Genomic DNA, 57,671 nt, shown 5'->3' with positions numbered 1-57,671 from the left:
ACAAAAGAATAAAATCGACACTATCTTTATCTATTGAGTTCTCTAAAAATAGATTTTCACAAGCTTTAACAGCCATATCTGAGCAAGTTTCTGAATCAGAGGCTATATGCCTATTGCTTATACCAGTTTTTGAATATATTTTATTTATACTCCAATCAGGATAATCATTAGATAATTGTTCATTACTTAGCGTTCTAGATGGTAAATAGCTAGAAATACAAGAAATATAAGCTTTCATAAAACTCCAATTATTTAGCGGTATATCCGCCATCTACATGTAAAACAGTTCCTGTTATCCAAGTTGATAAACTACTCAAAAGAAAAACAACAGAATGACTAACATCATTCTGATTACCTATTCCTAATGGATGCGAACGTACTATATCTTCATACTGAGCTTCTGATAATTGCTTTTTTAGTCCACCAACCATTTCAGTTTCAATAATACCAGGGGCTATACAATTAACCCTGATTCCTACTTTCGAAAACTCGACAGATAAAGACCTACACATTCCTTCTAATGCCGATTTTGATGAAGAATAAGTAGAAATAGCAGCCTGCCCACAAGAAGCTGCTGCTGAACTTAAAAAGATTAAGCTTGTGCTCTGTGGAACATAATTACCTTTACTTCTTATAGCTTTAGCCAGAAAAAAGGAACTTCTAACATTCGCATTAAATATGTCATCGAAGTCACTTTCGCGCAAACTCTTAATTGGCAATGTTTTATGTAAACCAGCACAATGAACCAGCCCATTTAAAGGTCCACTAGTGTTTATGGCCAATTTAATTAATTCTGTACAACTAATTTCATTCGAAAGGTCTGAAACGAACATATTATGCCCGTGACCACACAAAGATTCAAAGGTCTGAGCTAGTCGATTTGAGTCTCGTCCAGTTATTGTTAAAACTGCGCCCAACCGACTAAGCATTAAAGCTGTAGCTTTACCTATACCAGATGAAGCACCAGTAATTAAAATATGTTTATCAGAGACATCCAGTAAATCATTAGAGTACATAATTACTCACTTTACCAAATCTAAAAGTTCTTGAACTGACTTCACACTAGATACCGTCTCCGGTTCTAAAACAAGGTCAAAGTTGTTATTAATTTCAGATAAAAAAGAAATTACGGCTAATGAATCCCATAATTCTTCATTTAAAACTGTCGCAGTAGAAATGTCTTCAACCTCAATAATATCGGCAATAATATCTAAAACCTTTTGATTATCCATTGTATTATCCTATTAAATTTTAATTAGTACTTCTGAGTACTCGAGCGGGATTCCCCATTACAACTTTATTATCTGAAACACTTTTAGTTACTACAGCTCCTAGACCAACAAGCGCTTCCTTTCCTATTGAGACTTTATGCGTTATGCTTGAGTTAGGTGCGATCCAAGCATTTTCACCAATTATGACTCCTCCACTGATTTCTGAACATGCAATTATAAAAGCACCATTTTTAATAGTGCAATTATGAGCGATATGTACCAGATTATCTATTTTAACGTTATCTTCAATAATTGTATTCCCAAGAGTACCTTTAGCTATACAGGTATTTGCACCGATTTCTACATGGCTGCCGATAACAACGCCTCCCAAATGAACAAATTTGATCGGGGTACCATCACCTAAACGCTCGAACCCAAAACCATCACTACCAATGACAGCTCCAGCCCGTATAAGGCAATTAGAACCAATTCTCGTACCGGCTCTAATTACTACATTATGTTCTATAACAGAATTTTCGCCAATGATAACATCATCTTCAACAACAACGTTATTACCCAAAACTACTGAATCATGAATAACTGGAGGCGTCTTGCTAGCCTTAAAACCTATTTTATCATTTAAAAAATATAAACATCTTATAAAGTCTAACCTTGGATTGCTAGAGATAAGCACGTTACTTGAGTTACTTTTACAACTAGCAATCAAAACACCTTCTGATACCGAATGCTCGTCCGATTTTGTGAAACTAATTACCCCGTTATCAATCTGATCCAGACCAGATACATTGTCTATCACAGCATTCCCGACACCTTTATATTCTAAGCCGAGGAATATAGAAATTTCAGCTAATTTAATAGAATGCTTTAATTCATACATTTCACAATCACCTTATTACGGTTCTTATAACTTCAAACGACTCTGCATATCCATGACCAATCTGCGCGCCTCTAATTTTTGCCAAAGAGATAATATAATCATCTTTACAATACCCTCGACCATATTGTGACTTATACATTTTAATGGCATTAACTTTGGAGGCCACATGCGATTCGTCTAAAACAATAAACCCAGTGTTACTTGTCTGAAGTTGATTCCAGTTTAACTCATATCCCCAAATATTCGTTGACTTAAACGCTCTTATCCCTTCTTCAGAAATGGTTTTATGATCTTGATGAATATCCTGAGTTGATGGTAATAAAACTAGATCAAAATCACATTCCTTTCTGATGCTGATTAGGCTTTCTAGAATTTCCTGTCGCTTTTCAGGAAAATGACGAACTCTAAAATTTAATACCCTTACATTCTCCTTTATTAAACCAAGCTGGGCTGTAGCCTCAAAAACCTCTGTCCTTAACACATCTTTCTGGAATCCTACAGGAACTGATTCTTCGCACGCCGAAAAAGCAACATAATAAACACTGCTCCCCTCAGCAACTAACTTTGAAATTATTCCACCAGCCCCTAGTTCACCGTCATCTGTATGTGGTGCTAGCACTAAAACATTCTTAAATTCAATTTTCATTTAAAATCCCACGATATACTTCAACTAACTTTTTAACTTCCAGATCCCAATTGAATTTATTTTTAATTGCATTTATGCCATTCACGCTATATCTATTCATCCGAACCGGGTCACATAATAATTGCTCTATCCTCTGTGCTATTTCCTTTGGATTAGAAACATCAACACAAATTCCTACTTGATACTGCTCATTAAATTTGGGCCATTCACCAAAATTTGGCATAATAACGGGTATACCTTTAGACATAAACTCAAACAACTTAATAGCATATGATAAATAGTATTGACCTACGTTGTTATATAAAATTAGACCGAGGTTAGACTCACTATAAATCACCTCAACTTCCTCTTTTGTTAAAATCCCTTTATAAGAAACCTTATCCCAACTTTTGTGTACCTCAGATTTTTCTTTAGTTTTAGGATTGTTAATTACGCCAGCCAAAGTTAAGGAGTAGCTAGAGTCCAATTCAGACATAACATTGAGCATATTAAATATACCCCGTTCTTCTGTTAGAGCCCCCAAGTGAACTAATCTTTTCACTGCCAATGGCTTATTATCGTTTATAGTAAAATCTTCATTAATGCGAGATATGTCAACAAAGTTTGCAACGAGTTCAGTATTAGGATTTATTGAGCAATAAGAAGTTTTCATAGATGGTTGAGGAACAACCAAAGAATCAAAATAACGACAAAAAACAAATTCTATCGTTGAGAATATTTTTGAAAAAAAAGTTCTAAAATATTTAGGAATCCAATGTTTATGAAGAATTTGCAAGGGCAGATTTTCATGTATATCATAAACAACCTTTCGCCCAATAACTTTTAAAATTAGACCACTTGGGATTAACTCTGGGTCATGAAAATGGTAAATATCTGCTTTTATCCTAATAGCACAAACAAGTGAGCCAATGGAACCAAAGAATAACCTACCAAAACGTCCAAATCTGCTTTTACCAACATCAATTATATTAACACCATCAACTACTTCATTATTTTTTCCATCTGCAACTATTAAATAGACCGCAAAACCTTCACGAACAAGACTTATGCACTCCTTTTCAAAAACTCTCCCATCATAACGGGGGTGTACTGTTGTGATATGACATATTGACTTTTGCATATATTTAAATTCGTCTCAAAATTTTAGTTGACTTTCTAATCAATAGCACTGTTAGCATTAATAAAATAGGCAAAAACAACCTAAGATTTTCGAACTCTACTTTGGGATACAGTGCGAAAAACTGTAGGGACAAAAGCATATAAATACATAAGAACCAAAAATTATTATACTTCCTAAGTAAATTATTCATGAAAGCACATAAGGCACCAAAATAAGCCATGCCTAAAAATGCACCGTAATAGCCAAAATTAGATAGCATTTCACCAGGTCCAGTTGGTGGCAAATTACCACCTTGAATATGTTGGTACCATGTATCCTTAATTATTACGCTTGGTACAGAATGCTCCGGTCTAATAAACGATGGAAAAACATTAAAAACCCAAGTAACAATAGATTCTCCGTATAAATATCCTACATCATTCTCCCACGAATCTATAATTTTCATCACTACACCTGGATTTGGAATGTTTCCTTTGTCAACAGCATAATAACCGAGCATATCAACTGTAAAGAATTCACTTACGTAAAAAAATACTGAAGCATCTAGCATAGCATTTTCGTTCAAACTACTTATTGCACGTAGTACGTAAAATAACAAACCAAGAAATAAAACAAAAAAACCGAATCCAAAAAACTTTAAATTGCTTACATGATTAAACTTGAGATAGTGCAGACCATACTTTATACCAACGAAACTTAAGCAGTAAGCAAGCGTTAGAAATATTCTACCTTGACTGGACATTATAAATACACTTAACATTACAAAAAAAACAAAGCATATTTTTTCAAAGTAGCTAGTCTTTTTTGAAACTACGCAATAAAACCAAAGATAGCATGCTATATACATTAAGTTATAGAATAAAGCTGTACCACCTGAATCTGCATATTGATAACTTCTGACAGAAATACTTGCCATATAGTTAACTACATTACCGCCTGATAAGGTATATACATTGTATATGAAGTTAATAAGTCCTGAAGAGTAGAATAAAAAAACCACTATATAGATTAAACGATGCGAAACCTCACTCTTATATGGAAATATTATCGGTTGATATTGGCCCCTACGATTTACTATGAGATAGCCTATCACAACAAACAGATAACTCCCCAAATATAACATCAGTGTTTTTTCAAACAATTCTATAATGGGCCGATTAAAACTTGTTTCTTGTACATATATATTAGTAACGAAATCAGTCTTTATCATGTGCAGGCAAGCAATTGCAATGAAATAGTAAAAAAATGAAAACAAAACCATTGGTTCAAATAAAAACAGATTTTTTCTACTGTATAAAAAAATAGAAATAGAAAAAACCAACCAAAAAATCAAAACGTATGAATAAGTGTATTCATTCTCGTTTGCAAATAAAGCTATAGAAGAAATCGTCAAACAAACGCCAAAGAATAGGCTCCAGTAAAGCTTTTGAAGATTGATCGCAATACTTATTTTTGATAGTAATTCCATACTAATTTTTAATAATCGATGTGTATTTTTTGACTAGTTGATTAGAGACCACTTCTTTAGAATAATTTTTTATAGCATACTCTCTTAAAACTTCCTTGTTATACAATTCAAAATTAGTATATATCTCTAAAAGTGCTGACTCAAGCGAATTAGAATTGGTATCACATAGAACCCCAACACTTTTGCTTACAATATCTTCTGGCCCTCCACATCTTGTTGCAACTACTGGTGTTCCAGTGCTTAATGCCTCTATGAGAACAACACCAAATGTTTCATACTCACTTGATAGAACAAATACAGATGAAGAATGCATAAGTGATCTTACTTGATCTCGATTTGCCTCTCCATAAAGAGTTATACGTTCACTAGCTCCAAGATCACTGACTAATTTTTTTAAATTAAAGTATTGCGTTCCATTGCCGGCGATGTTTAAACTAACGGAATCATTATTTTTAAAAGCGTTCCAAAATGCTTTAATCAAAATTTCATGATTTTTTTTAGGTTCTAGAAATGCAACATTCAAAAATGAAAAGCTTTTAGGTTCAATATCTTTCTTTAAGTTAAAGAAGTTTGTATCTACGATATTGGGTAATACGTCGAATTTAAGATTAAATTTTTTTTCCATTAAACACTTAAATGGGGTACTCACCACAAATCTCGAATCAGCGTTCCTATATACCTTATTGGCATATTTAAGCATTTTACTTGAATATGAATCTCTTGCAAATCCAGTACTATGCTCAGTAATAACATATGGGATATTATAATTTTCTTTTATCCATAGAGCTAAACGACCTTTTAAAAATGAATGAAGATGAATGATATCCGGCAAGTCATTTTCTTTTATATGTTGTTTAAACAATTTTTTTCCCAAGCTAAAGGCTACCTCATCATTAAAAGCTTGCATTTTGGGTAACGAAGGGATTTCTATTGTTCTATAAGTTACTGAGTTTTTTTTATATTTTTCCACTCGAAATTTAGGAATACGACAAGATTTAGTTATATTCTTAAATGATATTCTATTCACCGAAATTATTGATACATCTATACCTTTAACTTCAGCTAAAGCCTCTGATTGTTCTTTAAAAAATATTCCTGACAAAGGGGAGAACGAACTAACAAACCAGCTAGGTATTACTAAAACTTTCATCTAACATCCTTTGATTTAAGTTTATTTAAAGCAATAAAGTTAAAGACTAATATCTTGGAGACCTCACAAATAACCAAAAGATTTAACACTAAATAAAAGTCGTCAAAATAAAAGCCGATAAGCAGTGAAATTAAACGATATGATAGCGTTATAATACCAAATCTAATAAGGAGATTGTTCATTCCCAAAACTATATAACACGAACTGGTAGGAGAACTAACAAACATTATAAATAACATTGGGGTCAAAGACGAAGCTATTGCTCCAGCCATCGACCATTGGTCTCCAAATACAATAGAAAATAGTTCTTCGCCAAAAGTGAATAATATAGAAAATGGAACCAATCCAAGCAAAAATAATTTCGACCATACCAATAAAAGTAACTTAGACCTCTCTCGGCTTGAACTCATCACTGAAAACTCTTTAAAAAACACTTGTCCTACAGATGCACCTATAAGAGCCATAGGGGCGCTTAAAGTTCTAGTTGCTAAACTATAATAACCTAGTAATGTCACCCCAAAAAAAGAAGATAACACAATTGGTAAAGCATGATTTGAACCTGTTTCCAATAAAGCAGTAGACATTAAAAATTTAGGATGATCTTTCCTTATTCTTAATTGAGTCAACATTTTTTTATAGCTAATTGAATTCGAGGAATATTTAAATAAGGGCAAAACCTTAGTTAATTGATAACCAACACCAACTAACCTTCCAATAACCTCTCCCCAAATCAGACCGTAAGCCGTAAAATAATTTAAAGATAATTGCCCACTGACAGCTGATGTACTTTGAGCAACCTTAGCTATAGACATGCTTTTATATAGTGACTGTCTATTCAAATAATAGTAGGTCAATTGGTATATAGCTATAAGTAAAGCACCAAAGGGAATTATATAAACAACCACCTCTGACACATTTAACATTTTTGCTATTTCATAATTAAAATATGAAAAAAATGATAGAATAGCGAAAAAGCTTAAAATAGATAAATACATTGCCCCGCAATATATTGACTTTGCATTACTTTCATTTTTACCTAGTAAAATAGCTAACTCATAACGCCCGGTAAAAATAATACTTAGAAGACTAATAACAGCTAAATAAACCGCTAGAACACCAAATTCCGTAGGACTATATAGCCTTGTCAATACTGGAGACAAGGCTATTGGGATCCCCTGTGCTAGCAATGTACCAGAAAAAAGTGTTAATACATTCCGTTTAAATGAACTAATTCTATTTACCCTCAGTCAAATAGCCATGCATTGGTAAGCTCAATACCATTTTCGCTAACCTTTCTGCGACTGGAAAGTCATTTTCAGCATATCCTAGATAGTTAAAAGCTGTCTGTTGATGCATGCATGTCGCATAATAAACCATGGTAGGAACCCCCTGTTTTTTATACGAACTTATTACATCATCACGATTATCAACTTGGATAGTATATTGAGCCCAAGAACTTAAATATCCTTCTGGAATTTTAGGTGTTTTATAACTGTTCTTGAGTTCGCTAGTATATTTCTGAGCTGATAAATTCCTTGCATTTAATTCTGTCGGGAATTGTTTGAGTTTCTCAAGTAAAATTGCAGCTTGAATAGTATCTAAACGAGAGTTCATACCGATTCGTACGTTATCATACTTATCATTGCCCTTACCATGCACTCGATAAGATTTTATTAATTCAGCATATCTATCATTATCAGTAAATATTGCGCCGCCATCACCATAACAGCCTAATGGTTTAGCTGGGAAAAAACTTGTAGTGGCTATATCACCAAAACTTCCAGCCCTTTTACCTCTAATTGAGCCACCAAATCCTTGTGCAGCATCCTCAACTAACTTAAGATTATATTTTTTAGCAATCTTTTCAATTTCGGTGTAATTTGCAGGTAAACCGAATAAATCTACCGCTATAATCGCTTTTGGGGTTAGTTTGCCTTCACTTATCGTTGATTGTATACGCTTTTCAAGATCTATAGGGCAAAGATTAAACGTGTCTCCATCCGAATCAACAAATACAGGTGTTGCACCTTCGTAAGCAATTACTTCCGCTGTGGCAAAAAAAGTAAATGTTGGGCAAAAAACGGCATCTCCCTCTTTTATGCCTAATACCATCATTGCCAAAGTAAGAGCATCTGTGCCATTTGCACAAGTAATAGCGTGCTTTACTCCTACATATTCTGCTAGTTTTAGTTCTAGCTCCTGCACTTCTGGCCCCATAATGTACTGACCATGGTCCAGGACTTTTTGTATACGGCCGTTGATTTTTTCTTTTAAGTGAAAATACTGAGCTTCAAGATCTATAAAATGCATTTTTGTACTCAAATTTGTTGTGATTTTTCGCGACTAAGATAATCATCATTAAGTGTATAAATATCATTTGTATGTGGACATATAGCTTTGGCATTTCCACATAGTGGTAAATCTAGTTTCTCTCCATATGCACTCATCCAGCCAATCTGTTTTGCAGGTACACCCACCATTAATGCATAGGGTTTAACATCCTTATTTACAACTGTTCCCGCTCCAATAAATGCAAACTCACCAATTGTAATGCCGCAAACAACAGTGCAGTTAGCACCTAACGTCGCCCCTTTTTTTACTAATGTATCCCGGTATTCATCTTTTCTTTCGACAAGTGAACGCGGATTATATACATTTGTAAACACCATGCTAGGACCACAAAACACACCATCTTCTAAGTGAACATTGTCATAAACGGATACATTGTTCTGAATTTTACACTTATCTCCAATGGTAACTTTGTTTCCTACAAAAACATTTTGCCCCAACGAAACTTCTTTACCAATTCTCGCACCACCACATACATGTACCCAATGCCATACTCTTGAATCATTACCAATGATGGCGCCTTCATCAATAACCGCTGTTTCGTGTTTCATATAATTCATTTTTGTAGGTCTCAAGATGATTAGACTAACTTAGACATTAATGGGTGATAGTGCTCTGGATTCGCAACCACTTTTTGGTCACGTATTTTTTCTACGGTCTCAATAGCAGTTCGGTTCTCTTCAAGTCCATAACCATTACCAGCTAATACATTCTCATAGCTTTGTGTGTGTAAATCAGTGAAACCACCAGAAAATTCTAGTTCTTCATCACCAATCATAATACTACGATATGTTTTCTTCTCGCCTTGAATAGCGTTTTCAGGTAGGTTATTAGCATCGATTGACAAGAACCACTTAACACGTGCACGTTCATACTCTAAGTACCCCGCAACTGTTTGTTCATCTTTATAATGCACTTCATTAAATTTTATATCTCCAAAAATAAAATGAAGCATATCAAAAAAATGTACACCGACGTTTGTTGCAACCCCGCCAGATTTCTCATCAACACCTTTCCATGATTTTAAATACCACTTCCCCCGAGATGTCATATAAGTAAGTTCAACATCAAATATTTTATCTGAAGGACTATGATTCACCTTTTCACGTAAAGCAATAATCGACGGGTGTAAGCGTAATTGAAGAATACTATTAACCTTAGCGCCATATTTTTCTTCATAAATTTTTAATGTATCAATCTCTTTTGAGCTTAAAACCAAAGGTTTTTCACATATAACATCTATGCCGTTCTTCAATGCAAACTTCATTTGCGGAGCATGCAAGTAATTCGGTGTACAAATGGAAATATAATCGAGCTTATTACCTTTTAATGCTTCATCCTCTACATACGCGGCAAAATCTTCAAATTCAGTAAAAAACTCAGATTCTGGAAAATGCATATCCATAATGCCGACAGAGTCATTAACATCCATTGCAACAACTAAATCATTGCCAGTGTCTTTGATAGCATTCAGATGACGGGGAGCGATATATCCAGCAGTTCCAATTAAAGCAAATTTTTTCATTATCTTGTTCCTTATAAACGGATATCGGCAGCATCGAGAGGAAATACATATTTCACATCGTAAACAACATGATTTTGTTTACCGAGTGCTCTCACTTTCTCGATTCCCATCTCTTTCAACTCACTATGATCTACAGCTAGGATTATTCCATCATAATTGCTTTCTTTTAGTTCGCTTATTAGCTCAATGCCATACTCATGCTTTACTTCCGCTGGGTCAGCCCATGTGTCATAAACATCTACATTGATATTAAAACTTTGAAGCTCTTTAATGATCTCAATAACCTTGGTATTTCGTACGTCAGGACAGTCACCTTTGAACGTAATTCCCATCACAAGCACATTTGCTTCATCAATATGAATTTTCTTGCTCGCAAGCTTCTTCACCATTTGAGTTGCGACATAACTTCCCATACCGTCATTTATGCGACGACCGGCCAAAATCACCTCGGGCATATACCCCACTTCTTTGGCTTTGTGAGTAAGGTAGTAAGGGTCAACACTGATACAATGCCCGCCAACTAAACCTGGTTTGAAATGTAAGAAGTTCCATTTAGTACCAGCAGCCTTTAGTACTTCCTCTGTATCAATATCTAGCCGATTAAAAATTTTGGCAAACTCGTTAATAATGGCAATATTTAAGTCACGCTGCGTATTTTCGATGACTTTAGCAGCTTCGGCCACTTTGATAGATGAAGCTTTATGCGTACCAGCCGTCACAACTGAACAATAAACAGAATCGACAAAGTCAGCAACTTCTGGTGTTGAGCCTGACGTGATTTTGACAATTGTTGTTAAACGATTGACTTTATCACCTGGATTAATACGCTCTGGACTATATCCAGCAAAAAAGTCTTGATTGAACTTCAAGCCTGAGACTCGTTCAATAATCGGTAGACATACTTCTTCAGTTGCCCCCGGATAAACTGTTGACTCAAAAACAACTATATCATTTATAGAAATGACCTTACCTAGAGCTTCAGAAGCCTTTTTCAACGGTGTCAAATCTGGTGCATTACTACTATCTATAGGAGTAGGAACGGTTACAATATAAAAGTTGCAGTCTTTAATGTCTTCTAGATGTGAGGTGTACTTCAACAAATGTGCTTCAGACAGTTCTGCAGAGGTGCATTCTAACGTTGAATCTTTGCCTGAACTTAACTCTCTTACTCTAGGTTCGTTGATGTCAAAACCAATAGTATTATATTGCTTACCAAATTCGACCGCTAAAGGTAAACCAACATACCCTAAACCAATAATACCAATGTTTAAATTTTCAAAACTGCTGTTCATATATCGAGTTCCAACTTGACCAAATACTTAAAATTTATAAAACTAAAATCACATTTTCGTCTCAGCCTTTTAAACCTAACTGAGCCACTGTTCGTCCATTTTGAGACAATCGAATTTTCGTTATCCCTTGTAGAGCCTAGGTTTTACGTTATTTTCAAAAACGGTCCCAATAGGCCCTTAAAATTTCTTTTTTTAACTTTCTTTTTTAACAAAATGCCTGACAAGAACCATCATCACGGCCAACATACCGCCTAGCATAGTTCCTAGTACGCAAATTAATGCACGCTTTGGCTTGGCCTTTTCTTCGGGAACAAAGGCTGGGTCAATTGTTTTAAACACATATTCATCCCGCACTTCGGCGAACATTATGGTTTTAGCTTGTTCTTCTACCAGTTTATATAGAATACTTCGAATGTCGGCGACATTAGTGAGTTCAATCTGTTTATTTAAAAAATCCATGCTTCGGTTAGCCTCTGCAACATCCCGCTCTTTCATGGTTAGGTTGATATCTGAAACTAACCAATCTAACCATTGTTTGGCAACAAAAGGAGATTTATGCTCTATCGTGATTTTAACCATCCCTGTATCTTTATCTTTATTAACAGAAAAAATTTCTAAAAACTCTTTATGAGCCTCCTGTAAGGAAGGTTTTGGCTGAAATGGGGGCTTAACCTCACGCACCCAAGTATTGCTTTGTTGGTTATACATTTCAGGAACAAATGACAAACTGTTGTCGGCCATGTCCCACTTATCGACAGCCATTAGCTCAGGCAATATTTGGTGTTTTTCAATAAAGTCGCCGATAAACTGCCTTGATTTGAGTACTTCAATCGCCAGTTGCGTCTTATCAGTGCCACCTTTGCCACCTAAGTTAATCCCCGCCATACTGGCAAGGCCACCAAACTGGGAGGCAAGTCCCGCAAGCGCTCCTGCGCCCTGCTCTTCCGACGCCGGGGCCAATAATGCTTCCGATTTATAGATATTCGGTAGCATTAGCGCGATAACCACAGAGACGACGGCAAACACCAGGGTGATACCCGCAATAAGCCATTTACCTTGCCAAATTACGCTGAAAAGTTCACGAAGATCGATTTCATCATCTCTTAGCGCATTCGCCGCAAACTGCGCGTCAGGATGATGCTGAGGGGTAATATTTGATGTCATATTTTTTTATCTAGTAATAAATTATTTTGACTTTGCTCCAGAGCGGCTTAACGCCCCCTGGAACAAAGCCATTTATTTGAGATTACAACCCGGAAATGCTTGCTACTGCCACCGCGGTGTTGTAAATGATTTGGGTTACCTGGCTCCAGAGTGTCAGGTTATCCTTATACTCTGTATCCAATGGAACTATGATGGTGTCCCCGGGTTGCAGATTATCTTCACTGCTGAACCACATGGAGCGTTTAGGCATCATTACCGAGCCATCGGCCTTAATTACGTAAGTTCTGTCTTCATCAGCACGCTTACGGGCACCACCGGACATATCAAGATATTGGTCAAGAGTAATACCTTCTTTATACCTATGGGTCGATGCATGTTGTACTTCGCCCATAACTGCTATGGTCTGTTTGGTTGATGGCACATAGAGAATATCTTGATCTTCCATCTGGATATTTGCTTGGGATATCCCCACTGAGATAGCTGGCAAATCCACCACCAAACGGCCGACGGCCTGAATGCTTTCCAAATCTTTCAGCATCAATTGAGCATCGGCATAGTTAACTAAGTTGCCGTCCTTGGAAACCCCTCTGGTGGCGATATCCCGCCGCAGTTGGTCGGCCAGCTTTTTGATTTCCATCTGCTCCTGCTTACGCACCGATTCCCGCACAAATACCGCAGAAGGGAGATAAGCAAACTCGGTAAAGCCACCGGCCCGTTGGATCACATCCTGCAGCGTTTCACCGCGGCGGATATTGTAAATACCCGGGAACTTAACTTCGCCGCGTATTTCTACGGTTTGATGTTCCTGCCAATCAGGGGTGGTCATCACTGTGAGGATATCGCGCCCTTCCAGTGGCAAATCAGCGGTTTTGTTCCCCTGAAGCGCACTGGTTAAGTCCACGGTTTTATGCTCTATGGATGAACCGCCGGCATTGGTAACAGTGCGGGTCAACTCAGCCCTGGCTGTGTAGGCGCCTTCTTTCAAGCCCCCGGCTGCTTCAATCAAAGCGCTGACAGAAGCATTAACCGTCAGCGGGTACATACCTTCGTGACGAACCTGGCCACCAACGGCAACAATTTTTACACTGTCACCGGCGCGTGCCTGGGCGTTGAGTTTACTAATAACCGGGTACAAGAGTTCGCTACGATTCATCATGTAGCTATATTTGATTAAGTCAGTGTCATCAAACAGGTTCAATAACATCTTACTGACTTCTGAGATTACAACGGCCTGTTCATCACTTGTTGCATCGCTGTCATCAACCACTACCCCACCAACAGCATTGCGCTTATGCAAAGTTTTACTTTGCAGCAGGTTGAAACCGGCCTTGAACAGATCATTTCCTATCAGTGAGTTCCCCGAAAGCGAAGTCACCTTGGCCACTCTTTGCTTGACCAGCTTATTCAGCTCATATCGGTTAAGGCTATCGTCACTGAAGTTGAAAACAACCAGCTTATCTCTTGGTTGCAGTACCAGGTTTTCCTTGGCGTCCTGATTAACAATCGCCTTTCCGGGTGCAAATTGGTAAACCTCTATGTTGCCATAGTCATCCACCTCACGAAGCAAAATTGCATAATCCAAATCGGCGGATATTTGTAAATCAGACCAAATGGATTTGAGAATATCATTCACCCTCAAACCTTGATGCCATTGGTACTTTCCAGGCCGAACAACAGCGCCAACCAGAGTCACGGCATTATCATATTGCCCTGAGGTTCCCTTAACCCTAACCACATCGCCCGCCTTGGCCACTGTTTTTTGACCTTTGGCTGAAGTGAGGTCAACTGTGAGCAAAGATTTAAGGCCTTGGTCATTGTAACGTTCGACCACACTGGCCTTTGGATAGGAACCCGGCTTAACACCGGCGGCCATATTCACCACATCCCCAAAGGTTTCACCGCCTTTCAGCTCATAGATAGCGGGGCGACGCACTTCGCCGGCCACACTGACCAGCCCACCCACAGGAGGAATAAACACTACATCTCCGGATTGCAATCTCAGATCGCCGGAGGCATCACCGCGCATCAATAAGTCATAAAGATCCAGAGTACCGACCAATTTGCCGCCACGCTTCAGCTGTACCTTACGCAGCGAACCTATTTCATTAACGCCGCCGGAGACAAACAGCGCCTGAGTCATGGTTGACAGACTGGATACAGTGTAAGAACCCGGTTTGTAGGCATCACCGGCCACAAAGATACGAATAGAGCGCAGTTCACCCATAGTGATATTGGACTCTATGCCTATCATCTGGTGTTTGATGCGTTTTTTAAGGGTATCTTTGGCTTCGGCAAAACTTAAACCGGCAATACTGATAGGGCCGAGTTCAGGGAACTGTACAGTGCCATCGCGATTAACGGTAAGTGAGAACTCTCTATTGGTTTTACCGAAAAGTTGCACCATCAGGGTATCCCCTGGCCCCATCAGATACTCACTGGGGACAGGCACATCGGAAACCGGAGCAAAAGTGCTGGGTTCACCGGCAAACAAGGAGTAACCAAAACGCTTGAGAGCACTCTTGTCTGTTGCTTCAACCGTAAAGTCTAAAGTTGGCTTTTCGCCCCCATTAGCGCTGTTATCCTTTTTTTCTCTTGGATAAACAACTTGCGGATTAACCGGTTTCTGACTGATGTTATTGCCTCCACTCAATATGGAAGGATCTATTCCATACTGCTTGGCTAACCTTTCCTGTTCAGCGCGAGGCAAATTTTTGAATTGTTCGATCATTTGAGGTGATGGCGTAACAGCTTGAGCTTGCGAGCCAAGCAAAGCCAAAGCGCCGATACCCGCTATGATGAGTTTTTTGGTTTTCTGTAACACCAGTTGTCTCCGTAATGGTGAATAGCACTAAAAATCAAATGAACCTTTCAGCAATGCAACAACCGCGTTTAACGCCATAAGCGCTTCAACCCGGATTCCATTTGAGACCAACGCCTCTTACTTGCTGATTTTTTAAATGGCGGAAACTGAACAGTTTCCGGTTTAACTTCTCTGAACCTGATAATAGCGTTTAGCCATAAACATCAAACCCATTGAGTTATACAGGTTTTCGCACCATCACAGGGTTAGCGTTCCGCGTGGCGCCCAGAGAGCTTCGGCGTCCACTAAGAATATGAAACTATTCATATTCTTGTCCTTCAGACACGCTACCGTTCCGCGTGGCGCTCAGAGAGCTTCGGCGTCCACTAAGAATATGAAACTATTCATATTCTTGTCCTTCAGACACGCTACCGCCCATGGATTGCGGCCTCCAGCTTGCCCTTTGCGATGCAAAAACTATATTTTTTAAAGCGTTAAAAAAATGCTACCCAAAGTCTTTAAGGTAACATTCATTTCCTGTACCAGGTCTTACTTTGCCGGGGGATTATATCCCAACCCCCCAAGTGATACAGTTCAAAAAACACCCAGCCCTTGTTAAGCTGAGCAATAATTCAACCACCAAGTTACAGTCAGACTATTTTTGCAAAAATGAAAAATATAAGATATTGATTTTTTTGGCAAAAAATGCAAATTTATTCATAGTTCGCAAATGTTGAGCTTTGTAACAATGGGAAATGTCCTACACGGGCAGCAGGCAATTACGCACACGCTGCTTTAATTGCCTTTTGGTCCACTATTATGCTCTTGTGCTGACCAAGGAAAGTAAACAATACTTTACAGCGAGTATCGCCGCATTTTTCAGCAAATATGCCATCAAAATCAGTAAATGGCCCTTCGGTAAACTGTATTTTATCACCGGATTGCAGGGGCTTTTCTGTGATCAAGGGCGTAGCTAATTCACGTTGTTTGAGCTGATTGATCAGTTGCTCATCAATTGGCAGCAGTTTCTCACGGCAGTTAACCAAATTGGCAACACCGCGAGTAGAGCGGATCTGACGCACACTGGTCAGTTCAGGATCAAACTTGATGAATAGGTAGTTGGGAAACAGAGGTTGCTTTTGAACGACAGTTTTGTTTTTCTCTTTCTTTTCAAGCCGCACCATCGGCAAATAGGTCTCAAGCTCTTGGAGCATCAGATTCTGTTGAGCCCTCACTTCACTGCGAGGTTTACAGTACAAAAGGTACCAGGCCTTCATGGTGTTCTCACTACTTGGTTTCTGTCGGGTGACGTCCTATCACAGCGGGCAATCATATCAGACATAAGTTTACAATTGAAAGTGAATTTCAGGTTTCCCTCTCCCCCCACTTTGGTCTAATTGAAATTACGGTTACAAACCGAACAGGTCTGACCACATAAAGGCATGTATTGCTCATAAAGCCGCCGCTTCCCGGCCCTGAAATTGACTTTGTAACTGGATCCAGAGTATATAAGGTGAGCTTTGTTGCTTTTGATGAACAAATTACAATACAGAAAACCAAAGCCTCAATCACAGCGCATTAAAAGACATGCCCATAACACTTTACAAAACAGTGTGATGTTAACGGCAAAACAGCTGGGATAAATACAATCGCTTTATGTGTCGACTTTTGTCACACGGCCAATTAACAATTTTAAGGTGGAAGACTTCATGAGCTTAGCAAAACCTCAGGGGACTGTGCTCGGACATCCCAAGGGATTGTTCCTGCTGTTCACAACAGAGCTTTGGGAACGATTCAGTTACTATGCGATGCGTGCCATTCTGGTACTTTATCTTGTTGACCAAGTAAGAACCCAAGGCGCGGGGGGGTTAGGCTGGACTCAAGCAGACGCTTTGAAACTCTACGCTTGGTTTACCGGCTTGGTCTATCTGACACCACTTTTAGGTGGATGGTTGGCCGACAATGTTCTTGGCCAGCGGAAAGCGATTTATATCGGTGGTGCCTTGATGGCGATAGGCCAATTCACTTTGGCAGCCCCCCATAGTTGGGTGCCCGGGATGGAGACCATAGTCTTTTATGCCGGTCTTGGTACCCTGATTGTAGGTAACGGCCTATTTAAGCCTAACATTTCGACCATGGTAGGTGACCTATATGAAGAAGGCGATCACCGCCGCGACGGCGCCTTTACCATCTTCTACATGGGTATTAACTTGGGTGCCGCCCTGTCCGGCTTTGTTGTCGCCTGGGCCTATACTAACTTTGGCCATAAAGAAATTATCGATGGCGTTGAAGTGACAGTTAACAACTGGCAAGCCGGTTTCTTCTGTGCCGGTGTCGGTATGCTGATCTCTCTGCTTATTCAGTTCCTTTTTGCCCAAAAACTCTTGGGTGATATAGGTACAGTTCCAGCAGCAAAAATTGAAAAACAACGTGCTGCCGAGCGCGGTGAAGTAAGAAAAGAACCCCTGACTAAAGTTGAACGTGATCGCATTAAAGTGATCATGGTGATGGGTCTGTTTACCATCATCTTCTGGGCGGGTTTTGAGCAGGCCGGTGGCTTGATGAATCTGTTCACCAATGAGTTCACCGACCGCTTTATTGGTAATTGGGAAGTGCCGACAACTTACTTCCAGTCACTGAACGCCATTTTTATCGTGGTTTTTGCCCCCGTGATCGCTTCTATCTGGATCCGTCTTGGAAATAAAGAACCCAACTCACCGGTTAAATTTGCTCTCGGCCTGATACTTTTGGCTATTGGCTTCCTGTTTATGATAGGTGCAGTACTGGAGATGGGTGGCGACGCCTCTGCCAAGTCCAGTATGTGGTGGTTGGTTGGTGCCTACTTCTTCCATACCATGGGTGAGCTTTGCCTTTCCCCTATCGGTTTGTCTATGGTCACTAAGTTGGCCCCTCTGCGTATCATGTCACTGCTGATGGGCTTTTGGTTCTGCTTTATTTTTATTGCTAACTTAACCGCAGGCTATGTAGGTTCCTTTATCGGTCACGGCGGCGAGAAAGAAGAACAGCTGGCCAATGCCATGTCTATCTTCTCCGGCATTGCCATCACGGCAGCCATTTCAGGCGTGCTCCTCTACTTTATGGCCGATAAACTGGTCGATTGGATGCACGGCGCAGAAAGCAAAATTCACGATCACTCCGAAGAAGAAGCTTTGGAGCAAGAAATTGCCGTAACAGGTGAGCATGAAGCGATAAAACGCTAATAATCATTCGGTTACCGAATAAAAAAGGCTGCAGTATGCAGCCTTTTTTATCTTTTGCAATTTAATGACTTGCCACCTTGGCTTGGTCATTATGAAGCGTTACAACGACAGTTGCACAAAGCCCCCCTGGGGGATCTTGGGGTTAAAATTCAGCCCCAGGAATCTGTTTTGTTGCAGCAGCTGTCTATGTTCTGCCTCACTGGAAACAACACAAAGCTGCTCTGCGGGCATTAAGCTTCGAAATTGAGTTGTTGGCTTACCCCACTCAAGTAGTCCCAACTGCAGCGAATCCGCCAGCGCCAGTGGCGTAATGCCATCTTGGTTACGTATGTAACACCTCAGTCCCCTGCCCGCCTGAGCAATGGCTGCCCGGTAACTATCAAGTTCTATTGCCACGTAAATCATATCGCAATAAAGGTCCAAGCCTGATTTGACCAAACGATCATTCAGATAACTCAACATATTGAAGGGTTCTATCACCACAGAACTGACACCGGTGCGATTAAGTTTAAGCTTCTGGTTAACAAAACTCCGCATCAACACACTGGCAAAAGCAGCGCGATTATCCTCCGGATGAAAGTGCGCCATATACATAATTAAATGATGGTTACCAACCATGGCAGAATCGATAAAGTAAGGACTTACCTGTTCGTGCTTGAACAGACTGTAATCCAATCTGGCCTTGGGATATTCAATATGACTCGCGGGGAATAGCTGTTGCTGCACGCATCTGGCTGCTTCTGCATTTTGCTCAAGCAAAGCCAAGTTTTCATTCAGCTCCATAAAAGAGAGTTCTTCCACGTCCCGATTAACAGCAGCGTGCTCCTGATCCACAGATGTCAGGCATTGATTAATAGCGTGCTCGATACTGTAAAGATCGGATACTGGCTTAACCAAGTAATCGCAGGCACCTATCCGCAGAGCCTCGACTACATCGGCCATAACCTGATTTCCGGAGATCACAATGGAAGGAATAGCGGGGTTAATGCGCGACATCGCCTTGAGCATTTCCAAGCCCCCCATTCGAGGCATGGAAAGATCGGCTACCACCACATCATATTTCTGGCTTTTGAAACTCTGCAGCCCTTGCTCACCGTCCTCGGCTTCAACAACATTGGCGCCCCGTCCACTCAAAAAGGCGGCAACAATATTGCGAAAAACAGGGTCATCCTCAACCAGCAGTACATTGAGACTGTTCAGCGCCATGGTTAAATCCCCGCAGGTATCAATCGCCGGTAACGAGTAACCTTTAACCTCCTGCGGGTAGAGAAGCAGAGGGTGGGTTACTCCAGTTCCTGCATATATTCATCTAGCAACTCGTCTTCGTCCTCATTCGAAGGCACATTGCCGTCGTACACCTTATAGTCCATGTGCTGTATGTAAGCGTCTTTAACGAAAGTGTATGGATCGAGCGCGTTGTCTACTAATCTTTCTTGATCTATGGCAACTGAGCGTGCGTGGAGATTCTTCAGCCCCCACTTGATCACTGACTGCCACATAGTTAATTCTGACAAAGGAAAGTATAGACCATCCACCCAATCTGAAGCGAGTTCACGGGTGATATAAGGACCGAAGAATGGTGCCATAAAGTAAGGCCCGTTAGGTACACCGTAGTAACCCAGCACTTCGTTGAAGTCGTCCTGTTTACGGGGCATTCCCATCATATCGGCGACGTCAATCAGGCCGAGCAACCCCACGGTTGAGTTAACGGTAAAACGGCCTCCGGCATTCAAGGCCCAGCCCCACTTGCCTTGCAGCGTGTTGTTTACCAGACTGTGGGGCTCTTCCAGGTTAAGAACAAAGTTATTAATGCCTGATTTAACCGGAATGGGCAGATAATCGTTATAACCATGAGCAACTGGACGATAGAGATACCTATCCAGATAAAGGTAGTTGAAGTCCCACATGGCTCGGTTGAACCCTTCGATAGGATCCCGCGGGTCACTGTAGCTGATGCGTACGTCCTGTGTATTCTTTCCTTCACCGCTTTCTGCAGCCACTGCCGAATGAACCCCCAGGGCAGCCGCAAGCATCAGAATCCATTTAAACTTCATATCACTCTCTTTGTATAAGTACCACTGTAGTCAAACCGAAAAACTGTTAAAGCTTTGATTACTATGCGCCGATAACAAGATTATCCAGTGCGACAATCAACCTTCTACCAATGCCGATTCGGACGGATAAGGATACTTCGCTGAGGAAATAGATCAAATTTAAATTTACGATTGCCCATCAAGAAATCAACTAGAGGAGTGGGGTTTGCAACAATGGATCCAATCAAAGGTACAATCCCGCCTTCAGGGCCAGGGCCTTCCTCTCAAACAAACGTGTCTATTCCGCTGTTACCGGTAACTGTAGTGGATTTAGGTAGCGAGCTCAGATTAGAGTTGCAAAATATTCAGTACCAATTGCAGTTCGTCGAACCTCAGGCCAACACACAAGCTAAAGCACTTATATATCAGTCCAATACTGCCCTGCTGGAGCTGACCCGTCCCTTAGGGGAGATTATTCAAGGCAGGCCGGTGCAATTGCTGTGGCTGGCGAATGAAGTACAGATAAAGCTGCCGGATGCACTGATGCAGCTGGCAGCCAAAAATGGCATCAGCCAAACCGTACTGCAACAGTTGGCAGCCAGACCACAAGGCTACCCGCTACCCATGTTAACTGTTTCTCAGGCTGATATGCGCTTTGCCAACGGTACCAGCATAGCCTTTCCGGCGCAGTTACAACTACCGGCAGGAGAATATGTCGCCAAGGTCATCAGCAACAATCAAGGGCTGCAGCTGGAATTAAGCCCTATTAACGCAAGACTGGATGTGAAGCTATCGCCGGCCCCTGCTTTGTCAACAACAACGACCGATGTGGCAAATGAGCGTCTGATAACCAAGCCGGAACTCGCCCAAACCTATGCCAGGTTAATCAAACTTCTGGAGCAACAACCCAAAGCTCAAGCGCCGCAAATAAACTCAGAGACCCGAGCGAGTATTGACTCCAAAACCAATTCAATAACGGCGCCTGGCAGTAAGGTATCGACAGCTGCATTACCTTTGACACAGCAAACACTTGATAAAATAAGCTTGGTTGAGTCAAGAGCGGCTGTTTTACCAAGGACAGACAAAGCTTCACTTCAGGCTTTACAACAGTTGGCAAGGACGACTACAGCAGAAAAACCAACCGCCCCAACGGAAAAACCAACGACTAGGACAAGATCCGATAAAGTAACATCAGAGGCGCCGAAAACGCCCGAACTCAACTTTCTTCAGCGCGCCTTTAACAAAGCCGGAGCCATGCCGAGGGCCGAGGCGATGGCTCTTGAAGTCAAATACAACCAGGCGACAGAGCTACTCAAGCAGCTACCGGCGTTATCGCCTGTCCCCCTGAGTGAACTGACCGAGCCCTCTTTGCTGAGAGCTGAACTACTGGGCCTCACTGGATTACAACTAACCCACCAACAAGCACCGTCGCAAACGCTGACACAAGCCGGTGCCATTACCACCTTGTTTCAGCTGTTGCTTGGCATCAGGGCCGGCAATCAAAACCTCAGTGTACCTCAGCGTTTGAGGCAATATTTAGAAGGGTTGCAAAGTCAATCCGGTCTGCAAAATTACCAACTGGCCTCGCTGGAAAAGCAAGGTACACTGGACGCCCTACAACAAATGTCTCAAGCGGTAGCACTCTATCAACAGGCCAATACAGATAACGGCGGTCAATGCTGGTATTTTATGCTGCCCTACTATCTCAACCAAAGAAATGAGCAACTGGAAGGCAAGTTCGAGCATCAAGAGTCGGATCAGGACACGGACAAAGACAAAGCCTGGCAGTTGCAGCTCAAGTTTAACCTGGGAATGGGCTCCTTGCTCATTAAAGCGCAAGTGAAGGATACCAAGGTCGACCTGCAGTTTATCGGCAGCACCCAAACCCTGATCAATAGAGTCAGTAATTTCCTGCAACCACTGTCGCAAAAGTTGCTTCAGTTAGGACTCACTCCCAATGAATTGAACGCCCACGTTGCCCCTGTACCCGCGTCCCTGTTGCCCGGCGATCATTACCTGGTACAACTGAAGGCCTGAGGAAAGACCATGTCCGAAGATTCAAACGACAAGCCAAACAAACCTCGTCAGGCGGTGGCCCTGAGTTATGATGGCAAAACTGCGCCCAAAATCACCGCCAAAGGGCAAGATCTGCTGGCTGAAGAGATTATCGCTTTGGCAAAAGAGGCGGGTATTCATATCCATCAAGATCCTTACTTAAGTGATTTTCTGCAAATGCTGGAGTTAGGACAAGAGATCCCCAAGGAACTCTATCAACTGATCGCTGAGCTGATCGCTTTTGTCTATATGCTGGATGGCAAGTTTCCCGAGCAGTGGAATAACCTGCATCAAAGAATTGTCGACAAGGCCTAAAGAAAGAGAGCTAACACAGGCAAAGGGTTACCTTGAAAGCTGCAACACCTTGAAGGGGATTCATTCGTTTTCATTACGATAGAAATAAAAAGAGCGCATCCAAGATGCGCTCTTTTTATTTGGTTGATTATCAGGCCCGGGCTGTCTTGCCATGCAAGCGAATTAAGAGTTCAGCTTCCGCTTTGGGTAGCTCACACTCACGGATCAGCTCATCGACACCGGCTCCCAGTTGCACCATTTTCATTGCCCGGCTGTATAGCTTGGCCTGAGGGTCCTGCTGCATTGACTCATCCAGACGAGCATTTTGCTGCGCGAGACGTTTTTCAAGCTCCAACACCCGACGGCCAACGCCTATGGTACCGCTACGCAGCTCCTGCAGCTCCCGCTTGAAGGACTCTCTTTGTCGGTCGCTTTCCTTGACCAGGACAGTTAACGCCTCAACCTTGTTCCTGAGCTTGTTGCTTTGTTTTTGCAGGTACAGCACCAGTCCGAGACAGGCAATGACATATACCAGCGCAGCGATCAAGAAACCATCGCCCATCATGGGTTAAAACTCCTTTTCCACCAAGGCCTATCAGATCTGTGCCAACTCGGCCCATTCATCATCTGAAAGCAGCTTGTCCAAGTCGACCAAGATCAATAGCTCATCACCACGGTTGCTGACGCCCTGAATAAACTTGGCACTCTCTTCGGTACCCACATTCGGCGCGTTATCGATTTCAGAACGGCGCAGATAAACCACTTCAGCCACACTGTCGACCAAAATACCTATCACCTGCTTTTCCGCTTCGATAATTACGATTCGGGTAGAGTCGTCCACTTCTGAGGAAGGTAAGCCAAAACGCGAGCGGGTATCAATAACAGTCACCACATTACCGCGCAGATTGATGATCCCCAATACATAGTGAGGAGCCCCCGGAACCGGGGCAATTTCGGTATAACGCAATACTTCCTGAACCTGCATCACGTTGATGCCATAGGTTTCGTTATCCAGCCTGAAGGTTACCCACTGGAGAACGGCATCGTCCTTGCTTGCAGATACCGCTGCTACATTTCTTGAATCAGTCATATTTACCTCAGTCTATCGGATCCTGACAACCTAACCCGGCATTGAGCATTTCAATCAATGCCTGCACATGTAAAATGCCACACATTTGTTCTTTCACTACTCCGGCCAACCAGGGGCGTTTACCTTGACTGCCTCGCCAGTTGACCTGCGACTTGTCAATTTTGACCGCATTGACCAAAGACTCACAAGCCAAACCCCAATTACTGTTTTCCAATACTACAAGATATTGATAATTTACGGATTGCGCCAGTTTATCGTCGTATTTTTCCGGCATAACCCAGGCACAGGTATCAACGATATTCAGTTGTGAATCCCGGTAGCCCTGAACCCCCATAAACCAGCTTGGGCGTCCAAAAATATGATTAATACGCTCTATTCTGACGATACCGCCCAGACTTATCAGCGGCACCGCCAATGTCAGTCCCGCCACTTTAAAGAACAATACTTGAAACTCGTCTTCCAGTTGATCCTTAAGCGGTTCTAGAGGCACTGCCGGTGCGCCGACTTGCGTCTCCAATTGCACCACTTCCTGTCGCTCAGGCTCTGTTAGCTCTTGGAGCTGAGCCTGTTCGCTCACGGCGGCATCAGTTTGAACATTCAACTGTCCGGCAATAGCTTCCACCTGCGGTTCAAGCTTATTAACCGTTTTCAACGGCGTTTCTGTAGCCACTTCAGCCGCTTTCGTCTCAGCAACCGCCTCTTTAAACACTGGCGCCAACAACTGCTCCAGCGCATTGCGGTTAAGTGTCGGCGTCTTCTGCGCTGCCGGATATTGCTCGGCACTTGTATCAGGCCGGGAAATGACCGTCATCTTGGGCTCAGCCTCTATTGGCGCAGCAGTATTATCCCTTAACCCAGTGGGTGTCGTTTGGGCTGCCGGGTCAGACTCAGTCAGCAACAGGTTGAAATAATCAAAAACAGTCTCATCAACCGATTTTGACATGATTAAACTCCCCCGCCAGCAGATAATCGAGCAAACGCTCGTAGGCCTTCACCCCCCGCGTGTTGGGGGCATAGTGGGACGCCGGCAGGTGGGCCAAACTGGCGTCGCGAAACTTGGTATCCACAGGGATCACATCCGGCCATAAGGTATCGCCGTATACCTCGCCGAGATGCTGCAAAGCTGCGGGCGAAGCCTTGGTGCGTCTGTCATACATGGTTGGCACTATGGAGTAACTGTAGCGGATCTTCTTCGAGCGCCCCATCAGCTCCATAGTTTTGATCATTCTATCCAGGCCTTTAATCGCCAAAAACTCGGTCTGAACCGGGATCACTATATGTTGGCTGGCTGCCAGAGCATTGACCATCAATACCCCCAGCACAGGAGGACAGTCGACCAAGGCGACATCATAGTCATCCTCAACCGACTTGAGAATATTACGCAGCACCAGCCCCATGCCTTCCTGGTGACCAAGGGCGCGATCCAAAGTGGCCAACGCCATAGTTGCCGCCAAAAGATCGACTCCCTCAACCGAGGTGGGAACCGCATGCTGCTTTACCAAAGAGGTGTCAAGCTGCTTATGAGCCAGAAACAGGTCATATAATGAGCCGGGCACCTCTTCCGAATCTATGCCCAAATAGTAACCCAGCGAAGCATGGGGATCTGTGTCTATCATCAGAACCCGCTGACCACGCTTGGCCAGCGTGCCCGCCAAACTGGCTACTGTTGTGGTTTTGCCCACTCCGCCTTTTTGGTTTGCAATGGTCCAGACCTTCACTTTCTGCCCCTTATTCTCGCCTTGTCGGCCAACTCGTGAAACGAGCCACTATTATTGTCGTTCTTGTCTTGTACGGCTACTCATTACCCTCTTCACGGGTAGTGACCCGGATCCCACCGTGAGGTAAACGTATTACTTTTACGCCATTTTCCAACTCCGTCACCCTGGCATCTTCAGTCTCAGCTTGGGGCGCTGGCGTTACAGCAGTGCCTTGAACCGTTATTTTTTCAGGGTTCTCTGCGGTCGCTGCAGCCCGGGGAGCTTGCACTTGAGGCGATACATCCGCTGCCGTCTCTGCCCCCGATGCCACCTTAGGTCTAATCACATCCAATAAGGATGCAGTCTGCTGCGGATGACGGCTCATCCAATCGGCAATAATCGCCGCCTGTTCATCCGGCACCATCAAGAGCACTTGGGACGACTCAAGCTGGGTGACTTCCTCACTCAGTTGCTGGTTCTTTTGTCGCAAATCCCAGTAAAGTGCAGCCACAACCAACAGGGCAACCAAACATAAAAACAGCGCCAACCGGTATCCCAGTATGCGCGTTTCGTTATCAGCCACGAGCCGACTCTCGCAATATCGCTTCAGCCATATTATCCAGCGAAATGGACTGGCTGGAGATACCGGCGGTTGTCACTGCCTGCGGCATACCATAAACAACACAGGAAGCTTCATCCTGGGCCCAGATGGTAGCGCCAACACCTTTGAGCATGCGCGCCCCTTCACGGCCATCGGCGCCCATTCCCGTCAGGATAACCGCCAAAACATCACCACCAAACGCCTTGGAAGCCGAAGCAAAAGTGATATCGACACAGGGCTTGTAATTCATGTCTTCATTGCCGGCGAGAATTTTAATCCGGCCTGAGGCCCCTGAACGCTCCAGCATCATTTGCATGCCGCCGGGCGCAAGATAAGCGCAACCGGGCCTGAGCATGTCACCGTTGACAGCTTCTTTGACTTCTATCTTGCACAAACCATTAAGCCTGCTGGCAAAGGCCGGTGTAAAAGCTGCCGGCATATGCTGCACCAATAAAATGGGATGTGGATAGTCCGCCGGGAACTGGGTCAATATTCGCTGTAATGCCACAGGCCCACCGGTGGAAGTGCCTATCACCAGCAATTTATATTGCTTGCCGCTGGCTCTTGCAGGCGCCGCCCCCGTATTGCGTCTCTGCAATTGGCGATTGGCAGCGATACTTGCTGCTGTAGAGCTCTGGCGCTGCAAACTGCTTGACGCTGCTGGTCGGTTTGACGAACCAGCAGGCGTAGATGTTACGTTCGGCCGAACTATGGGGCGAAATATCCGCCTGCGTCCCAACGCCTTGACCCTTTGCTGCAGCAAACGAATCGCTTCATCCTTGTTGGTGGCAATATCTTCAAAACGCTTGGGTAGAAAATCCAAAGCCCCGGCGTCCAGCGCATCCAGGGTCGCCTTGGCGCCATCATGGGTTAAAGAGGAGAACATCAGGATAGGTGTCGGATGAGTGGCCATTATCTGCCGCACGGCGGTTATTCCGTCCATTATCGGCATTTCAATATCCATGGTGATTACCTGAGGCTTGAGCTCAGCGGCCAGCTTAACGGCTTCGGCACCGTTATTGGCCATTCCTATCACTTCAAGCTCAGGATCCTGATTGACTATTTCGCTGACTCGTCGTCGAAAGAAGCTCGAATCATCGACAACCAAAACTTTAATGGTCATTTAAATCCTTATACAGCACTTCAACGCTTGGACTTGGCGTAGTGCTTCAATAATCCTGGTACATCGAGGATCAGCGCAATACCGCCGTCCGATGTTATAGTGGCCCCCGCCATCCCCGGCGTACCGTGCAACATGGAGCCCAGCGGTTTAATCACCACCTCTTCCTGACCTATCAGGGCATCCACCACAAAGCCTATCTGCATAGTGCCAAGCTGCACTATAACCACATGGCCATGCTTCTTGTCACCATGTTGGAAGCTCATGGGTTTACGGCTAAGCCAACGTTCGAGATAGAACAGCGGCACCGCTTTTTCCCTGACAATTACCGTCAGTTGTCCATCCACTATATTGGTCTTGGTCAGATCCAGATGGAAAATTTCATTCACACTGGAGAGCGGCAAGGCAAACACTTGCTTGGCAACTTCCACCATCAGAGTGGGCATAATCGCCAAGGTCAAGGGTACCTTAATCTCCAGACGGGTGCCTTTACCTTTGGCTGAATCGATATGTACAGAGCCGTTAAGTTGGGTGATACGGGTCTTAACCACATCCATCCCCACCCCACGGCCGGAAATATCAGAAATCTCTACCTTGGTCGAGAAGCCGGGGGCGAAAATCAGGTTATAGGCTTCCTGATCGGACATACGGGCAGCGCTGTCTTCATCCAGCACGCCACGACTAATAGCAATCTCTTTGAGTTTTCCAGCATCCATACCGGCGCCGTCATCCTCAATTTTAAGCAGAATATGATCACCTTCCTGGCTGGCTGCCAGGGTAATCACCCCGGTTCTGGGTTTACCATTGGCCTCACGTACATCAGGCATTTCAATACCATGATCCACTGAATTACGCACCAGGTGCACCAGAGGGTCAGCAAGGGCTTCGACCAGGTTCTTATCCAGATCCGTGTCTTCACCTATCATCCGCAGATCTATCTCTTTATTGAGGCTGCGGGCCAAATCGCGAACCACCCGAGGGAAACGACCGAATACTTTCTTAATCGGCTGCATCCGGGTCTTCATCACAGCACCCTGCAGATCGGAAGTCACTAGGTCCAGATTGGCCAGCGCCTTGGACATCTCCTCGTCTTCACGGGATATCCCAAGACTGACCAGGCGATTACGCACCAATACCAGCTCACCGACCATATTCATGATCTCATCCAGACGAGCCGTATCAACCCGAACTGTGGTTTCCCCCTGCGGCACGCTGGCTGCAGCCTTGGCAGGTGTAGCCTCTTTAGCAACAGCTGGAGACTTGGCCTGAGGTTTGGCGGCGGCTTTAGGAGCCTCGACTTTGGCAGTTGCAGCTGTGACCTTTTGTGTAGCCGCTGCAGGCGCTTTGGACTGGGCTACTTGAGATGTAGAAGCTTGAGATGCCGAGGGTTGGGATACAGCAGGCTCTGAACCACTGGCTTTAGCCCCTGGACCGGCGCCTTTGCCATGTAACTCATCGAGGAGCTTTTCAAACTCATCATCGGAGATTTCATCGGCATCGACACTGGCAGATGCGGCTTCCTCAACGACTGCGCTGTTAGCTGCAGGCGCCGCGGCAAACTGCCCCTTACCATGCAACTCATCGAGCAGTCGTTCAAATTCATCGTCAGTGATGTCATCCGAAGAAGAACTTACAGAGGCGCTGTCGCTGGAGTTGGTAGCATCACTACTCGGGGCCGGAGTACTACCGGCAGAAGGTCCCTTGCCTGAACCATGCAAGGCATCCAGCAAGGCTTCAAACTCGGCTTCATCGATTTCATCTATACTGGCTGCACCGCTTTGGTTCGATGTCTCGGGGGATTGTGAAGTTGGCTCCTCAAACAGCTCCACCGCGGCGCTATCAAGCATGCCATCAAATAACTCATCAACACTCTCATCGCCGGTTTCAACTGCGGCAGGCGTTTCCGCCTGAGCCTGTTCTGAAGGCAAAGGCGCACCTGAGCTAAGCAGCTTAAGTTTCGCCAATAACACTTCATCTGCAGCTTCCTGCTCCTGACCGGACTGGGTTTGGTTGAACATGGTGTTAATCGTGTCCAACGCTTGCAGTATGATATCCATCAACTCGGAGTTGACACTGCGCTTACCGGTACGCAATAAATCGAAGGTGTTTTCTGCCTCGTGGCAGACATCCACCATGGGCCCTAACCCGAGGAATCCTGCACCGCCTTTGACCGTGTGAAATCCCCTGAAGATGGCGTTGAGCAAATCTGTATCTTCCGGATTATTTTCCAGAGATACCAGCTGTTCCTGCAACAGCTCAAGGATCTCGCCAGCTTCAATCAAAAAATCCTGGAGTATCTCTTCATCAACATCAAAGGCCATTAAATTGACTCCTAATTAGAAACCCAGACTTGATAGCAGATCATCGACTTCATCCTGACCATTCACCACGTCTTCGCGTTGCTCTGCGTTCAGTATGGGACCTTCTGCCTCTATGCTCTTATCCTCAGCGCCACAGAGATCATCCAGCGGCTGCTCACCGAACACGGTCAGCAAAGAAACCAAGCTGTTTTCCACTTCCCGCACCAGTTCTATGACCCGACGGATCATCTGTCCGGTCAAATCCTGAAAATCCTGAGCCATCAGTATCTGATTCAGTAATTCCCGCAGCCGACAAGCATCGGCTTCACTCTGTTGCATAAAGTGTTGTACGTCATGACACAGGCCCTTGAACTCATGCAAGGCCAAATCACGGCGCATCAGCTTATCCCAGGCGGGTTTGACATTTTGCAGATTGGTACTCAGAGCATCCGACAAAGGCAAGCATTCTTCGACTGCGTCCATAGTTTTGTTGGCTGCTTGCTCTGTCATATCAATGACATAGGTAAGGCGTTCTTTGGCGTCTGGGATATCAGTGTTGGCAAGCTCAATAAGGCGGCTATCTACCTGAAAATCCACTAAGGCGTTGTGCAACTGGCGGGTCAACTTACCGACTTCTTCGAACAGATCCCTTTGCAGGGGAGCCGCCAGTTCCCGCAGCAATTCGTCGGCCTTGTCCTGCTCTCCCTGACTGAGCAGGGCAACCAATTCCTGTGCCTGCTCCAAAGTCACCAGCCCGGATGTCTCTGCTTTCATTGCATCACCCCACTCAACCGAGCCGTTCGAAAATCTTATCCAATTTCTCTTTCAACGTAGCCGCGGTAAAAGGCTTAACAACATAACCATTCACGCCGGCCTGAGCCGCCGCAATAATCTGTTCACGTTTGGCTTCGGCAGTTACCATTAACACAGGGATATGTTTGAGATGCTCGTCGGCGCGAATCGCCTTGAGCAGATCGATTCCCTGCATCCCAGGCATATTCCAGTCGGTCACGACGAAGTCAAAGTCGCCCTTTTGCAGCATAGGCAGAGCTGTTGAACCATCGTCTGCTTCCTGGGTGTTATTGAACCCCAGGTCTCGCAACAAGTTCTTAATGATCCGTCTCATCGTTGAAAAGTCGTCAACGATAAGAATCTTCATATTCTTGTCCAAGGTTTCCTCCGGTGAGCTGACATACTTATAAGTTGCTCAATCATTAATTACGCTTGTGTCCAATGCTTGAGTTTGGCTTTCAGCCTCAGCATGGCCTGACTATGGATCTGGCTCACCCGGGACTCACTTACCTCAAGAATGACACCAATCTCTTTTAAATTCAGTGCTTCGTCATAATACAGCGACAAAACCAAGGCATCGCGCTCTGGCAAGCGCTTAATGGCATCGGTTAAGGCTGATTGGAATTGGCTTTGAGCCAGGCCCTCAAAAGTGTCATCTGCCGGCATATCTTCCGACATCAACACATCGGGCGCTACCCCCAAATCTTCTATTCCTATGATTTTACCGGTAGAAACATCATTGAGAATATGATGATATTCATCCAACGACATCTCCAATCGCTCGGCAATTTCACTATCACGGGCATCCCGCCCCAACTCCTGTTCAAGCTCATCCATCACCTGAGCGACTCGCCGGTTATTGCGATGAACCGAGCGCGGAACCCAGTCGCCACGGCGTATCTCATCTATCATGGCGCCACGGATGCGGATCCCGGCAAAGGTCTCAAATTTGGCGCCTTTGCTGCCATCAAACTTGGATGAAGCTTCCAGCAATCCCATCATGCCGGCCTGCAGCAGGTCATCGAGTTGAACCGATGCAGGCAGACGGGCAAGCAGATGATGGGCTATTCGTTTTACCAGCGGTGCATAATGCTCAACGATCTGTGTCTTATCGTTTAAACCTGCGTATGCAGCCGCTTTATTCACTCGTACCATCCTCTCGGTAATCTGTCCTTTGAACCAAGCGCTCAACAAAAAACTCGAGATGCCCCCCAGGTTGCTGAGGTATAGGCCAGCTCATAATCTTGTTTGCCAGTCCATGATAAGCAATACTGGCCGGAGACTTGGGATAAGCTTCCACTATCAGTTTCTGTTTCCGCACCGACTTACGCAGATTCTCGTCGAACGGGATAGTTGCCACAAGTTCAAGTGCCACATCCAAAAATCTGTCTGTTACTTTACTGAGCTTAGCAAATAACTCCATCCCTTCCCGCAAACTCCGTACCATATTTGCGACAATTTTGAAGCGGAACACACCATGCTCACGACTGAGTATCTTAATCAGCGCATAAGCATCGGTAATAGAGGTGGGTTCATCACAGACAACCACGAGTACATCCTGTGATGCACGAGAGAAGCTGAGTACCATATCCGAGATCCCGGCGGCCGTATCGACTACCAAGATATCAAACTGGGTTTTCATTTCGCTGAAGGCGCGGATAAGCCCGGCGTGCTGTGCCGCAGTCAGTTCGACCATGGCCTGGGTGCCCGAGGTGGCAGGAATAATGCCTATTCCTTTTGGGCCACGAACGATAATATCATCAAGTTCAGACTCTCCCGATAGCACATGGGACAAATTGCGTTCGGCGCGTAGGCCGAGCATCACATCCACATTAGCCAACCCTAAGTCAGCATCCAAAACCAGGACACGTTTGCCTTTTTCTGCCAGAGCAACCGCAGTATTGATGGAGACACTGGTTTTACCCACGCCCCCCTTGCCTCCGGTCACGGCAATTACTTTTACTTTTTCGTTATTTGGTTGATTCATCATTCGTAAACCGCTCGCTTGGTCCCGGGTCATAGCTTTACTCAAATGCATAGGTCATCTCTTCTGACCTGGCTTTATTATTAAAATGACTTGCTTCAGTCTTGTTCAGTATGGCCAATGCCTGCTTGGCCAAGGTCAGGGTATCGGCGACCTGCATATCCTCAGGAACCCTTTGACCATCAGTAATATAACTTAATGATAATCCACTTTGGATCAACACGCTCAACGCGGCCCCCAAAGAGACGGACTCATCAAGTTTAGTTAAAACCGCCCCCGCGAGATCAATTCGCTGGAAATGACTTACCGCCTCTTCAAGCACCCGACGTTGGCCGGTCGCCGAGAGCACCAGATAGCTACGAATAGGCAAACGGGTATTGGCGGCAAGATTATCCAGTTGTTGGTACAGGCGCATATCCCTTTGACCCATACCAGCGGTATCTATCAAAACCAGCTTCCGGCTGCGGAACTGATACAGTATCTGCTCCAACTCATTGAGGTCATGAGCTTGCTTCACCGGGCATCCCATTATTTTGCCATAAGTTGCCAATTGCTCAAAGGCTCCGATGCGATAATGGTCCATGGTAACCAACAATACGGAATCCGGGCCATGGTGGGCAATAAAACGGGCCGCCAGTTTAGCCAATGTCGTGGTTTTACCGACTCCTGTAGGGCCGACCAGGGCGACAATTCCACCCTGACGCATTAAATCATCCCCCTGATTATCAAGCAGGTTTGCCAGACTTTGCGGCAAGGCATGTCCAAGCTCAGCGCTTTGATAGTGCTGACTCAGCGATGCCAGACGCTCGGCAACTTCAGGGGAGAATTCAGCTTCCAATAATTTACGTTCCAGCATAGCGCCGACGGGATCGGTGCGGCTGCGCTGATCCGCCATTAGACTGGACAGCTGGTGCGTCAACAAGCCGCGCAGCGAAGCCAGCTCTTCACGCATGGCCTCCATCTCTTGCTGTTGCTTGGCGCTGTTGCCCTTGCTTACCCGCTCCGGTGTCTTTTCCCGCAACTGTGGTGCAGGTTTGTGCTCTTCAGTAAGCCCTTGGGCCCAAGCCGGCATCTCGAGTTCCTTGACGTTACTTTGCTGCCCAAGCTGTTCATTCAAACGGCTCTGTTGCCGCTCAAGTAAAGCTTGCAAAGAGTCGGCCACAGGCTCTGGTTTGGCTTTTCTGCTAGTGTGTACATGCCCAGCGCCGAGGGAGACTTTATCCTCTCCCAATTCCATAAAAGGCGATGCGGTTGGTGCCGCTGCTGGCTTGGGGTCGTCATAATCAACCGCTGCCACTATTTCGATGCCGCCGGTAACCTTTTTATTGGACATGATCACGGCATCTGCGCCCAGAGTCTCTTTCACCTGAGCCAGGGCTGCGCGCATATCTTTGGCAAAAAAACGTTTAATCTTCACTCTCGGTTACCCCTGTTGGCCAACGGCTGACACTATACGTATCTGTTTCTCGTCTGGGATCTCCTGATAAGAGATCACCCGCAGATTGGGAATAGTGTGCTTAACAAAACGAGACAGGGTAGAACGCAGCATGCCGGATGTCAGCAATATGGCGGGCTGACCAACCATTTCCTGCTTCTGGGCTGCGCCTGCCAGTGACTGTTGCATACGCTCTGCCAGTCCCGGCTCGATATTCGGACCTTCGCCCCCTGTCGCCTGCATTGACTGATGCAACATCTGTTCCAATTCTGGCGCCAAAGTTATGACGGGGATTTCCGGCTCAGGACCGGCTATCTCCTGCACTATCATACGTTTGAGGGCAATACGCACGGCGGCGGTCAACACCTCGGTATCATTACTTTTGGGCCCATACTCAAGCAAAGTTTGCACTATGGTACGCAGATCCCGAATCGACACCCCTTCATTAAGCAAGTTTTGCATCACTTTAACCACATTCCCCAAGGTCATCACATCGGGAATAAAACCATCGACCAATTTGGGCGAATGCTTGGCCAGCATATCCAGCAACTGTTGCACTTCTTCATAACCCAGCAGTTTGGAGGCGTTGTTGGTCAAAAGTTGGCTCAGATGAGTGGCCACCACAGTGGCGGCATCCACAACCGTGTAACCCAGGGTTTGGGCGTGTTCTCTGAGCTCGGGTGCAATCCATACCGCATCCAGACCAAAGGCGGGATCTTTGGTTTCTATGCCATCCAGCTTACCAAATACCTGGCCCGGGTTGATTGCCAATTCGCAATCGTGACGCACTTCGGCTTCACCACTGGCCACCCCCATCAAGGAGATACGATAGGCATTCGGGGAAAGGTCCAGGTTGTCGCGGATATGCACCGCCGGCACCAGGAATCCCAGCTCCTGAGACAACTTCTTGCGAACCCCTTTGATACGGCCAAGAAGCTCGCCGCCCTGACCTTTATCCACCAAAGGAATAAGGCGATAACCTACCTCCAAACCTATGGTGTCAACATGACGCACATCATCCCAGCTAAGTTCTTTGGGTTCGCTAAGGCTTTTCTCGGTCGGCCCTTTCTTGGCCAGCTCCAGCGCCTGTTGTTTGTTCTTTTCATTGCGCTTATAGATAAAGAAAGCGCCCACAGAGGTCAGTACTGCAAAGGTTAAAAATGCCAGATGTGGCATGCCGGGTACTATTCCCATCACAAAGAGCACTGCCGAAGCGATCATCAAAGATTTGGGATTGTCGAACATCTGCTGTACGACCTGCTGCCCCATATCGCCGGACTCATTCTGGCGGGTCACCATCAGCGCCGCAGCTATCGACAACAGCAGCCCGGGGATCTGCGCTACCAAGCCGTCACCTATGGTCAGCAGGGTGTAAATCTCTACCGCTTGGGAAAAACTCAACCCGTGCTGGACTATACCTATGATGAAACCACCGAGAATATTGATCACCAAGATCAAAATACCGGCAATCGCGTCCCCTTTAACAAACTTGGAGGCACCATCCATAGAGCCGTAGAAGTCAGCCTCGCGGGTCACCTCTTCGCGGCGCACCCTGGCCTGCTCCTGGTTAAGGATCCCAGCATTGAGGTCAGCATCAATCGCCATCTGTTTACCCGGCATAGCATCCAAGGTAAAGCGAGCACTTACCTCAGAGATACGCCCTGCACCTTTGGTCACCACGGCAAAGTTGATGATAATCAGAATGAGGAACACCACTAGACCCACGGCATAGTTACCGCCGATCACCACCGAGCCGAAGGCTTCAATCACTTTACCGGCGGCATCACCACCATTGTGACCTTCAAGCAACACCACCCGGGTAGAGGCGACGTTAAGCGCCAGTCTGAGCAAAGTGGCAACCAGCAAAACGGTCGGGAAAGCGGCAAAATCCAGCGGCCTTTGGGTATAAACAGCCACCAAGAGCACCACCAGCGCCAAAGCGATATTGAAGGAAAACAGGATATCCAGCAGAAAGGCCGGCATAGGCAAAACTATCATGGCCAATGTCGCCAGCACCAGAAGCGGCGTGCCTACGCCCTTGAAGTTTGCCGGTTTTACTTGCCTCAGTTGCCCGAGCGTCGCTTTAACATCCATTCACTATTAGCCTGAAGTTTGACACTTGGGCTGAGTTCAGCAAGTTTCACGCCAAGTTCACCTCAATACTGCTTGTATTCATCCGGAATGGGTTGATTGAGAGGAATGGGTTTGGGCCGTGTGCCCTTGCCTTTTTGGTATTGCCTGAGCTGGAACACATAGGCGAGCACTTGGGCCACAGCGGTGAAAAGACCTTCGGGGATCTGTTGATTAAGCTTGGTGGTATGGTAAATCGCCCGCGCCAATGGCGGCGCCGACACTATGGCGACTTGGTGCTCCCTGGCAATTTCACGGATTTTAAAGGCCACATCGTCGACACCTTTGGCAAGCACAAAGGGCGCCGGTGACTTGTCGACATCATATTTTATCGCCACCGCAAAGTGCTCAGGGTTAACCACTATCACATCGGCATTGGGCACTTCGGTCATCATCCGCCGCTGGGCCATCTCCCTTTGCAACTGGCGAATACGGCCTTTGACTTCAGGCTTGCCTTCAGTGTCTTTGTACTCGTCCTTGACTTCCTGTTTGGTCATCCGCAACTGTTTGGCGTGATTCCAAATTTGAAACGGCACATCGATCACCACTATCACCAAGGTCGAAGCGCAGAGCAAAATAAAGATCCATACCAAGAGCTCCAGTGCATGGCGTATATTGCCCGGCAAGTGATCCTGCGACAACCTCAGGATATCGTCGAAATAAAAACTCAGCAGCAGATAAGCCGATAGTGCCACCACAGAAAACTTGGCAATCCCCTTGGCCAACTCCACCAGCGCCTGTACCCCAAACATACGTTTAAAGCCGTTCAAGGGGTTCATCTTGCTGCCCTTGGGCATAAATGCCTGAGCCGAGAAACTAATACCACCGAGGACAATATTACCGACAAAGGCCACGAAACCGAGAAACAGAATAAAACCGGCCATAGGCCAACCCAGCTCGGCGGCAACTATACCCCAGACATTGAACAGACTATTGGTATCGAATATCTGATCCCGCTCCATGGAGAAGATACGGCTCATGACCGAGGCCAGACTGGCAGCCAGACTTGGCCCCAACATGGCAAAACCCATAGCTGCGGCCAATAATACCGCCGAGGTACCTAACTCTTTTGACCTTGCAACCTGCCCTTTCTCTCTGGCCTGTTGCAAGCGCCTGGAGGTTGCCTCCTCGGTTTTTTCCTGCCCATCTTCGTTTTCTGCCATCAGGGCACTCCATCCAGATTACAGGTCAGCTCCAGCATGTCACACAGCAACAGCTGCGCCGCATGCCAAACCTCATCGAAGTGAGCCATTACAGGCCCCAGCGTCAGCCACAGAATAATCAGCCCGCCTATCATGGTGACGGGAAAACCTATGGCAAAGATGTTCAGCTGTGGCGCCGCCCGGGTCATTACCCCGAAAGAAAGGTTAACGGTAAGCAAAGCCACAATGGCCGAGATAGACATGGTCAAAGCGGCACCAAACATATAACTGCCCCACTCGGCCAGAGTTCGATAATTGGCGATTTTTATCCCTTCATTGGATACCGGCAAGGTTTCAAAGCTTGCCACCAACATACGTATCATCACCAGGTGACCATCGACCGCCAGGAAGATCATGGTGGTGAGCAGCAAAAAGAAGTTACCTATCACAGGTGTCTGCTGCCCTGAGCTGGGATCCACCATAGAGGCAAAACCCAAACTGGTCTGCATACCGATTATCTGCCCGGTCAGCACAAAGGTTTGCATGATAAGTAAGGTGACAAAACCCATGGCAGTGCCGATAAGAATTTGCTGAGCAGTAATAAATACCGCCGCCAGAGAGAAAAGGTCCACCCCGGGCATGGGCGGCAGGACAGGTGCTATCGCCACAGTCAGGGCCAGCGAAAGCAATAAACGGACTCTGGCGGGCGTGGTATTGGCACCAAAAACCGCCATCACCATCAACATGCTGGCCACCCGAAACAGGGGCCAAAGATAGGCGGCCAGGGTTTGTTGAATGCTGTCGAACAGTATCTCCATGGTTCAGCCCACCACTTGTGGGATCCTGTGAACCATCTCGATAAAGAACTCCATCATGGTGCGTACCAGCCAATGGCCAAGAAACATGAGTGCGAACAGAGTCATCAAGAGCCTGGGCAGAAAACTCAATGTCTGTTCGTTAATGGAGGTTGCCGCCTGAAACACGGCCACAATCAAACCTATAACTAACCCGGGCACCACTATGGCCGAAACCATCAACACAATCACCGCCAGGGCTTCGCGAAAAATGTCGATCAGTGCTTCGGGAGTCATTTATGCCTCCTATAAACCGAAGCTGCCGGCAAGTGTACCCATCACCAGGGTCCAACCATCGACCAGTACAAACAGCATGATCTTAAACGGCAAGGAAACAATCATGGGGGACAACATCATCATACCCATGGCCATCAGGATACTGGCCACCACCAAATCCAGTACCAGAAATGGCACGAATAGCATAAAGCCTATTTGGAATGCGGTCTTGAGCTCACTGGTGATAAAGGCCGGGATCACCACAGTCATGGGAGCATCTTCAGGATTGTTGATATTCTGATAACCTGAGATCTCAATAAAGGAGTTGAGATCTGTGGTGCGGGTCTGCGACAACATAAACTTTTTAAGCGGCGATTGTCCGGCATCGAATGCCTGCTGCAAGGTCATGCTGTCATTCATGTAAGGCTGCACTGCGTCATCATAGATACGGTCAAACACTGGCGCCATGATAAAGAAGGTCATAAACAGGCTCATACCAATAAGAACCTGGTTGGAGGGAGTCTGTTGCAACCCTATCGCCTGTCGCAAGATAGATAAGACGACTATGATACGGGTGAAAGAAGTCAGCATAATCACCATGGCCGGCAGGAAGCTCATGGCGGTCATCAGCAGCAAGATCTGCATGGTCACCGAATACTGGGTCGAACCATCCGGCCCGGTAGTCACGGTTACCGCAGGAAACAGCGCATCCTGAGCTTGAGCAAAGCCTGGCAACAATATCAGGGGAAGTAGCAGGAGTGGCCAATATTTCATCATGGTTTCACCCTGGCTTGTCTGAGCTTGGCGGCGAAGCTCTCGTTGTCTATGGTCACCGGCCGCTCCAGCTTATCCACCAGGGAAACTTGCGCCGCGGTAACTCCCAGCAGGTACTGCTGACCGTCCAGCTCCACCAACACCAACCTTTCTTTTTGCCCGAGCGGGGTAACCGCCAGCGTCTTGATAGCCGATTGGCTGCCCGGCACCAGATTAAGGCGTTTAACCAGATAAGCCAGCACAAAAATCAGCGCCAGTACCAGGATAAGCCCACCCATCATGCTGGCCATGGTCGCCAGGCTGTTGCCGCCGTCGTGAGTCAAGGCGGTTGCCGCCTGGGTCGTTGTTTGAGTCATGGCCACCGGCTTATTTAAGTTTCTTGATGCGTTCTGTCTGGCTTATCACATCCGTCAAACGGATACCGAACTTGTCGTTGACCACAACCACTTCACCATGAGCAATCAAGGTGCCGTTGACCATCACATCCAAAGGTTCACCGGCGACTCTATCCAGTTCCACTACCGAGCCTTGGTTAAGCTGCAACAGGTTGCGAATGCTGATAAAACTGCGTCCCACCTCCATGGAGATAGTCACGGGAATATCCAAAATGGTATCCAGTTTGGCGGCTTCCGCTTCCGACAAGGGCTTGGCATCATTCTTCAGCTCATCCAAATCAACCGCTTTGGCCTCTTCTTCAGCCTGCTCAGCCATGGCGGCAGCCCAATCGTCCATCTCTTCAGTACTCATTCTCTCTCACCTTATATTTCCGAGATATCCTTGGATTTCCCTTTGCGGGTTACCAGCTGCAGTTCGGTCTTGACCGTTTCCGGACGCGGGATCTTATCGCAGATCTTCAGCGCCAGGTTTTCCTTGACTCTCCCCAACTTACATCTGTAAGTAGGCAAGTCTTCAATCTTCATCACTATATGCTCAGGCAGATCAACCGGGATCACATCACCGGCCTTGAACTCCATCACGTCTCTTAAGGTCATCTCTTTTTCAAGCAAGCGCGCATCCAGCCCCACCTCGACATCCATGATCTCGTCTTTCAGCGCTTGAGACCAGCGCATATCAGTATCTTGCTTGTCACTTTGAACCCCGGCATCCAAGAGTTCACGGATTGGCTCGATCATAGAATAAGGCATGGTGATGTGGAAATCGCCACCACCACCGTCTACCTCAATATGAAAGGAGTTAACCACAACCACTTCGGTCGGGCTGACGATATTGGCCATCGCCGGGTTAACCTCTGAGTCCAGATAGTCGAATTCGACATCCATCACAGGCGCCCAGGCATCTTTGTAATCTTCAAAGATGATCTTCAATAGCAGTTGCACTATGCGCCGCTCTGTCGGGGTGAACTCCCGCCCTTCAATCTTGGCGTGGAAGCGACCATCACCACCGAAGAAATTGTCCACCAGAATGAACACCAATCTGGCTTCCATGGTGATCAGCGCCGTGCCCTTGAGCGGACTAAAGCGCACCATATTCAAGCTGGTTGGCACAAACAAAGTATGTACATATTCACCAAACTTGAGCATTTGTACGCCGTTAATGGAGACTTCGGCGGCCCGGCGCATCATGTTGAACATGCTGATCCGCAGATGACGGGCAAAGCGCTCATTGACAATTTCCAGGGTCGGCATCCGGCCACGGACAATACGATCCTGGGAAGAAAAGTCATAGGACTGAGCTTCAAGAGTCGACTCCTGCGAATCATCTTCTTCGACGTCGTCCACGCCATGCAGCAGCGCATCAATTTCGTCTTGGCTTAATAAATCACTCACGATATTGCCTTCGCCTCTTGTCCCTGTTACTGCATCACAAAGCCGGTAAACAGCACTTTTTCAACCACTTTTCGGCCTGTCACCGGTTGCAGCGTGTTTTGCACATTGAGCAGCGCCAACTGCCTGAGCTCATCCTTACCCGCCTGGCTGCTGAGCTTTTCGACATCGGCACCACTGAAGGTAGTCAGCAGTGCATCTTCAATCAATGGAACATGCTTCCTGATAGTGACATCGTCATCACTGCCCCGCACCATAAGCTGCACCTTGATCTCCACCAGCCTGGAGCGATTGGCTCCCGGCAAATTAAACAGAAACGGCCTGGGCATAGCGACATAGAAGGCTTCCCTGCTGTCGTTGACCTGAGTGACTTCGGTTTCCTGCTCACCCTTGGCCGCATCGTTCACAGAATCATCTGAGCCTCCCAGGAAAAACCACAAGCCAGCGCCAATCAGCAGCAACACCACCAGACCTATGCCACCGAAGATAAAGAGTTTCTTTTTACTTTTAGGCGCCTGCGCCTCTTGCAGCTCAAGCTCTTCTTGCTCTGCCATCCTCTTTCCTATCCCTTAATCAACCGCACTGCCCGCGGAAAAATGCCATCCCTATAGGTTACCTGCTCAGGCGTAATAATCTATACCCGAGCCATAACTTGTTGTGTGATTTGTGCTTTGTACCGTTTCTTCGGCGGAAATTTCACCGTTGGCAGTCTCCTGGGCAAAAGCACCGCCATTGCCACCTTGCTGCTCACCTTGCTCACGCCCCCCTTGGGAAATATGACTATCGGCCAGGTTCATTCCCTGCTCCTGCAGCATTTCTCTCAACCTGGGCATGGCCTGCTCCAGCATGTCCCGGGTTTGAGTTTGAGTGACATGGAACTGCACCTGAGTCTGATCACCATGCACCTGAACCCTGACCATCATGGCACCAAGCTCAGGTGGGTCGAGACGAATTTCAGCCTGTTGCACACCATTACTGACCATGGCAATCAACTGTTGCCGCATCACGGGGGCAAAACGCTGCACCATATCGGCGGTTTGCAGTGATTGCTCCATCCCCTGCCTCAATGACAGTTGATATTGGGCCATCTCTCCCCTTTGGAGAGGCTGTAATCCTTGTTGATGCAGCTGTTGCTGAAATGGACTGATATCTGTCTGGGTTGATGCCGCATCGCCCTTGAGCGCCTGATGTATGGCGTCACTCACAGGGCTTCGTACCTCGGCAGCGCTCTGCACACTTTTCGCCTCCGCCTTCAGCACGCCTGCCAGAACATCCTTGGCCGTAGCTTTGTCACTCTTGCCGTCAGCGCCAACAGACGTTGCCGCCGCGGCCACCGCAGCGTCCAACTTGCCGGCAGTATCTGTCTTGGCCTTATCGGCAATTGCGCTTTGCGCCAAGATCTTGTCACTCTTTTCCTCAGCGGCATTAAGCACTGCTTCACGAGCCACAGCAGCCATACCATCCTGAGTCGCCGCCTTACGCACTGACTTATCAGCATCCGCCCAACCCATTTGTCGCTCGCCTTGCTGAGACCTGGCCTTGTCCGCCGTTGCAGCCGTCTTGTCAAGAGCCAGTAAAGGAGCATCTATGGTTTCATCCTCGGCTTTGCTATCGCCTTTATTTGCCGCTTTCTCATCAGCAGCGGCCAATTGGGCGCTGTCTTGTTCACTCTCGTCGCTTTCGTCAGCGGTAATCAATTCTACGCCTTCCAGGCTATCTGTCGCTAACATGCCAAGCTCGACACCACTCTGTTTAAGGTTTTCCAGGAGCTGTATCTGTTCTTCGGGAGACATGGCCTTGATCTCATCTTCCTTGAGCCCGGTAAGTGCGGCAATCTGTGTTAGCAGACTTTGCTCATCGACTTCGGTGGCCATATTGGTGGCCATAGTGTTGACCATAGTGCCGTCTTCAGACGGCAAGTTCTTGCCCATGGCTATCTGCCCCAAAATGAGCGAGACATCGACAGCCTGCTTTGCATGGAAGTTTTCACTGTCAAGACTGCCGCCGGGAAATGTCGGCTTAACGCCTTGCGAGTCGAATGAGAATTTAGTCTGCGCCTCTTGATAAGCAGCAGAAAAAGCTTCGTTATCAGTTGATTGCAGCGCATCTGTAGCGGCCACTCCCTTGCTGCCTGCATTGCCGAACAGGATATTGGATAACTGCTGCATGCCTTCCTCCAGCACCTAGGCCCTCAATGATAAAGATAGGCCGAGTCAGAATTAATGTCTCTGTCTCAAACAAAGCAAAATTCACGCCAACAAAAAATATAGAATGAATTCTCAAGGAATTGTCCGGGAATGGATGTCGGAATGGGCTCAATGCTTGAGCTTACGACGGAAAAAATGCTGGGAAGCAAACTCATCGATCAGTTTCTGCTCCTGTTTGGCAGCTTTGGCTTCGGCCTGCAGAGCTTTTTTCTCCAGCAACATCTCCACCGCCTTGCGCTTTTGCTGCTTCTCCAGCCAATGTTGCTGCCGATAGCCCCGCTGCTTATCGGCCTCGGCGACCACAGCAAGTTGTTGCCCTATGGCATCATCTACCTGACGCACAAATCGATGAAACTGCTGGTAATAGGAGGCGCCAATGCTCTGCCCCTGCTGAGCATCGAGTTGCTTCATATAGTCGAGACGGTATTCCTGCAGCGCCTGCAACTGAGACTTACGCCTCTGGCATTCCATTTGCGCAGCTTTAAGCTGCAGTGCCGCCTGCTCTTCGGCTTCGACCGCCAATTTCAACACAGTGTGCAAAGGATCGGGTTTCGCCATCTGTAATACTATTCCTTAAAATTGCCTGCCTTGCGGGCCTTAACCCGGCGCTCTATTGAGATCAGGCTCCCCTATTGTCACTGCATTTTTGTCGAGCACGCAAACTCCCGCACTCAATAGCATTACACCTTACATTGGGCGGCAAGCTGCCCCAACATCTGCTGGCAATCGCTGAAACTGATGGCATCGCGCATCCCCTGCCGCAAAAAGGCGTTCATGGCGGGTTGCAGGCGTATGGCGTTATCGATACGCGGATCCGAGCCTTGGGAATAGGCACCGATGGAGATCAGATCCCGGTTTTGCTGGTAGAGCGAATAAACCTGCTTGACGCGTCGCATCGCTTCCAGGTGCCCCTCGCTTATCACCATAGGTGCCACCCGACTGATGGAAGCTTCAATATCTATCGCCGGATAATGCCCAGAGTCGGCCAAGGCCCGTGACAACACTATGTGACCATCCAAAATAGCCCGCGAGGCATCGGCAATGGGATCTTGCTGATCGTCCCCTTCGGTAAGCACAGTATAGAAGGCAGTGATCGAGCCCTGCCCTTCACCGCCATTACCGGCGCGCTCCACCAAACGGGGCAACTTGGCAAATACCGAAGGCGGATACCCCTTGGTTGCCGGCGGCTCACCGACCGCCAGGGCGATTTCCCGCTGCGCCTGGGCGTAACGGGTCAGGCTATCCATCAACAGCAGAACATCATAGCCGAGATCGCGAAAATACTCGGCTATCCGAGTCGAGGTTTCGCAGGCGCGAAGGCGCATCAAGGGGGAGGTATCGGCCGGGGCGGCTATGACCACAGAGCGGGCCCGCCCCTCGGCGCCCAGGATCTCTTCGATAAACTCTTTCACCTCCCGGCCACGCTCCCCCACCAGGCCAACCACAATAATATCGGCCGTGGTGCCGCGGGTCATCATGCCAAGGAGCACACTCTTACCCACGCCGGAGCCGGCAAAGAGCCCCATACGTTGGCCCTTGCCCACGGTAAGCATGGCGTTGATGGCTCTGACGCCTACATCGAGCGGTTCGGTAATCGCCCGTCTGGCCAAGGGGTTGATTGCCGGGCTGTGGCGCGAGGCTTGTTCGTCTGTGTGCAGGGCGCCCATACCATCAAGCGGCTGGCCGTTGCCGTCCAGCACCCGACCAAGAAGACTCAAACCAACACTGAGCCCGGTTTGCTCACCGAGCGGCATCACTTTGGCGCCGGGCAGCACGCCCCTGAGTTCTTCCACCGGCATCAAATACAGCAGCTCATCGTCAAAACCTATCACCTCGGCAATAAGCTTACCCGCCATAGTATCTATGGCGCAGAGACTACCAACCGGCGCCCGGCAACCACTGGCTTCCAGCGTCAGGCCAACCACCCGCACCAACTGGCCGCTGGCAACCGCTTGAAACGGCGCCTGCTTTTCAGCCAAGTGTTTGAGTTCACTCAGCAGTTGGCTTCGGCGCTGCTGCATCATGAGTGTCTCCTTCGCTGGGCTGTTCGCCCTCTTGGCTTGCAGTCTCTGTCTTATCGTTTATCGCGGCAGTTTGTTCATCGGCAAGCGTTTGCTCCTGCTCGCTGTCCGGTATAGGCAGGCTTGGCCTATCGTCTATTGCGGCCTGCTGCTGGGCTGCCTTTTTCGCCAACATGGATTGTTCGGCTTCAAGATTGGCAAACACCCCTTCCAAACGGGTTTCCAGACGCATATCCACTTGCGAGCGTTGGCTGTCCACCACACAATCGCCCCGGTTGAGGCCGGGATCGGCTTCCAGTGTCCAGCGGTTACGTGTCAGTTGCTCTTCACCATAGAGCTCACTGACCAAAGCCATATCTTCGGGATGCAGGCGCAGATTCACTTTCTGCTCTTTGAGAGGCAGGGCATCTATCCCTTGCCTGAGCGCCGCCAGTATATGTTCCGGGTGGGTCTTCAGCTCATGGGCAATAAGATTGCGCGCCAAAGTGCCGACCAAGGTCAGCAAAGATTCTTCTATCTGGGTATCCAGCAGCGCCAGCGGCGCCTCGAACTGAGCGAGCAAGGCGTCGAAACGCTCTATCATGGCGGCGGCCTGTTGCAAGCCTTCTTCCCGGCCTTGCTCAAGCCCCTGGGCAAAACCTTCACTGTGGCCCTGTTCCAAGCCCTGAAGACGGCCTTCCTCCAGGCCTTTGGCCAGCCCTTGCTCCTTACCTTCGGCAAAACCTTCCTGCTCGGCTTGCTCGCGGATAGATTCGATTTCAGCCAAAGTCGGTGGTGATACAGCCTCTTCGGCGGCCTTGGGCTCTATGCGTCCAGGCTTATAGCCAAACAGATTACTCGGCTTAAGCGGCATGGCGTCACCCACATCGGGCAACTGCCAATGAACAAACTCGTCCGCTTCATCCGGCGGCAAAATGTTGTGGGACACCTTTTTGTCAGTCATTCAAACTCGCCTGTCAGAGGAATTCTTCACTGCCGCCGCCACCGAGCATAATCTCTCCGGCATCGGACAAGCGACGGGCGATGGACAATATCTCTTTCTGGGCCACTTCCACTTCGCTGATACGAATTGGCCCCATGGCCTCGAGATCGTCACGCAGCAATTCGGCGGCACGTTTGGACATATTGCCGAGGATCTTTTCCTTCAATGGCTCGTCGGCGCCCTTGAGCGCCTTCATCAGTACATCCTGCTGCACTTCCCGCAGCAGCGTCTGAATACCACGGTCGTCGACATCGATGAGGTTTTCGAACACGAACATCAAGTCCTGGATCTGCTGCGCCATCTCTTCGTCGGACTCGCGCAGAGTTTCCATCAGTTGGCTCTCCACCCCGGTATCCAGGTAGTTCATAATGTTGGCAGCAGCCTTCAAACCACCCATCTTGGCCGCCTGGGCGCCACCCTGACCGGCAAACTGTTTCTCCATGATGTCGTTCAGCTCCTGCAGTGCTGCAGGTTGTACCTCTTCGAGGTTGGCGATACGCATCATCAAATCGAGACGGGTGTTTTCCGGGAACTGGGCAAAGATTTCCGCCGCCTGATCCGGTTCAAGATAGGACAAAACAATGGTTTGGATCTGCGGATGTTCGTTCTGGATGATAGTCGCCACCTGTCTGGCGTCCATCCACTTGAGCGAGTCGAGGCCTTTGGCGCCACTGCCCATGACAATCTGCTCGATAAGATTACCGGCCTTGTCTTCACCCAACGCGGTAGTCAGTGCCTTGCGCACAAACTCTTCGCTGTTAAAGCCGATGGAGGAGTATTTCTGGATATCATCCAGAAACAGCTTGTGAACCGCCACCACCTTCTCCTGGCCGAACTCCTGCATGGCCGCCATGGCCATACCCACCTTTTGAACCTGTTTGGGTTCCAAGTGTTTGAGAATAGAGGCCGCATCGGCTTCACTGAGACTCAGCAACAAAATGGCGGTCTTCTCAATCCCGTTGAGATTCTTGACGTCGAAGCCGCTCTCGGCTGGTTTATCCGCTTTTTTTTCAGGCATCTTCTTGCAACCAGTTCTTCACCACTTGGGTGGACAGTTCAGGTTCATTGGCCACCAGAGCACGTATGGCCTTAATCATATCATCATCTTTGTGCAGATCCGGTATCAGAATCGAACCGTCATCGGCATAGCTGTATTCACTTTCAGGGCGGTTGAGCATGCCCAGGGTGTCGGCAGCGTACTGATCTTCAATGTCTGCCAGCTCGTGCCCCAGCGCAGGTTCATCCGGCATATTCTGGCCATCGGGGTAGATGAGGCGCTTGAGCATGGGACGCACCACGAACAGGATAAGTACCAAAATCACCAGGGCACCTATGCCGAGTTTCATCGCCCGCCAGAACCAGGGCTGCTCCCACAGAGGTGGCTCAGGCAGGTCTTCAACCAGTTGATCCATAAAGGGCACAGTCACCACTTCTATCATGTCGCCCCTTTGGCTGTTGAAGCCAACGGCGCCTTCCAGCAAGCGGCGGATATTGGCCATCTCTTCACCTGTGCGAGGCACTCTGGCGACCTGCCCATTTTCACCGGCAGCCCCAGCCTTGTAGTCGACCGCCACTGAGACACTGACCCGGCGTACCACACCTATCTGCTGCCGGGTATGGCTGATGGTGGTATCCAGCTCAAAATTACGGGTCGCTTCCCTATGGCTGTTGCCTGAAGTAGCACTGCTGCTTTCTGCGGCATCGGCAGCGTTTTCAGGAATATTGGACTCCATCGGCGGCTGATTGGAAAGGGCTCCGGGGATACCGCCACTGCTGCCACCGACACTGTTGTTTTCAACTGTCATTTCACTGCGAAGTGATGGCAGATCCGGGTTGAAACGCTTGGCAGTTTGCTCGACGGCGGTGAAGTCCATGCTGACATCCACCTGAGAGGTGAAGTTTTCCGGGCCGAGAATGGGCATCAGAATCGAGTCAATTTTGTTGCGGTATTCGTTTTCTTTTTGCTGCACCAGCTCAAGCTCGCGTCTGGCGCGGGCAGATACCCCATCCTGACTGCCTGAGTTCAGCAAGCGGCCGTTGGAGTCTGTCACTGTCACCCGACTAGGATCCATGTCATGAACTGCAGAGGCAACAATATCTACTATTGCATCAACCTCTTCCTGGCCCAAACCGCCCCTGCGGGTACTGACCACCACTGTGGCACTGGGTTTGGCGCGATTGCGGGCGAATACATTTTCCTTTGGCAGCGCCAGGATCACCTTGGCACGGCTGACACTATTGAGCTCTTCAATCGCCCGCGCCAGATTCATCTCCTGACTCTGCTTCAGCCGGGCTTGTTCCATCCGCTGACTGACACCAAAGCCGGAATCCTGGCTCAGATAATCCTTGGCATCGGCGCTGGAATCTATACCGGCGCGGCTCAGCATCATCTTCACGTCCTGGTACTTGTCTTCAGGCACAGTAATCACATCGACTTCAATCTTGTACGGCACCCGGTTCTTATCCAGTACATCGAGAACCTGTACCATCTCCTGGGTATCCATCTTGCCCAGTGGCCGATATTCAGGCTCCTGAGCCCAAATCATCACAAATACCGCCAGTGCCAGACAGATAGCCAATGCCAGGATCATGGTGATCTGCCGCAGCATATCCACTCCCCCGAGGGAGCCCAATACACCCGACTTGTTTTCCTGTTGGGCCCCATCCAGCGTAGTTCCAGCGGCGGAAACATTGGATCCTGCTACTAATTCTGTGCTCACTGTGCGTTCCTGTTATCCGGGATCTGTGATGCAAGCAGGCCTTAAACAGGCATGCTCATAATCTCTTTGTAGGCTTCAACCAGCTTGTTGCGCACCTGCACTGTGGCCTCGAAGGCAACGCTGGCTTTCTCGCGGGCAATAACAGTGTCAGACAGAGACACAGTGGTGTCGCCCATCTCCAGCCGGGTAGCCAGATTGGATGATGTGCTTTGCAACTCACTGACATTGCCGACCGCCTGGGCCAGCAATTGGCTAAAGTCGGCCCCTGAGGTATTGCCCACCTGACGTACAGGCGAAGACTGAAATCCCGTTGGGGCAATTTCACCTTTAAGTGATTGCATTTCCTGCAATAAAGAATTGGCACCTATTTGCATCTTCTCACTCCTGTCGTCAGCGAATTGACGAAAAATCTGGGTTACCGGACTCTATGCAATTAGTTTGCCAAAAGTGGAATAATCAAGATTGAGAGAGCTAAAGGCCCTGTATTCAAGCAGAGCCAGAGGAAAAACATAAAGATTGGAAAGCGGCCTGACGGCCGCTTTGGGGGATATTCAGGCGGGCACCTCTATGCCCATCTCGCGCATGCGCGCCATCTTGTATCTGAGAGTGCGGGCACTGATCCCCAATTTCTCGGCTACCAGCTTGCGACTGCCCTGACACTGGGCCAGAGTCTCGAGAATAATCACATGCTCCTGAGCCTTGAGCTCATCACCGAGCGCCTCAGGCGTTTCCTGGGCTGTGGTATCTCCCAGCGCAACATCCTGCAAATCGATAATGATATCGCCGGCTTCTATCTGCCCTTGATTCAAGATCAGTGCACGCTGGATCACGTTATCCAGCTCACGGACATTCCCCGGCCAGCGGTGGGCCAACAAACGCCGCACGGCAGCATCGCTAAGAGCTGGAACCGGGTTAATTGCCGCATTTTCGGCATGGCGTGCCAACAGATGCTTGGCCAGCGGAATGATATCCGCCGGTCTTTGATTCAATGCCGGCCAGGCAAGCGGGAACACATTGATCCTGTAATAAAGATCTTCGCGAAACTCGCCCTTGGCCACCATCTCTTTCAGATCCCGGTTGGAAGTTGCCAGTACCCGGACATCGAGCTTAATGGTCTTGCGGCCCCCCAGGCGTTCAACCTCACGCTCCTGCAGCACCCGCAGCAGCTTGGCCTGCAAAGACAGCTCCATCTCGGAAATCTCATCGAGCAGCAGTGTGCCACCATGAGCTTGTTCAAACTTGCCGGGGCAAGCCTGATAAGCCCCGGTAAAGGCGCCTTTCTCGTAGCCAAACAAGGTGGCTTCCAGCATATTTTCCGGGATGGCAGCGCAGTTAATCGCCACAAAAGGCCCGTCAGGTCTTTGGCTGTGCTGATGAATGTAGCGAGCCAACACCTCTTTGCCCGAGCCGCTGGGGCCACTTATCATCACAGAGGCGTCAGAAGCGGCTACCCGCTGCGCCAATGCCAGCAAGGCCAAGCTCTTTTCATCAGCCACTACGGGGCTGCCACTAACCACCTTGGGGCGTAAATAACGACTCACCTGATTAAGCAGCACCTGAGGAGCAAACGGCTTGGCGAGATAATCTACCGCTCCCAACTTGATAGCACTGACGGCATTATCAATAGTGGCATAGGCCGTCATCAACAGGACCGGCAACTGCGGATGTTGCTGACGCAGATAATCCAGCAGCCCCATACCGCCGATACCCTCCATCTGTACATCGCTTATCACCATGTCAAAACGATTACCTTTCAAAGCCGTTATCGCTTCTTCGGCGCTGGCGACGTCAACACACTCGTAACAGGCCAGCAGCAAGGTATCGAGCAGCGCTTCCCGGAGCGCGGCGTCATCTTCCACCAAAAGAATTTTTGCTTCGCTCATACCGCCCCCCCTTGAGAAGCTGTCATCAGCGGGAATGTCAGCGTAACGGTACAACCGGCGCCCAACTCACAGCTGAGATCCAATTTGCCGCCGTGGCTGCGCACGACTGACTGCACCACCGCCAGCCCAAGCCCTGTGCCCTGACGCTTGGTGGTGAAGAAAGGCTCCAACACCTGTTTTTGCATCTTGCTATCAAGCCCCTTGCCGTTATCTATCACATCAAGGCGCAGTGCCTGGTCACAGCTCAGGCGCAGAATGACGTTTGTGGCACCGGCTTCCAGGCTATTGATCACCAGATTATTGATGGCAGAGCTCAATCCATGAAGATTGACCTGCATCTCGCGGTCACCTTCAAGTTGCAGACTCAATTCGGCGTTTCGCTTGGCGGCAATTGGCTCGCAGTTGGCCATCACTTTTTCCAGCACTGTCGAGAAAGGCACTCTGTCGCAGGCTTCCTCTTGCTTACCTTTGGCAATCAACAACATATCATTGACCTGCTGTTCCAACTCGGAAAGTCTGTCGAGCAGTTTGCCCTGAAAACGCTCTCTGGAGCCGGTATCCAGCCTTGGGCTGCCCAAATTAGCGGCATAAAGTAAAGCGGCAGAAAGCGGAGTGCGTATTTGGTGCGCCAAAGTGGCAACCATTTTTCCCAGAGCAGACAGGCGTTCAAGGTGGGAAAGGTTTTGCTGCAATAGCCGGGTTTCGGTGAGATCGGTCAGCATAATCAGCTGCCCCTGCTCAGGTGTCAGCGGCGTAATAGCCAGCTTCACCCGGCGGCCATTTCGCAGGGAAACTTCATGACCATCGTCTTTTTGCGGCGCGAAGGCGCGATTGATAATAGTGAGCCAGCGCTGACCCACCAAAGGAACACCCAACAAAGATTCGGCAACCGGGTTGGCTTCGCTGACCAAGCCGTCACCATTGAGGATAACGACGCCCGAAGGCATGGCCTGCAGAATATGCTCCATACGATTGGACATATTGGCGGCTTCCCTTACCGGGATCCATTCGCGGCCATGATGAGAGATGGTTTCGAGCTGTGCCAGCGGGCTTGCGGACATATAAACCCCGTCAAAAATACGATGCTGACAGGGTTAATGCAGACTTTATGCCAACTTAAAAGTCAAAATTATCAGGATATTAATCTTTACTCATGCCATATTTACGCATTTTCTCCACCAGAGTGGTGCGGCGAATACCCAGCATTTCAGCCGCGCGGGCAACGACATTATCCCGCTGATCCAGTGCTTGGCGTATCATATCGATTTCCAACTCAGCCAAGAGATCCTTAAGATTGACTCCTTCAGGCGGCAGCTCACTGGGGAAACGGGTATCAGGCAGATCAACCGGTTCTTCGTCATTGAAGATAGATGCCAAAGCATCACGCTCAAGTTGTTCTTCGCTAACCTCAACCGAGTACTCGGGCACATCAATATGACGGTATTTAACCGGTAAGTCATTAACGTCAACCAGGCCACCCGGGTAGAGAATAGTTAACCTCTCAACCAGATTGGACAGTTCACGGACATTACCTGACCAGCCATGTTCCTTAAGCGAATCGATGGCACGCTGGGTAAAACGCACCCGGCCCTTGCCTTCATTGAACACCCGGCTGACCAACTCCTGCAATAACAGCGGGATATCATCCCGGCGCTCACTAAGGGGCGGCATTTCGATGGGAAATACATTGAGACGATAGAAGAGGTCTTCGCGGAACTCTCCTTCTTCAATCATGGTTTCCAGATTTCTGTGAGTCGCGGCAACTACCCGTACATCAGCGTTAATCGCCTTGTTGCCGCCCACACGTTCAAACACTCTCTCCTGCAACACCCGCAGCAACTTGACTTGCATCTGCAGCGGCATATCGCCGATTTCATCGAGGAACAAAGTGCCGCCTTCGGCCAGTTCAAAACGCCCCTTACGGGAGCTGATGGCGCCGGTAAAAGAACCTTTCTCATGACCAAACAGCTCACTTTCCAACAGTTCCGGTGGAATGGCGCCGCAATTGACCGGAATAAAAGGGCCATCACGACGCTCTGAAAGATAATGGATATTACGGGCAACCACTTCTTTGCCTGTACCAGAGGGACCCAGCACCAACACAGTAGCATCAGAGCCGGCCACCTGGTTGATCAGATGGCGCACATTGGCGATACCTTCGCTACGGCCAACAAGACTGCGGAACAGTTTTGTCTGATTGGCACTGGTAGGTACCTGAGGCCGCTTGACCTGGCCAAAAACCTGACAGAAGTGCAACAACTCGGTTAACTGGGAATAGCTCAGGGGTTCATCAATCCGGCCGAGCAGATTCGAGGAGCTAATGCTACTCTGCCCAAGCAGCAACATAGGCTGCCATGGCAGTTTGAACATCAGAGATTGTAATGCATCACCCTCTACGCTATCTGCAACCAAAATCATGGCCCGACATCGAGTTTCCGGCGATTGTGCATCAATGGTATCGGGAGCCACGACTTCCACTTGCTCACCAATAAACTCTAAAACACAAGACAAGCGATTGGTACGCTCAGAGGGGGGTCCGACAAGTAAAATTCGTTGATCTGTATGCATCATTCAGTGGGCCGCTAAGCTTTGGCAATTATGGATTCGCATTAATTATTAGTGTTAGTTGCTCTGGAAAGTCTGGCAATGCTTTCTTCACATACTCAGCTAAATTTGTAGCAATGCTGAATATTGTATTATCGGCACGATATAAGCAAGCCTAGGATGGCTTTTCTGCCTACCCCTTCCAGATTTTAGTCTAAATTCAGGGTACAAACACCGATATCGTCAATTAAATGACGGGTGTCAAAAAGGCGCTTTAAGCGCCTTTGTTCAGAGTGAGCAATAACTCAGCGATTTTCTTCATGAGCCGTAAGGTGATGTTTATCGGCGGGGATAGCATCCCAGGCTTCTTTGATATCCCGCAGCACAGCCGCAACATCATCCAGAGCCTGCACATCATTGTTGAGATTCGCCTCTGTAATACGTCGCAGCATAAAGTCGTACAAATTGCTGAGGTTGGTAGCGATTTCACCACCGGCTTCCATTACCAAGCTTCCTCTTAACCCCTGGATAATACCAATAGCTTTACCCAAGAGGACGCCTTTTTGGGCAACATTATTTTGCTCCATCGCAGCTTTGGCCTGCGCGATTCTTTCCAACGCCCCACTGAACATCATTTGGGTAATTTTATGGGGACTGGCGTCAGCAAGCTGACTCTCCAGAGACACTTTTCTGTACGACTGCAGTGAACCTCTCATAGCTCGTTCCTACCTTTCAAAATCTAGGGTTCGATAAACATTCAGTTTGCGATCATTCCCCCGGAGCGTAATCAAAGTATCGGCATAGGCTTTCCTAACAACAGAAATCCGACGTTCTATGTCCAAAGTCAGTTGGTGTTGTTGTTCCAATACATCTTGACTACTTTCCAGTGGTAATGTTACCAACTGTTCGATTAATTTTTGGCGCTCGAATACCAAACCCTGCAAGACTCTAGCCAACTCTTCATGTTCTTCCAGCTGCTCCATCAAGCATTGCTCAAGTTGGTCTACTACCCCCACAAGCTTCTTGGACAAATTTGCCAACTCGTCCAACAGTATCTGCTGCTCCAAATTCAATTAACCTCCATAATAGAGTTACTTATCATTGGATACCAATCCAGGGAGAGAATTCAAACGCTGGCTCAGCAAGGCTCCTTGAGAGTTGAGTTGACCAACCAATAAATCCATCGCATTGTATTGTTTAGTGAGCCTATCCTCATAAGCCTTCATTTTTAATTCCAGAGACTCGCGTTCATCTCCAATCCTGGCCAGACGATTATCCAGTGATTCATCACGACTATCGAGCAATCCGCCAGTTTGGACATAGGTATCACCAACGCTTTTCATTTTAGCCGCGAACCCATTCTCTTCATTGGTAAAAAAGTCTGTGACATTGGCTAAATCATTTTCCAGAACTTCTTTTAGACGATCTTCATCAAGTTCCAAGGAACCATCGCGGGTAGTCTTGATCCCCAGATTGGCCAATGCCATACCTTCACCGTAAGACGATGAGATGGCCCCCCTAAATTGCCCTTGTAAACTCCGGATAAGAGAGTCACCTTGAAATACACCTGACTGCTTGGTCTTAGGATCATAACTCGACATCCCACGGGCCGTTTCCATCATGCTATTATAGGCATCAACAAACTCTTTAATCGCCTTGGTTGCCCCTGCCCTGTCCGGCTCTATGGTCAGAGTTGTGCTTTTATCTGCATCCGCATCTTTGAGGTTTAATGTCACCCCCTGAATGGCATTCTCAACCTCATTGGAATTTGATGTCACCTTCAAACCATCAACATACAATATGGCATCTTTAGCGGCTTGAACTTCCGTCATTGCGAAAGTATCTGCCAACGCAGTGCCAGTATCATCTGTAGCCGATAATTGAATCTGATTTTCTGTTCCGGTCTTATTGGAAGTCAGCACCATCTGGGGGCCGGCATCACTGTTGATAATAGTCGCCGTGACCCCTACATTATCCTCTGCGCTATTGATTTTTTTCACTATATCCTGCAGCGAATCATCACTATTGACCTCAATTGCAAAGCTTTCACCTGCAACATCAATGTCCAGCGAACCACTGCCAATAGGGGAGGTCACATCGGTTACATTGGCCGAACCCAGCTTTTGGCTCTGCGCCAACTGTTCAACCACCAGGTTGTAACTGCCGGCAACGGCATCCGGCGTCGCCTTGGCCGATAAATAATCGCTCTTGGATAAGTTGGAAGTAAAGCCGGTAAAGGTTTTGCTTTCAGACAAGGGTTTCAACTTATCCATAAACTCGGAAATACTGCTTTTCAACGCACCTATCGCCGAGATTTGAGTGTTAATCAACCCTTCTGTCTGATTGAGCCTAGCTTCCTTGGGGGCCTTCTCGGCATTAACCAAAGCAGAAACAATACCACTAATATCCAGCCCAGAACCTATGCCGGTCGCAGTTAAACCCGCCATGCTAACCTCCTAAATATTGTGACGTACCAGTTACGCCTCAGTCTTCATCAATACACCGGCAATTTCAGACATTTTCTCCGCCAGGGCCAGCGCCTCTTCGGTTGGAATTTGCCGGATAAGCTCGCCCGAGTCCATGTCCATCACGCTGACAACCGGTGCGCCCTGGGTTTCATCGACCCGGAACTCCAGGCCTTTACGCATCAGAGTCATCATGTCGGTGAGTGACTCGGTCAACTCAATCAAGGCTTGGGTATCCGCTTCGTTGCCTTGGGTGCCGGACATTTTCTCTGACGCTGCCACCTGTTCAGCACCATTGACGCCTTCGGCGCCTTTGACATCTTTAACATCGTAAGCATTTTTTACGCCAACTTGATTAGCGTTTTTGGCCACGTCAGCCGGCAAGGCTCTGTCGTATGTTGCCGATGTTCCGGCAAATGCGACGGTGGAAGCTATTTGCATTTCACCACTCATGGGCTTTCTCCTTCACACTCTTAGCTGTTTGCACCGTATGCTGCCACACATTCCCTATGTGTTAGCCAGTGCCACAAATACGGGCCAGCTTAACCAAGCTTAAACCGTATCACCAAGCGGCGACCCAAGCTGTAACACAAAGTTTCTCCCGCCTGGCCCCAGCATAGCAAGTAGATACTGCCTCAAACAAAAGGGAGGGCTCTGCGCCCTCCCCCTCCTGATATACCTCTGCGGTTCAAACCGCTGTGGCGTTTATGTCAAACTGCTGTTTTCAAGCATCATCGCTTAGAGCAGAGACAGGGCCACCTGAGGCAACTGGTTCGCCTGGGCCAGCATCGCAGAGGAAGTCTGGGACAAAATCTGCTGCTTGGTCAGCGTGGCTGTTTCCTTGGCAAAGTCCACATCCTGAATCCGGCTACGGGCGTCAGACACGTTAGTGCTAATGCTGTTCAGGTTGTTGATGGTAAAGCCCAAACGGTTTTGCACCGCACCCAGGTCGGCACGCTGACTATCAATCTGTGCAATAGCGGCATCTATGGTCGCAATAGCACTTTGTGCGCCAGGTGCATCTGAAATATCAATGCTGGACACAGATGCAAAACTTGCATTGGCTGCGTTGAATTCCGTTCCCCCACCGTTGGCAAAACTAAAATTGCCTGTGCTGGTAACTTCCACAGTGCCTGTTTTAACAGCGGCAACAGCTCCACCCTCTGTCAGGGTAAAACCACCAAAATCCATTGAATCGTTACCTGCGGTTGCGTTGGCAAAGGCGGCTATGCTGATATCTTCACCATCGGCAGCACTCAATTTCAGTGTGGTACGGTCGCTGGGGTCCGTGAATTCTGCCTTCACCCCGGAAGCACCGCTGACACCGTTAATGGCTTCTGCCAGTGCTGTCAAATCCGAGGGCGAAGCTACACTGGCTGCCACTGCTTGACCATTCAACGTGAAGGAAATTGCACCACCCGCAGTCAGACCACCTATGGTCATCTCGTTGCTGGCTTCTGCTTTGGCATCAATTCCAGCGCCCGAAGCAGCTGTGTTAATTGCGGCAGCAATGTCTTTTGCAGAATCACCCGCATTCCAAGCTATTGCTCCAGTAGTTTTACCACCACCAGTCAGAGTCAAATTATCCTCTAATTGAATGCCATTGGTTGCCGCAGCTATATTCATTGCGCTACCACCTAATGACATTGAATAACTACCGAGCGAATTTGCAGCCACATTACCCAGGGTCACAGATATAGTCTC

Annotated in this window: 57 protein-coding genes (1 of these 57 running past the window's edge); 3 read left to right on the top strand and 54 right to left on the bottom strand. The window is 47.6% G+C overall.

The window, feature by feature from the left end; genetic code table 11:
• From ACMHXE_RS14385 to rfaH, 16 genes are all read right to left on the bottom strand, one after another.
• Nucleotides 1–238 carry the beginning of a 3-oxoacyl-ACP synthase III family protein gene (locus ACMHXE_RS14385; protein ID WP_413732625.1) on the bottom strand. 788 nt of this gene lie to the left of the window's left edge, so 238 of the gene's 1,026 nt are visible here — the first part of the coding sequence; the start codon lies at nucleotides 236–238; its stop codon lies beyond the left edge, outside the window.
• Between the two features lie 10 nt (nucleotides 239–248).
• Complete coding sequence (locus ACMHXE_RS14380; protein ID WP_413732624.1) at nucleotides 249–1,016, bottom strand: SDR family NAD(P)-dependent oxidoreductase; 768 nt, start codon at nucleotides 1,014–1,016, stop codon at nucleotides 249–251.
• Nucleotides 1,017–1,022: 6 nt separating this feature from the next.
• A complete protein-coding gene (locus ACMHXE_RS14375) occupies nucleotides 1,023–1,232 on the bottom strand; it encodes an acyl carrier protein (protein WP_413732622.1) in 210 nt (69 codons plus the stop codon).
• 19 nt (nucleotides 1,233–1,251) lie between these two features.
• A complete protein-coding gene (locus ACMHXE_RS14370) occupies nucleotides 1,252–2,109 on the bottom strand; it encodes a DapH/DapD/GlmU-related protein (RefSeq protein WP_413732620.1) in 858 nt (285 codons plus the stop codon).
• 7 nt (nucleotides 2,110–2,116) lie between these two features.
• A complete protein-coding gene (locus tag ACMHXE_RS14365; RefSeq protein ID WP_413732618.1) occupies nucleotides 2,117–2,755 on the bottom strand; it encodes a PIG-L deacetylase family protein in 639 nt (212 codons plus the stop codon).
• Nucleotides 2,745–3,875 carry a glycosyltransferase gene (locus tag ACMHXE_RS14360; RefSeq protein WP_413732616.1) on the bottom strand — a complete coding sequence of 377 codons (1,131 nt, stop codon included), beginning with the start codon at nucleotides 3,873–3,875 and terminating at the stop codon, nucleotides 2,745–2,747. The genes ACMHXE_RS14365 and ACMHXE_RS14360 overlap by 11 nt, the downstream gene beginning before the upstream one ends.
• Before the next feature lie 4 nt (nucleotides 3,876–3,879).
• Nucleotides 3,880–5,343: an O-antigen polymerase gene (locus ACMHXE_RS14355; protein WP_413732614.1), complete on the bottom strand. Its 1,464-nt coding sequence runs from the start codon at nucleotides 5,341–5,343 to the stop codon at nucleotides 3,880–3,882.
• Between the two features lies 1 nt (nucleotide 5,344).
• The gene (locus ACMHXE_RS14350) at nucleotides 5,345–6,493 is read right to left on the bottom strand and encodes a glycosyltransferase (protein ID WP_413732612.1); all 1,149 of its coding nucleotides are present in this window, start codon (nucleotides 6,491–6,493) and stop codon (nucleotides 5,345–5,347) included.
• A complete protein-coding gene (locus ACMHXE_RS14345) occupies nucleotides 6,490–7,725 on the bottom strand; it encodes an oligosaccharide flippase family protein (RefSeq protein WP_413732638.1) in 1,236 nt (411 codons plus the stop codon). The genes ACMHXE_RS14350 and ACMHXE_RS14345 overlap by 4 nt, the downstream gene beginning before the upstream one ends.
• A gap of 1 nt (nucleotide 7,726) precedes the next feature.
• Nucleotides 7,727–8,803 carry a DegT/DnrJ/EryC1/StrS family aminotransferase gene (locus ACMHXE_RS14340; protein ID WP_413732610.1) on the bottom strand — a complete coding sequence of 359 codons (1,077 nt, stop codon included), beginning with the start codon at nucleotides 8,801–8,803 and terminating at the stop codon, nucleotides 7,727–7,729.
• 8 nt (nucleotides 8,804–8,811) lie between these two features.
• Nucleotides 8,812–9,402, bottom strand: a complete 591-nt coding sequence (locus ACMHXE_RS14335) for an acyltransferase (RefSeq protein ID WP_413732608.1) — start codon at nucleotides 9,400–9,402, stop codon at nucleotides 8,812–8,814.
• Nucleotides 9,403–9,422: 20 nt separating this feature from the next.
• On the bottom strand, nucleotides 9,423–10,367 hold the full coding sequence (locus tag ACMHXE_RS14330; protein WP_413732606.1) for a Gfo/Idh/MocA family protein: 945 nt from the start codon (nucleotides 10,365–10,367) through the stop codon (nucleotides 9,423–9,425).
• An 11-nt stretch (nucleotides 10,368–10,378) separates the two neighbouring features.
• Complete coding sequence (gene tviB, locus ACMHXE_RS14325) at nucleotides 10,379–11,659, bottom strand: Vi polysaccharide biosynthesis UDP-N-acetylglucosamine C-6 dehydrogenase TviB (RefSeq protein WP_413732604.1); 1,281 nt, start codon at nucleotides 11,657–11,659, stop codon at nucleotides 10,379–10,381.
• Nucleotides 11,660–11,851: 192 nt separating this feature from the next.
• A complete protein-coding gene (locus ACMHXE_RS14320; RefSeq protein WP_413732602.1) occupies nucleotides 11,852–12,823 on the bottom strand; it encodes a Wzz/FepE/Etk N-terminal domain-containing protein in 972 nt (323 codons plus the stop codon).
• Nucleotides 12,824–12,905: 82 nt separating this feature from the next.
• Nucleotides 12,906–15,644: an SLBB domain-containing protein gene (locus tag ACMHXE_RS14315; protein WP_413732601.1), complete on the bottom strand. Its 2,739-nt coding sequence runs from the start codon at nucleotides 15,642–15,644 to the stop codon at nucleotides 12,906–12,908.
• 758 nt (nucleotides 15,645–16,402) lie between these two features.
• Nucleotides 16,403–16,900 carry a transcription/translation regulatory transformer protein RfaH gene (rfaH, locus tag ACMHXE_RS14310; protein ID WP_101056089.1) on the bottom strand — a complete coding sequence of 166 codons (498 nt, stop codon included), beginning with the start codon at nucleotides 16,898–16,900 and terminating at the stop codon, nucleotides 16,403–16,405.
• A 432-nt stretch (nucleotides 16,901–17,332) separates the two neighbouring features.
• Between rfaH and ACMHXE_RS14305 the strand changes: the two genes are divergently transcribed.
• Nucleotides 17,333–18,844: a peptide MFS transporter gene (locus ACMHXE_RS14305; protein ID WP_101056088.1), complete on the top strand. Its 1,512-nt coding sequence runs from the start codon at nucleotides 17,333–17,335 to the stop codon at nucleotides 18,842–18,844.
• Nucleotides 18,845–18,943: 99 nt separating this feature from the next.
• Here the strand turns inward: ACMHXE_RS14305 and ACMHXE_RS14300 are convergent, their stop codons facing one another.
• Complete coding sequence (locus ACMHXE_RS14300) at nucleotides 18,944–20,050, bottom strand: response regulator (protein ID WP_101056087.1); 1,107 nt, start codon at nucleotides 20,048–20,050, stop codon at nucleotides 18,944–18,946.
• A 77-nt stretch (nucleotides 20,051–20,127) separates the two neighbouring features.
• A complete protein-coding gene (locus ACMHXE_RS14295) occupies nucleotides 20,128–20,898 on the bottom strand; it encodes a VacJ family lipoprotein (protein WP_101056086.1) in 771 nt (256 codons plus the stop codon).
• A 303-nt stretch (nucleotides 20,899–21,201) separates the two neighbouring features.
• Here ACMHXE_RS14295 and ACMHXE_RS14290 point away from each other — a divergent pair, with 303 nt between their 5' ends.
• Together ACMHXE_RS14290 and ACMHXE_RS14285 are read left to right on the top strand one after the other, a co-directional pair.
• Nucleotides 21,202–22,914, top strand: a complete 1,713-nt coding sequence (locus ACMHXE_RS14290) for a hypothetical protein (RefSeq protein WP_413732599.1) — start codon at nucleotides 21,202–21,204, stop codon at nucleotides 22,912–22,914.
• A gap of 9 nt (nucleotides 22,915–22,923) precedes the next feature.
• On the top strand, nucleotides 22,924–23,247 hold the full coding sequence (locus ACMHXE_RS14285; protein ID WP_144361902.1) for an EscU/YscU/HrcU family type III secretion system export apparatus switch protein: 324 nt from the start codon (nucleotides 22,924–22,926) through the stop codon (nucleotides 23,245–23,247).
• Between the two features lie 130 nt (nucleotides 23,248–23,377).
• Here ACMHXE_RS14285 and ACMHXE_RS14280 read toward each other — a convergent pair whose 3' ends face one another.
• The 36 genes from ACMHXE_RS14280 to ACMHXE_RS14105 form a co-directional block, all read right to left on the bottom strand.
• Entirely contained in the window at nucleotides 23,378–23,788 is a 411-nt protein-coding gene (locus ACMHXE_RS14280; RefSeq protein ID WP_101096111.1) for a DUF2802 domain-containing protein, read from the bottom strand.
• Nucleotides 23,789–23,821: 33 nt separating this feature from the next.
• Nucleotides 23,822–24,316 (bottom strand): chemotaxis protein CheW, encoded by a 495-nt coding sequence (locus ACMHXE_RS14275; protein WP_101056083.1) that lies wholly within the window; start codon nucleotides 24,314–24,316, stop codon nucleotides 23,822–23,824.
• Nucleotides 24,317–24,323: 7 nt separating this feature from the next.
• Nucleotides 24,324–25,259 (bottom strand): chemotaxis protein CheW, encoded by a 936-nt coding sequence (locus ACMHXE_RS14270; RefSeq protein WP_413732598.1) that lies wholly within the window; start codon nucleotides 25,257–25,259, stop codon nucleotides 24,324–24,326.
• Nucleotides 25,243–26,034, bottom strand: a complete 792-nt coding sequence (locus tag ACMHXE_RS14265; protein WP_101056081.1) for a ParA family protein — start codon at nucleotides 26,032–26,034, stop codon at nucleotides 25,243–25,245. The genes ACMHXE_RS14270 and ACMHXE_RS14265 overlap by 17 nt, the downstream gene beginning before the upstream one ends.
• Nucleotides 26,035–26,110: 76 nt before the next feature.
• Nucleotides 26,111–26,596 (bottom strand): membrane anchored protein in chemotaxis locus, encoded by a 486-nt coding sequence (locus ACMHXE_RS14260; protein ID WP_413732596.1) that lies wholly within the window; start codon nucleotides 26,594–26,596, stop codon nucleotides 26,111–26,113.
• Nucleotides 26,589–27,737 carry a protein-glutamate methylesterase/protein-glutamine glutaminase gene (locus ACMHXE_RS14255; RefSeq protein WP_413732594.1) on the bottom strand — a complete coding sequence of 383 codons (1,149 nt, stop codon included), beginning with the start codon at nucleotides 27,735–27,737 and terminating at the stop codon, nucleotides 26,589–26,591. The genes ACMHXE_RS14260 and ACMHXE_RS14255 overlap by 8 nt, the downstream gene beginning before the upstream one ends.
• 20 nt (nucleotides 27,738–27,757) lie before the next feature.
• On the bottom strand, nucleotides 27,758–30,055 hold the full coding sequence (locus ACMHXE_RS14250; RefSeq protein ID WP_286996838.1) for a chemotaxis protein CheA: 2,298 nt from the start codon (nucleotides 30,053–30,055) through the stop codon (nucleotides 27,758–27,760).
• 15 nt (nucleotides 30,056–30,070) lie between these two features.
• Nucleotides 30,071–30,808, bottom strand: a complete 738-nt coding sequence (locus ACMHXE_RS14245; protein ID WP_039035653.1) for a protein phosphatase CheZ — start codon at nucleotides 30,806–30,808, stop codon at nucleotides 30,071–30,073.
• Nucleotides 30,809–30,821: 13 nt separating this feature from the next.
• Complete coding sequence (gene cheY / locus ACMHXE_RS14240) at nucleotides 30,822–31,205, bottom strand: chemotaxis response regulator CheY (RefSeq protein ID WP_025011074.1); 384 nt, start codon at nucleotides 31,203–31,205, stop codon at nucleotides 30,822–30,824.
• Nucleotides 31,206–31,252: 47 nt separating this feature from the next.
• Nucleotides 31,253–31,972 carry an RNA polymerase sigma factor FliA gene (locus tag ACMHXE_RS14235; protein WP_039035652.1) on the bottom strand — a complete coding sequence of 240 codons (720 nt, stop codon included), beginning with the start codon at nucleotides 31,970–31,972 and terminating at the stop codon, nucleotides 31,253–31,255.
• Nucleotides 31,965–32,846 carry a MinD/ParA family protein gene (locus ACMHXE_RS14230; RefSeq protein ID WP_039035673.1) on the bottom strand — a complete coding sequence of 294 codons (882 nt, stop codon included), beginning with the start codon at nucleotides 32,844–32,846 and terminating at the stop codon, nucleotides 31,965–31,967. The genes ACMHXE_RS14235 and ACMHXE_RS14230 overlap by 8 nt, the downstream gene beginning before the upstream one ends.
• Before the next feature lie 4 nt (nucleotides 32,847–32,850).
• Nucleotides 32,851–34,227: a flagellar biosynthesis protein FlhF gene (gene flhF / locus ACMHXE_RS14225; RefSeq protein WP_101056076.1), complete on the bottom strand. Its 1,377-nt coding sequence runs from the start codon at nucleotides 34,225–34,227 to the stop codon at nucleotides 32,851–32,853.
• 6 nt (nucleotides 34,228–34,233) lie between these two features.
• The gene (flhA, locus tag ACMHXE_RS14220) at nucleotides 34,234–36,339 is read right to left on the bottom strand and encodes a flagellar biosynthesis protein FlhA (RefSeq protein ID WP_101056075.1); all 2,106 of its coding nucleotides are present in this window, start codon (nucleotides 36,337–36,339) and stop codon (nucleotides 34,234–34,236) included.
• Between the two features lie 62 nt (nucleotides 36,340–36,401).
• On the bottom strand, nucleotides 36,402–37,538 hold the full coding sequence (gene flhB, locus ACMHXE_RS14215) for a flagellar biosynthesis protein FlhB (RefSeq protein WP_335921981.1): 1,137 nt from the start codon (nucleotides 37,536–37,538) through the stop codon (nucleotides 36,402–36,404).
• Entirely contained in the window at nucleotides 37,538–38,335 is a 798-nt protein-coding gene (gene fliR / locus ACMHXE_RS14210) for a flagellar biosynthetic protein FliR (protein WP_165564789.1), read from the bottom strand. The genes flhB and fliR overlap by 1 nt, the downstream gene beginning before the upstream one ends.
• Nucleotides 38,336–38,338: 3 nt before the next feature.
• Nucleotides 38,339–38,608: a flagellar biosynthesis protein FliQ gene (gene fliQ, locus ACMHXE_RS14205; protein WP_039035647.1), complete on the bottom strand. Its 270-nt coding sequence runs from the start codon at nucleotides 38,606–38,608 to the stop codon at nucleotides 38,339–38,341.
• Between the two features lie 9 nt (nucleotides 38,609–38,617).
• Nucleotides 38,618–39,364 carry a flagellar type III secretion system pore protein FliP gene (gene fliP / locus ACMHXE_RS14200; RefSeq protein WP_101056073.1) on the bottom strand — a complete coding sequence of 249 codons (747 nt, stop codon included), beginning with the start codon at nucleotides 39,362–39,364 and terminating at the stop codon, nucleotides 38,618–38,620.
• Nucleotides 39,361–39,717 (bottom strand): flagellar biosynthetic protein FliO, encoded by a 357-nt coding sequence (gene fliO / locus ACMHXE_RS14195; RefSeq protein ID WP_101056072.1) that lies wholly within the window; start codon nucleotides 39,715–39,717, stop codon nucleotides 39,361–39,363. Before fliO ends, fliP begins: the two co-directional genes overlap by 4 nt.
• A gap of 10 nt (nucleotides 39,718–39,727) precedes the next feature.
• The gene (gene fliN, locus ACMHXE_RS14190) at nucleotides 39,728–40,108 is read right to left on the bottom strand and encodes a flagellar motor switch protein FliN (protein ID WP_101056071.1); all 381 of its coding nucleotides are present in this window, start codon (nucleotides 40,106–40,108) and stop codon (nucleotides 39,728–39,730) included.
• A gap of 11 nt (nucleotides 40,109–40,119) precedes the next feature.
• The gene (gene fliM / locus ACMHXE_RS14185) at nucleotides 40,120–41,148 is read right to left on the bottom strand and encodes a flagellar motor switch protein FliM (RefSeq protein ID WP_101056070.1); all 1,029 of its coding nucleotides are present in this window, start codon (nucleotides 41,146–41,148) and stop codon (nucleotides 40,120–40,122) included.
• 26 nt (nucleotides 41,149–41,174) lie between these two features.
• A complete protein-coding gene (fliL, locus tag ACMHXE_RS14180; RefSeq protein ID WP_234555111.1) occupies nucleotides 41,175–41,699 on the bottom strand; it encodes a flagellar basal body-associated protein FliL in 525 nt (174 codons plus the stop codon).
• A gap of 66 nt (nucleotides 41,700–41,765) precedes the next feature.
• Complete coding sequence (locus ACMHXE_RS14175; RefSeq protein WP_413732590.1) at nucleotides 41,766–43,313, bottom strand: flagellar hook-length control protein FliK; 1,548 nt, start codon at nucleotides 43,311–43,313, stop codon at nucleotides 41,766–41,768.
• Between the two features lie 147 nt (nucleotides 43,314–43,460).
• On the bottom strand, nucleotides 43,461–43,910 hold the full coding sequence (gene fliJ, locus ACMHXE_RS14170; protein WP_101056067.1) for a flagellar export protein FliJ: 450 nt from the start codon (nucleotides 43,908–43,910) through the stop codon (nucleotides 43,461–43,463).
• A 122-nt stretch (nucleotides 43,911–44,032) separates the two neighbouring features.
• On the bottom strand, nucleotides 44,033–45,373 hold the full coding sequence (fliI, locus tag ACMHXE_RS14165) for a flagellar protein export ATPase FliI (RefSeq protein WP_101056100.1): 1,341 nt from the start codon (nucleotides 45,371–45,373) through the stop codon (nucleotides 44,033–44,035).
• Complete coding sequence (gene fliH / locus ACMHXE_RS14160; RefSeq protein ID WP_101056066.1) at nucleotides 45,342–46,316, bottom strand: flagellar assembly protein FliH; 975 nt, start codon at nucleotides 46,314–46,316, stop codon at nucleotides 45,342–45,344. The genes fliI and fliH overlap by 32 nt, the downstream gene beginning before the upstream one ends.
• Before the next feature lie 13 nt (nucleotides 46,317–46,329).
• Nucleotides 46,330–47,373 carry a flagellar motor switch protein FliG gene (gene fliG / locus ACMHXE_RS14155; protein WP_025011061.1) on the bottom strand — a complete coding sequence of 348 codons (1,044 nt, stop codon included), beginning with the start codon at nucleotides 47,371–47,373 and terminating at the stop codon, nucleotides 46,330–46,332.
• Nucleotides 47,366–49,075: a flagellar basal-body MS-ring/collar protein FliF gene (fliF, locus tag ACMHXE_RS14150; protein WP_413732587.1), complete on the bottom strand. Its 1,710-nt coding sequence runs from the start codon at nucleotides 49,073–49,075 to the stop codon at nucleotides 47,366–47,368. Before fliF ends, fliG begins: the two co-directional genes overlap by 8 nt.
• 41 nt (nucleotides 49,076–49,116) lie before the next feature.
• Nucleotides 49,117–49,449, bottom strand: coding sequence for a flagellar hook-basal body complex protein FliE (gene fliE, locus ACMHXE_RS14145; protein ID WP_039035638.1), 333 nt, complete (start codon nucleotides 49,447–49,449; stop codon nucleotides 49,117–49,119).
• Between the two features lie 177 nt (nucleotides 49,450–49,626).
• Nucleotides 49,627–50,958 (bottom strand): sigma-54-dependent transcriptional regulator, encoded by a 1,332-nt coding sequence (locus ACMHXE_RS14140; RefSeq protein ID WP_101096081.1) that lies wholly within the window; start codon nucleotides 50,956–50,958, stop codon nucleotides 49,627–49,629.
• A complete protein-coding gene (locus ACMHXE_RS14135; protein ID WP_413732585.1) occupies nucleotides 50,955–52,019 on the bottom strand; it encodes a sensor histidine kinase in 1,065 nt (354 codons plus the stop codon). The genes ACMHXE_RS14140 and ACMHXE_RS14135 overlap by 4 nt, the downstream gene beginning before the upstream one ends.
• Nucleotides 52,020–52,098: 79 nt before the next feature.
• Nucleotides 52,099–53,529, bottom strand: coding sequence for a sigma-54 dependent transcriptional regulator (locus tag ACMHXE_RS14130; protein ID WP_413732584.1), 1,431 nt, complete (start codon nucleotides 53,527–53,529; stop codon nucleotides 52,099–52,101).
• 278 nt (nucleotides 53,530–53,807) lie between these two features.
• Nucleotides 53,808–54,218: a flagellar export chaperone FliS gene (gene fliS, locus ACMHXE_RS14125; RefSeq protein WP_413732582.1), complete on the bottom strand. Its 411-nt coding sequence runs from the start codon at nucleotides 54,216–54,218 to the stop codon at nucleotides 53,808–53,810.
• Nucleotides 54,219–54,227: 9 nt separating this feature from the next.
• Entirely contained in the window at nucleotides 54,228–54,575 is a 348-nt protein-coding gene (locus ACMHXE_RS14120) for a hypothetical protein (protein ID WP_101056062.1), read from the bottom strand.
• Between the two features lie 18 nt (nucleotides 54,576–54,593).
• Nucleotides 54,594–55,949 carry a flagellar filament capping protein FliD gene (fliD, locus tag ACMHXE_RS14115; protein WP_226564848.1) on the bottom strand — a complete coding sequence of 452 codons (1,356 nt, stop codon included), beginning with the start codon at nucleotides 55,947–55,949 and terminating at the stop codon, nucleotides 54,594–54,596.
• A gap of 30 nt (nucleotides 55,950–55,979) precedes the next feature.
• Nucleotides 55,980–56,420 carry a flagellar protein FlaG gene (locus tag ACMHXE_RS14110; RefSeq protein ID WP_413732580.1) on the bottom strand — a complete coding sequence of 147 codons (441 nt, stop codon included), beginning with the start codon at nucleotides 56,418–56,420 and terminating at the stop codon, nucleotides 55,980–55,982.
• A gap of 285 nt (nucleotides 56,421–56,705) precedes the next feature.
• On the bottom strand, nucleotides 56,706–57,671 hold a 966-nt coding region (locus tag ACMHXE_RS14105), incomplete at its 5' end, for a flagellin (RefSeq protein ID WP_413732579.1).

The organism is Shewanella sp. BJSY2023SW007, assembly GCF_047314525.1.
GTDB classification, from domain to species: domain Bacteria; phylum Pseudomonadota; class Gammaproteobacteria; order Enterobacterales; family Shewanellaceae; genus Shewanella; species Shewanella chilikensis.
The sequence above is the reverse complement of the archived record's forward strand: the minus strand, read 5'-3'. Positions and strand labels throughout refer to the sequence as shown.

Coding starts and splice junctions, on each gene's coding strand:
- ACMHXE_RS14250 (WP_286996838.1), bottom strand. CDS start 30,055: ATGGCCTTTGATGTTGATGAAGAGATACTCCAGGATTTTTTGATTGAA.
- flhB (WP_335921981.1), bottom strand. CDS start 37,538: ATGGCAGAAAACGAAGATGGGCAGGAAAAAACCGAGGAGGCAACCTCC.
- ACMHXE_RS14295 (WP_101056086.1), bottom strand. CDS start 20,898: ATGAAGTTTAAATGGATTCTGATGCTTGCGGCTGCCCTGGGGGTTCAT.
- ACMHXE_RS14130 (WP_413732584.1), bottom strand. CDS start 53,529: ATGATGCATACAGATCAACGAATTTTACTTGTCGGACCCCCCTCTGAG.
- fliD (WP_226564848.1), bottom strand. CDS start 55,949: ATGGCGGGTTTAACTGCGACCGGCATAGGTTCTGGGCTGGATATTAGT.
- fliH (WP_101056066.1), bottom strand. CDS start 46,316: ATGACTGACAAAAAGGTGTCCCACAACATTTTGCCGCCGGATGAAGCG.
- ACMHXE_RS14360 (WP_413732616.1), bottom strand. CDS start 3,875: ATGCAAAAGTCAATATGTCATATCACAACAGTACACCCCCGTTATGAT.
- fliP (WP_101056073.1), bottom strand. CDS start 39,364: ATGATGAAATATTGGCCACTCCTGCTACTTCCCCTGATATTGTTGCCA.
- fliG (WP_025011061.1), bottom strand. CDS start 47,373: ATGCCTGAAAAAAAAGCGGATAAACCAGCCGAGAGCGGCTTCGACGTC.
- ACMHXE_RS14300 (WP_101056087.1), bottom strand. CDS start 20,050: ATGGCGCTGAACAGTCTCAATGTACTGCTGGTTGAGGATGACCCTGTT.
- ACMHXE_RS14275 (WP_101056083.1), bottom strand. CDS start 24,316: ATGACTGATTCAAGAAATGTAGCAGCGGTATCTGCAAGCAAGGACGAT.
- ACMHXE_RS14245 (WP_039035653.1), bottom strand. CDS start 30,808: ATGAAAGCAGAGACATCCGGGCTGGTGACTTTGGAGCAGGCACAGGAA.
- fliO (WP_101056072.1), bottom strand. CDS start 39,717: ATGACTCAAACAACGACCCAGGCGGCAACCGCCTTGACTCACGACGGC.
- ACMHXE_RS14280 (WP_101096111.1), bottom strand. CDS start 23,788: ATGGGCGATGGTTTCTTGATCGCTGCGCTGGTATATGTCATTGCCTGT.
- ACMHXE_RS14255 (WP_413732594.1), bottom strand. CDS start 27,737: ATGACCATTAAAGTTTTGGTTGTCGATGATTCGAGCTTCTTTCGACGA.
- ACMHXE_RS14370 (WP_413732620.1), bottom strand. CDS start 2,109: ATGTATGAATTAAAGCATTCTATTAAATTAGCTGAAATTTCTATATTC.
- flhA (WP_101056075.1), bottom strand. CDS start 36,339: ATGGATGTTAAAGCGACGCTCGGGCAACTGAGGCAAGTAAAACCGGCA.
- ACMHXE_RS14365 (WP_413732618.1), bottom strand. CDS start 2,755: ATGAAAATTGAATTTAAGAATGTTTTAGTGCTAGCACCACATACAGAT.
- ACMHXE_RS14355 (WP_413732614.1), bottom strand. CDS start 5,343: ATGGAATTACTATCAAAAATAAGTATTGCGATCAATCTTCAAAAGCTT.
- fliI (WP_101056100.1), bottom strand. CDS start 45,373: ATGCAGCAGCGCCGAAGCCAACTGCTGAGTGAACTCAAACACTTGGCT.
- ACMHXE_RS14230 (WP_039035673.1), bottom strand. CDS start 32,846: ATGACCCGGGACCAAGCGAGCGGTTTACGAATGATGAATCAACCAAAT.
- ACMHXE_RS14320 (WP_413732602.1), bottom strand. CDS start 12,823: ATGACATCAAATATTACCCCTCAGCATCATCCTGACGCGCAGTTTGCG.
- fliE (WP_039035638.1), bottom strand. CDS start 49,449: ATGCAAATAGGTGCCAATTCTTTATTGCAGGAAATGCAATCACTTAAA.
- ACMHXE_RS14330 (WP_413732606.1), bottom strand. CDS start 10,367: ATGAAAAAATTTGCTTTAATTGGAACTGCTGGATATATCGCTCCCCGT.
- ACMHXE_RS14270 (WP_413732598.1), bottom strand. CDS start 25,259: ATGTCAAAATCGGTTGATGAGACTGTTTTTGATTATTTCAACCTGTTG.
- ACMHXE_RS14350 (WP_413732612.1), bottom strand. CDS start 6,493: ATGAAAGTTTTAGTAATACCTAGCTGGTTTGTTAGTTCGTTCTCCCCT.
- ACMHXE_RS14110 (WP_413732580.1), bottom strand. CDS start 56,420: ATGAGTGGTGAAATGCAAATAGCTTCCACCGTCGCATTTGCCGGAACA.
- fliS (WP_413732582.1), bottom strand. CDS start 54,218: ATGAGAGGTTCACTGCAGTCGTACAGAAAAGTGTCTCTGGAGAGTCAG.
- ACMHXE_RS14285 (WP_144361902.1), top strand. CDS start 22,924: ATGTCCGAAGATTCAAACGACAAGCCAAACAAACCTCGTCAGGCGGTG.
- ACMHXE_RS14140 (WP_101096081.1), bottom strand. CDS start 50,958: ATGAGCGAAGCAAAAATTCTTTTGGTGGAAGATGACGCCGCGCTCCGG.
- tviB (WP_413732604.1), bottom strand. CDS start 11,659: ATGAACAGCAGTTTTGAAAATTTAAACATTGGTATTATTGGTTTAGGG.
- ACMHXE_RS14340 (WP_413732610.1), bottom strand. CDS start 8,803: ATGCATTTTATAGATCTTGAAGCTCAGTATTTTCACTTAAAAGAAAAA.
- ACMHXE_RS14305 (WP_101056088.1), top strand. CDS start 17,333: ATGAGCTTAGCAAAACCTCAGGGGACTGTGCTCGGACATCCCAAGGGA.
- ACMHXE_RS14135 (WP_413732585.1), bottom strand. CDS start 52,019: ATGTCCGCAAGCCCGCTGGCACAGCTCGAAACCATCTCTCATCATGGC.
- fliJ (WP_101056067.1), bottom strand. CDS start 43,910: ATGGCGAAACCCGATCCTTTGCACACTGTGTTGAAATTGGCGGTCGAA.
- ACMHXE_RS14375 (WP_413732622.1), bottom strand. CDS start 1,232: ATGGATAATCAAAAGGTTTTAGATATTATTGCCGATATTATTGAGGTT.
- rfaH (WP_101056089.1), bottom strand. CDS start 16,900: ATGAAGGCCTGGTACCTTTTGTACTGTAAACCTCGCAGTGAAGTGAGG.
- fliQ (WP_039035647.1), bottom strand. CDS start 38,608: ATGACTCCCGAAGCACTGATCGACATTTTTCGCGAAGCCCTGGCGGTG.
- ACMHXE_RS14335 (WP_413732608.1), bottom strand. CDS start 9,402: ATGAATTATATGAAACACGAAACAGCGGTTATTGATGAAGGCGCCATC.
- ACMHXE_RS14380 (WP_413732624.1), bottom strand. CDS start 1,016: ATGTACTCTAATGATTTACTGGATGTCTCTGATAAACATATTTTAATT.
- fliR (WP_165564789.1), bottom strand. CDS start 38,335: ATGGAGATACTGTTCGACAGCATTCAACAAACCCTGGCCGCCTATCTT.
- fliL (WP_234555111.1), bottom strand. CDS start 41,699: ATGGCAGAGCAAGAAGAGCTTGAGCTGCAAGAGGCGCAGGCGCCTAAA.
- ACMHXE_RS14175 (WP_413732590.1), bottom strand. CDS start 43,313: ATGCAGCAGTTATCCAATATCCTGTTCGGCAATGCAGGCAGCAAGGGA.
- fliN (WP_101056071.1), bottom strand. CDS start 40,108: ATGAGTACTGAAGAGATGGACGATTGGGCTGCCGCCATGGCTGAGCAG.